52 protein-coding genes and 2 pseudogenes (2 of these 54 only partly in view) are annotated in these 55,823 nt (G+C 66.8%); 16 read left to right on the top strand and 38 right to left on the bottom strand.

Annotation, left to right across the window (positions count from 1 at the left end):
• Together ilvA and EPK82_RS09235 are read left to right on the top strand one after the other, a co-directional pair.
• Window positions 1–932 carry the 3' portion of a threonine ammonia-lyase, biosynthetic gene (gene ilvA, locus EPK82_RS09230; RefSeq protein WP_037055227.1) on the top strand. 583 nt of this gene lie to the left of the window's left edge, so the window shows 932 of its 1,515 coding nt (coding positions 584–1,515); its start codon lies beyond the left edge, outside the window; it ends in the stop codon at window positions 930–932.
• Between the two features lie 82 nt (window positions 933–1,014).
• Window positions 1,015–1,455 (top strand): DUF2269 domain-containing protein, encoded by a 441-nt coding sequence (locus EPK82_RS09235; RefSeq protein ID WP_134676384.1) that lies wholly within the window; start codon window positions 1,015–1,017, stop codon window positions 1,453–1,455.
• A 96-nt stretch (window positions 1,456–1,551) separates the two neighbouring features.
• Here EPK82_RS09235 and EPK82_RS09240 read toward each other — a convergent pair whose 3' ends face one another.
• Entirely contained in the window at window positions 1,552–2,205 is a 654-nt protein-coding gene (locus EPK82_RS09240) for a histidinol-phosphatase (RefSeq protein ID WP_134676385.1), read from the bottom strand.
• A gap of 286 nt (window positions 2,206–2,491) precedes the next feature.
• Here EPK82_RS09240 and EPK82_RS09245 point away from each other — a divergent pair, with 286 nt between their 5' ends.
• Window positions 2,492–2,971 carry an RNA pyrophosphohydrolase gene (locus EPK82_RS09245; protein ID WP_021445072.1) on the top strand — a complete coding sequence of 160 codons (480 nt, stop codon included), beginning with the start codon at window positions 2,492–2,494 and terminating at the stop codon, window positions 2,969–2,971.
• Between the two features lie 18 nt (window positions 2,972–2,989).
• A complete protein-coding gene (ptsP, locus tag EPK82_RS09250; protein ID WP_037055218.1) occupies window positions 2,990–5,269 on the top strand; it encodes a phosphoenolpyruvate--protein phosphotransferase in 2,280 nt (759 codons plus the stop codon).
• A gap of 84 nt (window positions 5,270–5,353) precedes the next feature.
• Here ptsP and EPK82_RS09255 read toward each other — a convergent pair whose 3' ends face one another.
• Window positions 5,354–6,097: an NRDE family protein gene (locus EPK82_RS09255; RefSeq protein WP_134676386.1), complete on the bottom strand. Its 744-nt coding sequence runs from the start codon at window positions 6,095–6,097 to the stop codon at window positions 5,354–5,356.
• 128 nt (window positions 6,098–6,225) lie between these two features.
• Between EPK82_RS09255 and EPK82_RS09260 the strand changes: the two genes are divergently transcribed.
• The 4 genes from EPK82_RS09260 (at window position 6,226) to EPK82_RS09275 (ending at window position 9,740) form a co-directional block, all read left to right on the top strand.
• Complete coding sequence (locus EPK82_RS09260) at window positions 6,226–7,008, top strand: sulfite exporter TauE/SafE family protein (protein WP_134676387.1); 783 nt, start codon at window positions 6,226–6,228, stop codon at window positions 7,006–7,008.
• 10 nt (window positions 7,009–7,018) lie between these two features.
• Window positions 7,019–7,819 (top strand): prolipoprotein diacylglyceryl transferase, encoded by an 801-nt coding sequence (gene lgt / locus EPK82_RS09265; RefSeq protein WP_037055211.1) that lies wholly within the window; start codon window positions 7,019–7,021, stop codon window positions 7,817–7,819.
• Entirely contained in the window at window positions 7,819–8,613 is a 795-nt protein-coding gene (locus EPK82_RS09270) for a thymidylate synthase (RefSeq protein ID WP_037055209.1), read from the top strand. The genes lgt and EPK82_RS09270 overlap by 1 nt, the downstream gene beginning before the upstream one ends.
• Before the next feature lie 65 nt (window positions 8,614–8,678).
• Window positions 8,679–9,740 carry a transporter substrate-binding domain-containing protein gene (locus tag EPK82_RS09275; RefSeq protein ID WP_279634989.1) on the top strand — a complete coding sequence of 354 codons (1,062 nt, stop codon included), beginning with the start codon at window positions 8,679–8,681 and terminating at the stop codon, window positions 9,738–9,740.
• Here EPK82_RS09275 and EPK82_RS09280 read toward each other — a convergent pair.
• The 4 genes from EPK82_RS09280 to EPK82_RS09295 all read right to left on the bottom strand — a co-directional run bounded on the left by EPK82_RS09280 (window position 9,719) and on the right by EPK82_RS09295 (window position 14,329).
• On the bottom strand, window positions 9,719–10,102 hold the full coding sequence (locus EPK82_RS09280) for a hypothetical protein (protein WP_134676388.1): 384 nt from the start codon (window positions 10,100–10,102) through the stop codon (window positions 9,719–9,721). The genes EPK82_RS09275 and EPK82_RS09280 overlap by 22 nt on opposite strands.
• The gene (locus EPK82_RS09285) at window positions 10,099–11,472 is read right to left on the bottom strand and encodes a GTPase/DUF3482 domain-containing protein (RefSeq protein WP_134676389.1); all 1,374 of its coding nucleotides are present in this window, start codon (window positions 11,470–11,472) and stop codon (window positions 10,099–10,101) included. Before EPK82_RS09285 ends, EPK82_RS09280 begins: the two co-directional genes overlap by 4 nt.
• A gap of 265 nt (window positions 11,473–11,737) precedes the next feature.
• Window positions 11,738–13,129, bottom strand: coding sequence for a DUF2868 domain-containing protein (locus tag EPK82_RS09290; RefSeq protein ID WP_134676390.1), 1,392 nt, complete (start codon window positions 13,127–13,129; stop codon window positions 11,738–11,740).
• A gap of 60 nt (window positions 13,130–13,189) precedes the next feature.
• Entirely contained in the window at window positions 13,190–14,329 is a 1,140-nt protein-coding gene (locus EPK82_RS09295; protein ID WP_037055198.1) for a glycerophosphodiester phosphodiesterase, read from the bottom strand.
• A 132-nt stretch (window positions 14,330–14,461) separates the two neighbouring features.
• On the opposite strand from EPK82_RS09295, the gene EPK82_RS09300 reads away from it, so the two are divergent.
• Window positions 14,462–14,983, top strand: a complete 522-nt coding sequence (locus tag EPK82_RS09300) for a dihydrofolate reductase (protein WP_244229898.1) — start codon at window positions 14,462–14,464, stop codon at window positions 14,981–14,983.
• Window positions 14,984–15,088: 105 nt separating this feature from the next.
• On the top strand, window positions 15,089–15,736 hold the full coding sequence (locus EPK82_RS09305) for a YitT family protein (protein WP_134676392.1): 648 nt from the start codon (window positions 15,089–15,091) through the stop codon (window positions 15,734–15,736).
• Window positions 15,737–15,803: 67 nt separating this feature from the next.
• Here the strand turns inward: EPK82_RS09305 and gloA are convergent, their stop codons facing one another.
• The 22 genes and pseudogenes from gloA to EPK82_RS09410 all read right to left on the bottom strand — a co-directional run bounded on the left by gloA (window position 15,804) and on the right by EPK82_RS09410 (window position 39,193).
• On the bottom strand, window positions 15,804–16,331 hold the full coding sequence (gloA, locus tag EPK82_RS09310; RefSeq protein WP_134676393.1) for a lactoylglutathione lyase: 528 nt from the start codon (window positions 16,329–16,331) through the stop codon (window positions 15,804–15,806).
• A gap of 146 nt (window positions 16,332–16,477) precedes the next feature.
• Window positions 16,478–16,936, bottom strand: coding sequence for a metallophosphoesterase family protein (locus EPK82_RS09315; RefSeq protein ID WP_037055188.1), 459 nt, complete (start codon window positions 16,934–16,936; stop codon window positions 16,478–16,480).
• Between the two features lie 307 nt (window positions 16,937–17,243).
• A complete protein-coding gene (gene ilvD / locus EPK82_RS09320) occupies window positions 17,244–19,082 on the bottom strand; it encodes a dihydroxy-acid dehydratase (RefSeq protein ID WP_134676394.1) in 1,839 nt (612 codons plus the stop codon).
• Window positions 19,083–19,271: 189 nt separating this feature from the next.
• Window positions 19,272–20,339: a protein-glutamate methylesterase/protein-glutamine glutaminase gene (locus EPK82_RS09325; protein ID WP_134676395.1), complete on the bottom strand. Its 1,068-nt coding sequence runs from the start codon at window positions 20,337–20,339 to the stop codon at window positions 19,272–19,274.
• Entirely contained in the window at window positions 20,336–20,845 is a 510-nt protein-coding gene (locus tag EPK82_RS09330) for a chemotaxis protein CheD (protein WP_134676396.1), read from the bottom strand. Before EPK82_RS09330 ends, EPK82_RS09325 begins: the two co-directional genes overlap by 4 nt.
• A complete protein-coding gene (locus EPK82_RS09335; protein ID WP_047588035.1) occupies window positions 20,838–21,644 on the bottom strand; it encodes a CheR family methyltransferase in 807 nt (268 codons plus the stop codon). Before EPK82_RS09335 ends, EPK82_RS09330 begins: the two co-directional genes overlap by 8 nt.
• 15 nt (window positions 21,645–21,659) lie before the next feature.
• Entirely contained in the window at window positions 21,660–22,172 is a 513-nt protein-coding gene (locus EPK82_RS09340; RefSeq protein WP_037055181.1) for a chemotaxis protein CheW, read from the bottom strand.
• A 39-nt stretch (window positions 22,173–22,211) separates the two neighbouring features.
• A pseudogene (locus tag EPK82_RS25240) lies at window positions 22,212–23,168 on the bottom strand (methyl-accepting chemotaxis protein); the annotation flags it as partial.
• 132 nt (window positions 23,169–23,300) lie between these two features.
• A pseudogene (locus EPK82_RS25245) lies at window positions 23,301–23,825 on the bottom strand (MCP four helix bundle domain-containing protein); the annotation flags it as partial.
• 17 nt (window positions 23,826–23,842) lie between these two features.
• Window positions 23,843–24,388, bottom strand: coding sequence for a chemotaxis protein CheW (locus EPK82_RS09350; protein ID WP_134676398.1), 546 nt, complete (start codon window positions 24,386–24,388; stop codon window positions 23,843–23,845).
• 3 nt (window positions 24,389–24,391) lie between these two features.
• Window positions 24,392–26,608 (bottom strand): methyl-accepting chemotaxis protein, encoded by a 2,217-nt coding sequence (locus EPK82_RS09355; RefSeq protein WP_134676399.1) that lies wholly within the window; start codon window positions 26,606–26,608, stop codon window positions 24,392–24,394.
• Window positions 26,605–28,752: a chemotaxis protein CheA gene (locus tag EPK82_RS09360; RefSeq protein WP_134676400.1), complete on the bottom strand. Its 2,148-nt coding sequence runs from the start codon at window positions 28,750–28,752 to the stop codon at window positions 26,605–26,607. The genes EPK82_RS09355 and EPK82_RS09360 overlap by 4 nt, the downstream gene beginning before the upstream one ends.
• Window positions 28,752–29,057, bottom strand: a complete 306-nt coding sequence (locus tag EPK82_RS09365; RefSeq protein WP_134676401.1) for an STAS domain-containing protein — start codon at window positions 29,055–29,057, stop codon at window positions 28,752–28,754. The genes EPK82_RS09360 and EPK82_RS09365 overlap by 1 nt, the downstream gene beginning before the upstream one ends.
• A 15-nt stretch (window positions 29,058–29,072) precedes the next feature.
• Window positions 29,073–29,441, bottom strand: a complete 369-nt coding sequence (locus tag EPK82_RS09370) for a response regulator (RefSeq protein WP_037056485.1) — start codon at window positions 29,439–29,441, stop codon at window positions 29,073–29,075.
• Between the two features lie 10 nt (window positions 29,442–29,451).
• Window positions 29,452–30,603, bottom strand: a complete 1,152-nt coding sequence (locus EPK82_RS09375) for a methyl-accepting chemotaxis protein (RefSeq protein WP_279634990.1) — start codon at window positions 30,601–30,603, stop codon at window positions 29,452–29,454.
• A gap of 138 nt (window positions 30,604–30,741) precedes the next feature.
• Window positions 30,742–31,371: a response regulator gene (locus EPK82_RS09380; protein WP_047588915.1), complete on the bottom strand. Its 630-nt coding sequence runs from the start codon at window positions 31,369–31,371 to the stop codon at window positions 30,742–30,744.
• A complete protein-coding gene (locus EPK82_RS09385) occupies window positions 31,368–33,161 on the bottom strand; it encodes a PAS domain-containing sensor histidine kinase (protein ID WP_134676403.1) in 1,794 nt (597 codons plus the stop codon). Before EPK82_RS09385 ends, EPK82_RS09380 begins: the two co-directional genes overlap by 4 nt.
• Before the next feature lie 130 nt (window positions 33,162–33,291).
• Window positions 33,292–34,146: an ABC transporter permease gene (locus EPK82_RS09390; protein ID WP_037056483.1), complete on the bottom strand. Its 855-nt coding sequence runs from the start codon at window positions 34,144–34,146 to the stop codon at window positions 33,292–33,294.
• A gap of 7 nt (window positions 34,147–34,153) precedes the next feature.
• Entirely contained in the window at window positions 34,154–35,389 is a 1,236-nt protein-coding gene (locus EPK82_RS09395; RefSeq protein ID WP_134676404.1) for an ABC transporter permease, read from the bottom strand.
• A gap of 121 nt (window positions 35,390–35,510) precedes the next feature.
• Window positions 35,511–36,584 (bottom strand): ABC transporter substrate-binding protein, encoded by a 1,074-nt coding sequence (locus tag EPK82_RS09400; RefSeq protein ID WP_134676405.1) that lies wholly within the window; start codon window positions 36,582–36,584, stop codon window positions 35,511–35,513.
• 22 nt (window positions 36,585–36,606) lie between these two features.
• Entirely contained in the window at window positions 36,607–37,725 is a 1,119-nt protein-coding gene (locus EPK82_RS09405; RefSeq protein WP_047591973.1) for an ABC transporter ATP-binding protein, read from the bottom strand.
• A 268-nt stretch (window positions 37,726–37,993) separates the two neighbouring features.
• Window positions 37,994–39,193 (bottom strand): class I SAM-dependent rRNA methyltransferase, encoded by a 1,200-nt coding sequence (locus tag EPK82_RS09410; protein WP_037056478.1) that lies wholly within the window; start codon window positions 39,191–39,193, stop codon window positions 37,994–37,996.
• A gap of 135 nt (window positions 39,194–39,328) precedes the next feature.
• Between EPK82_RS09410 and EPK82_RS09415 the strand changes: the two genes are divergently transcribed.
• The 5 genes from EPK82_RS09415 to EPK82_RS09435 all read left to right on the top strand — a co-directional run bounded on the left by EPK82_RS09415 (window position 39,329) and on the right by EPK82_RS09435 (window position 44,109).
• Complete coding sequence (locus tag EPK82_RS09415) at window positions 39,329–40,195, top strand: HDOD domain-containing protein (protein WP_037056477.1); 867 nt, start codon at window positions 39,329–39,331, stop codon at window positions 40,193–40,195.
• Between the two features lie 106 nt (window positions 40,196–40,301).
• Complete coding sequence (mutM, locus tag EPK82_RS09420; RefSeq protein WP_037056476.1) at window positions 40,302–41,114, top strand: bifunctional DNA-formamidopyrimidine glycosylase/DNA-(apurinic or apyrimidinic site) lyase; 813 nt, start codon at window positions 40,302–40,304, stop codon at window positions 41,112–41,114.
• 74 nt (window positions 41,115–41,188) lie between these two features.
• Window positions 41,189–41,767: a lysophospholipid acyltransferase family protein gene (locus EPK82_RS09425; protein ID WP_134676406.1), complete on the top strand. Its 579-nt coding sequence runs from the start codon at window positions 41,189–41,191 to the stop codon at window positions 41,765–41,767.
• Window positions 41,768–41,843: 76 nt separating this feature from the next.
• Entirely contained in the window at window positions 41,844–42,182 is a 339-nt protein-coding gene (locus tag EPK82_RS09430; RefSeq protein ID WP_037056474.1) for a hypothetical protein, read from the top strand.
• Between the two features lie 94 nt (window positions 42,183–42,276).
• Window positions 42,277–44,109, top strand: coding sequence for a Na/Pi cotransporter family protein (locus EPK82_RS09435; RefSeq protein ID WP_134676407.1), 1,833 nt, complete (start codon window positions 42,277–42,279; stop codon window positions 44,107–44,109).
• Between the two features lie 65 nt (window positions 44,110–44,174).
• Here EPK82_RS09435 and ggt read toward each other — a convergent pair whose 3' ends face one another.
• The 6 genes from ggt to EPK82_RS09465 all read right to left on the bottom strand — a co-directional run bounded on the left by ggt (window position 44,175) and on the right by EPK82_RS09465 (window position 50,813).
• Complete coding sequence (gene ggt / locus EPK82_RS09440) at window positions 44,175–45,845, bottom strand: gamma-glutamyltransferase (RefSeq protein WP_134676408.1); 1,671 nt, start codon at window positions 45,843–45,845, stop codon at window positions 44,175–44,177.
• Between the two features lie 112 nt (window positions 45,846–45,957).
• Window positions 45,958–46,209, bottom strand: coding sequence for a YfhL family 4Fe-4S dicluster ferredoxin (locus EPK82_RS09445; RefSeq protein ID WP_004373873.1), 252 nt, complete (start codon window positions 46,207–46,209; stop codon window positions 45,958–45,960).
• A 224-nt stretch (window positions 46,210–46,433) separates the two neighbouring features.
• Window positions 46,434–46,916, bottom strand: coding sequence for a pantetheine-phosphate adenylyltransferase (coaD, locus tag EPK82_RS09450; protein WP_134676409.1), 483 nt, complete (start codon window positions 46,914–46,916; stop codon window positions 46,434–46,436).
• Window positions 46,917–47,021: 105 nt separating this feature from the next.
• Window positions 47,022–48,620, bottom strand: coding sequence for a GMC family oxidoreductase (locus EPK82_RS09455; protein ID WP_134676410.1), 1,599 nt, complete (start codon window positions 48,618–48,620; stop codon window positions 47,022–47,024).
• Window positions 48,621–48,794: 174 nt separating this feature from the next.
• Complete coding sequence (locus EPK82_RS09460; RefSeq protein WP_134676411.1) at window positions 48,795–49,340, bottom strand: twin-arginine translocation pathway signal protein; 546 nt, start codon at window positions 49,338–49,340, stop codon at window positions 48,795–48,797.
• Between the two features lie 42 nt (window positions 49,341–49,382).
• Window positions 49,383–50,813, bottom strand: a complete 1,431-nt coding sequence (locus EPK82_RS09465; protein WP_134676412.1) for a coniferyl aldehyde dehydrogenase — start codon at window positions 50,811–50,813, stop codon at window positions 49,383–49,385.
• A 226-nt stretch (window positions 50,814–51,039) separates the two neighbouring features.
• Here EPK82_RS09465 and EPK82_RS09470 point away from each other — a divergent pair, with 226 nt between their 5' ends.
• Complete coding sequence (locus EPK82_RS09470; protein WP_037056465.1) at window positions 51,040–51,699, top strand: TetR/AcrR family transcriptional regulator; 660 nt, start codon at window positions 51,040–51,042, stop codon at window positions 51,697–51,699.
• 63 nt (window positions 51,700–51,762) lie between these two features.
• Here EPK82_RS09470 and EPK82_RS09475 read toward each other — a convergent pair whose 3' ends face one another.
• The 4 genes from EPK82_RS09475 to EPK82_RS09490 form a co-directional block, all read right to left on the bottom strand.
• Window positions 51,763–52,743 (bottom strand): hydrolase, encoded by a 981-nt coding sequence (locus EPK82_RS09475; protein ID WP_134676413.1) that lies wholly within the window; start codon window positions 52,741–52,743, stop codon window positions 51,763–51,765.
• Window positions 52,744–52,887: 144 nt separating this feature from the next.
• Window positions 52,888–53,493, bottom strand: coding sequence for a 16S rRNA (guanine(966)-N(2))-methyltransferase RsmD (gene rsmD, locus EPK82_RS09480; RefSeq protein ID WP_134676414.1), 606 nt, complete (start codon window positions 53,491–53,493; stop codon window positions 52,888–52,890).
• Complete coding sequence (locus tag EPK82_RS09485) at window positions 53,493–54,953, bottom strand: M16 family metallopeptidase (protein ID WP_134676415.1); 1,461 nt, start codon at window positions 54,951–54,953, stop codon at window positions 53,493–53,495. The genes rsmD and EPK82_RS09485 overlap by 1 nt, the downstream gene beginning before the upstream one ends.
• Window positions 54,943–55,823: the 3' portion of a M16 family metallopeptidase gene (locus EPK82_RS09490; protein ID WP_134676416.1), read on the bottom strand. The gene runs 493 nt beyond the window's last position; only the last 881 of its 1,374 coding nucleotides appear in the window; its start codon lies beyond the right edge, outside the window — the gene reads right to left on this strand; the stop codon is at window positions 54,943–54,945. The genes EPK82_RS09485 and EPK82_RS09490 overlap by 11 nt, the downstream gene beginning before the upstream one ends.

A 55,823-nucleotide genomic window follows, 5' to 3' on the forward strand; every position in this document is an offset into this window, starting at 1 on the left:
CGGAGATCAAGGTGATCGGCGTCGAGCCGGACGACTCCAACTGCCTGCAGGCGGCTCTGGCCGCCGGCGAGCGCGTGGTGCTGCCGACGGTCGGGCTGTTCGCCGATGGTGTGGCGGTGGCGCAGATCGGCCAGCACACCTTCGACATCTGCAAGGATCACGTCGACGAGGTGATCACCGTCAGCACCGACGAGATCTGTGCGGCGATCAAGGACATCTACGACGATACTCGCTCGATCACCGAACCTGCCGGTGCGCTGGCCGTGGCCGGGATCAAGAAGTACGTCGAGCGCGAGGGCGCCAAGGGGGCGGTGCTGGTGGGCATCGACTCCGGCGCCAACGTCAACTTCGACCGCCTGCGCCACGTCGCCGAGCGCGCCGAGCTGGGCGAGAAGCGCGAGGCGATCATCGCCGTGACCATTCCCGAGCAGCCGGGCAGCTTCAAGGCCTTCTGCGAGGCGGTGGGCAAGCGCCAGATCACCGAGTTCAACTACCGCTATCACACCGACCGCGAGGCGCACATCTTCGTCGGCGTGCAGACCCATCCGGAGAACGATCCGCGCCAGGCGCTGGTCGAGGGCCTGCGTGCGCAGGGCTTCCCGGTGCTGGACCTGACCGACAACGAACTGGCCAAGCTGCACATCCGCCACATGGTCGGCGGTCATTCGGCCGGGGTGAGCAACGAGATGGTGCTGCGCTTCGAGTTCCCCGAGCGGCCGGGCGCGCTGTTCAACTTCCTGCAGAAGCTGGGTGGGCGCTGGAACATCTCGATGTTCCACTATCGCAACCATGGCGCCGCCGACGGTCGCGTGGTGGCTGGCCTGCAGGTGCCTGACGATGAGCGGCACCTGGTTCCGGCAGCCCTGGACGCCATCGGCTATCCCTACTGGGACGAGAGCGAAAACCCCGCTTATCGCCTGTTTCTCGGCTGATACTTTCGAACCCGTAGGGCGGGGGTAACCCGCCGGAGCGCGTTGGTGGGTTGCACCCGCCCTACCTAAAAAGGAAGCCTCGATGGAGCACTATCTGCTGGTTCGTATTCTTCACAGCGCCCCTGGCGTGTTGCTGCTGCTCGGCCTGATCGCGCACGCGTTCATGCTGTTCAAGGCGCAGCGCGGCGCTGATGCCGCCGTGCTGGCACGCAAGCTGCGCGTGACCCTGCTGTTCAGCCTGCCTGCCTTTGCCGTGCTGGCGCTGAGCCTGCCGCTCAGTGGCTACTGGCTGGTGGACACCGCCGGCTGGCCGCTGGGGCAGACCTGGCTGCTGCTGGGCAGCATCCTCTATGGCGTGATGATGCTGCTCGGCTTGCTGCTGGCCGGGCGCCTGGCCGCCTGGCGCGCGCTGGGCGATGCGCCGGCGCCCACTTCGCTGAAGCGCCTGTGCCTGATCTATGCCGGGCTGATTCTCGTGCTGCTGATCGCCATCATGGCGCTGATGGGCGCCAAGCCCGTCTGAGCAGAGTGGCCCGGATTGCATCCGGGCTACACGACAGCGGCTGGCGATGGCCTGCGTAGGAGCGGCTGCAGCCGCGAAGCCAGCTTCAGCCCGTACTCAGCGCAGCGAGATCACCGGCCAGCCACGCTCGCTGGCGGTGGCGCGCAGCACGTCGTCCGGGTCCACGGCTACCGGGTTGGCCACGGCCTCCAGCAGCGGCAGGTCGTTGCGCGAGTCACTGTAGAAATAGGCGCCGTCCAGGTTGTGGCCCGTCTCGCTCAGCCAGGCGTTCAAGCGGGTCACCTTGCCGCCCTGGTAGCAGGGAATGCCGGTGATCTGGCCGGTGTAGCGACCGTCCTGCATGCCGCACTCGGTGGCGATCAGGGTGTCCACGCCCAGGCGCTCGGCGATGGGCGCGGTAACGAAGCGGTTGGTGGCGGTGATGATCACCAGCTTGTCACCGGCGGCGCGGTGTTCGGCCAGCAATGCCTCGCCCTTGGCCAGGATGATCGGTTCGATCACTTCGGCCATGAACTCGCGGTGCCACTGCGCCAGTTGTGCCATGTCGCTGCGCCCGAGAATCGCCTGGCTGAAGTTCTGGTAGGCCACCACGTCCAGCTTGCCGGCACAGTAGTCGGCATAGAACGCGTCGTTGCGTGCCAGGTACTCGGCTGCATCGACCAGGCCGCGCTGGCAGACGAATTCGCCCCAGCTATGGTCGCTGTCACCGGCCAGCAGGGTGTTGTCGAGATCGAAAAGGGCCAAACGCACGATTCTGTACCTGTTCTGCAAAGGGATTGGGGAGTATCTGCAGCCTGCTGCGCTCGTCCCGGTCGGCTCGGAACCTGGCGAAAAATGTGCATGTACCGCTGGTACACAGCCTCTTTTCGACGGGTTTCGCCATGCCTGACGGCGCTCGCGGCCTCGTGAACACCCGCGTGGGGCGCGCCAGAATAGCCGCTTTGGCCGGGCTTTCCCACTGCCGCCAAACCCGCGTTGCTGCTGGACTCGGCTTTGTGGAACAATGCCGGAACTTGCGTGTACGAGGTTGCTTGCCGTGATCGACTCTGATGGTTTTCGCCCGAATGTCGGCATCATCCTGACCAATGATGTCGGCCAGGTGCTCTGGGCCAGGCGCATCAATCAGGATGCCTGGCAGTTTCCGCAAGGCGGCATCAATGATCGCGAATCGCCCGAAGAGGCGTTGTACCGCGAACTCAATGAAGAAGTCGGGCTCGAAGAGCAGGATGTGAAGATCCTCGCCTGCACCCGAGGCTGGTTGCGTTATCGTCTACCGCAGCGCCTGGTGCGCACGCACAGCCAGCCTCTGTGCATCGGGCAGAAGCAGAAGTGGTTCCTGCTGCGCCTGACCGGTGCCGAGGAGCGCGTACGCATGGACCTGACCGGCAAGCCCGAATTCGATGGCTGGCGCTGGGTCAGCTACTGGTACCCGCTGGGCCAGGTGGTCACATTCAAGCGCGAGGTCTATCGCCGCGCGCTCAAGGAACTCGCCCCGCGCCTGATCGTGCGCGACTGATACGGACCCCAATCGAGCATGCTCAATACGCTGCGCAAGATCGTCCAGGAAGTGAACGCCGCCAAGGATCTCAAGGCGGCGTTGTCGATCATCGTGCAGCGGGTCAAGGAAGCGATGGGCAGCCAGGTCTGCTCGGTCTATCTGCTCGACCCGGAAAGCAATCGCTTCGTCCTGATGTCCACCGAGGGCCTCAACAAGCGCTCCATCGGCAAGGTCAGCATGGCGCCCAACGAAGGCCTGGTCGGCCTCGTCGGGACCCGTGAGGAGCCGCTGAACCTCGAAGACGCCGCCAGCCACCCGCGTTATCGCTACTTCGCCGAAACCGGCGAGGAACGCTTCGCCTCCTTCCTCGGTGCGCCGATCATCCACCATCGCCGGGTCATGGGCGTACTGGTGGTGCAGCAGAAGGAGCGTCGCCAGTTCGACGAAGGCGAGGAAGCCTTCCTGGTGACCATGAGCGCCCAGCTCGCCGGCGTGATCGCCCACGCCGAGGCCACCGGTTCGATTCGCGGCCTGGGGCGCCAGGGCAAGGGCGTGCAGGAGGCCAAGTTCGTCGGCGTGCCGGGTGCGCCGGGGGCAGCGGTGGGGACCGCTGTCGTGGTGCTGCCCCCGGCCGATCTGAATGTGGTACCGGACCGCAACGTCGATGACATCGACGCCGAGCTGGCCTTGTTCGACAAGGCGCTGGGCTGGGTGCGCGAGGACATGCAGGAGCTGTCCGAGAAGCTCGCGACCCAGTTGCGCAAGGAAGAACGCGCGCTGTTCGATGTCTACCTGATGATGCTCGATGACGCCGCCCTGGGTAACGAGGTGCGCAAGGTCATCAAGAGTGGCCAGTGGGCGCAGGGCGCCCTGCGCCAGGTGGTGCTCGACCACGTCAAGCGCTTCGAGCTGATGGACGACGCCTACCTGCGTGAGCGCGCCTCCGACGTGCGCGACCTGGGCCGGCGTCTGCTCGCCTACCTGCAGGAAGAGCGCAAGACCTCGCTGGTCTACCCCGACAACACCATTCTGGTCAGCGAGGAGTTGTCGCCGGCGATGCTCGGCGAAGTGCCGGAAGGCAAGCTGGCCGGCCTGATCTCGGTGACCGGCTCGGGCAACTCCCATGTCGCCATCTTCGCTCGCGCCATGGGCATTCCCACGGTCATGGGCGTGGTCGACCTGCCGTATTCGAAGATCGACGGCATCAAGCTGATCGTCGATGGCTACCACGGTGAAGTCTTCACCAACCCCAGCGAGCTGCTGAGCAAGCAGTACGCCGATGTGGTCGAGGAGGAGCGTCAGCTCACCGAAGGGCTCGATGCCCTGCGCGCGCTGCCCTGCGAAACCCTCGACGGCCAGCGCATGCCGCTGTGGGTCAACACCGGCCTGCTCGCCGACGTCGCCCGCGCCCAGCAGCGCGGGGCCGAGGGTGTGGGCCTGTATCGCACCGAAGTGCCGTTCATGATCAACGAGCGCTTCCCTAGCGAGAAGGAGCAGCTGGCCACTTACCGTGAGCAGCTGCAGGCCTTCCACCCGCTGCCGGTGACCATGCGCACCCTGGATATCGGCGGGGACAAGGCGCTTTCCTATTTCCCGATCAAGGAAGAGAACCCCTTCCTTGGCTGGCGTGGCATCCGCGTGACCCTCGATCACCCGGAAATCTTCCTGGTGCAGACGCGTGCCATGCTCAAGGCCAGCGAGGGCCTGAACAACCTGCGCATCCTGCTGCCGATGATCTCCGGCACGCAGGAGCTGGAAGAGGCCCTGCACCTGATCCACCGTGCCTGGGGCGAGGTCCGTGACGAGGGCACCGACGTGCCGTTGCCGCCCATCGGCCTGATGATCGAGATTCCCGCCGCCGTCTACCAGACGCGCGAGCTGGCGCGCCAGGTGGACTTCCTCTCGGTCGGCTCCAACGACCTGACCCAGTACCTGCTGGCGGTCGACCGCAACAACCCGCGGGTGGCCGATCTCTACGACTTCCTCCACCCGGCGGTGCTGCAGGCCCTGCAGAAGGTGGTCAACGATGCGCATACCGAGGGCAAGCCGGTGAGCATCTGCGGCGAGATGGCCGGTGACCCGGCGGCGGCGGTGCTACTGCTGGCCATGGGCTTCGACTCGCTGTCGATGAACGCCACCAACCTGCCCAAGGTGAAATGGCTGCTGCGCCAGATCACCCAGAGCAAGGCCAGGGAACTGCTGGGCCAGGTGATGAGCATGGACAACCCGCACCTGATCTACAGCACCCTGCATCTGGCGCTGCGCAACCTCGGTCTGGGTCGGGTGATCAACCCGGCGTCCAACATCCAGGCGTGAACGGCGCGCCTGCGGGCGCGTCATCCCTGGGCCTGATGCAACCTGGGGCCACTGCGCACGGAAGCTCCCCGGATTGCATCCGGGCTACCTGCTTACCCTGACTTCGCCCAACACGGCGCCGTGCGGCCCGAAACTGCGTTCGACGATGTTCCAGTGCCCATCCTGACCAAGGTTCAGCACGGTGCTGGCGCGCGTGCCGTAGGCGGCGCTGGCGATGAACACGCTCGACAGCAGGCGCTCCGTGGCCAGGCCGATGCCGGTGTCCGGTAGCAGGTGCTCCGCTGGCTGGCTGTGGTCGGCCAGCAGTGCCAGCAGCTCCTCGTCAGCGCCATCGAGGCGCTCCTGCAGGGTGCTTCTGGCCAGCAGCAGTTTGGGCCAGGGGGTGTCCAGCCCGGCGTTGGACAGGCCGTAGACGCCGGCTTGCAGGCGATGCGCCTGCCTTTCCTGGGAGTTGAAGTACCAGAGCTGAGTCGCATCCCCGAGCAGCAGGTTGAAGCCGGCATAGTCGGCTGCCCGCGCCATCAGGGTTTCCAGGTAGGCCTGCGGTGCAGCCTGGCCGCGCAGGTAGTCGGCGGTCAGTTCGCCGCGCGAGCGCGGGCCGATCTTCTGGCCCGGGTCGCGGATATTGGTCAGGGCGGCGAAGCGGCCCTCGGCGGTGACGCCCAGCCAGGTTCCACCGGCCTGCAGATCGCGCCCGGCGAATACGCCCGGGGCCTCCTGCCATTCACTCAGCGCGGCGCTGGGGCGCGCGTAGAATTCGTCGCGATTGGCTGCCAGGCGCAAGGGCATGGCGCCCTGCGGCTGCCAGGCGAAGACGATCAGGCACATGAGAGTTCCTCTGATGGCAGAGCCTGGCAGGCTAGCGAGCCGTGGGGAAAGCGGCAACCGTTCCGTCGATCCGTATGCCGCTGAGTGGGCATTTCCGCTACCATGCCGCTTTGTTTTCGGGGGTGTCGATGGAACTGCTGCTCTACCTGGTGCTCGGTGCGGCCGCCGGTGTGCTGGCCGGCCTGTTCGGCGTGGGCGGCGGCCTGATCATCGTGCCGGTACTGGTGTTCAGCTTCAGTTCGCAGGGCATGGCGCCGGAGATCCTCACCCACCTGGCGGTCGGCACGTCCCTGGCGACCATCGTCTTCACCTCGATCAACTCGCTGCTGGCGCATCACCGCATGGGGGCCGTGCGCTGGCCGCTGTTTCGCTGGCTGACCGGCGGCATTCTGCTGGGGGCGGCGCTGGGGGCCATGACCGCCGCGCTGATCCAGGGGCCGCTGCTGCAGAAGATCATCGGAACCTTCGCCATCGTCATCGCCGTGCAGATGGTGCTGGACCTGAAACCCAAGGCCAGCGGCGGTGTCCCAGGCAAGCCCACGTTGACGCTGGCGGGCGGGGTGATCGGCTGGGCTTCGGCGATCTTCGGTATCGGCGGTGGTTCGCTGACCGTGCCGTTCCTGGTCTGGCGCAGCGTGCCGATGCAGCAGGCCGTGGCGACTTCGGCGGCCTGTGGCCTGCCGATCGCCATCGCCGGGGCGCTGAGCTTCGTCTACACCGGCTGGAACGAAGCGGATCTGCCGCAGTGGAGCCTGGGCTTCGTCTATCTCCCGGCCTTGCTGGGGATCGCCGTGACCAGCATGTTCTTTGCCCGTATCGGCGCGCGCCTGGCTCATCGCCTGTCGCCGCGTCTGCTCAAGCGACTGTTTGCCCTGCTGCTGTTCAGCGTGGGCCTGAGTTTTCTCATCTAAGGAGTCCTGGATGCTGCCTTATCCGCAGATCGACCCGGTGGCCATCGCCCTCGGTCCCCTGAAAATCCACTGGTACGGCCTGATGTACCTGATCGGCATCGGTGGCGCCTGGTGGCTGGCCTCGCGTCGTCTGGCACGCTTCGACGCGAGCTGGAACAAGGACAAGCTGTCCGACCTGGTGTTCTGGGTGGCCATGGGGGTGATCCTCGGCGGACGCCTCGGCTACGTGCTGTTCTACGACCTGTCGGCCTACCTCGCCGAGCCGGCGAAGATCCTGCGGGTCTGGGAGGGTGGCATGTCCTTCCATGGCGGCCTGATCGGGGTGATGCTGGCGACCTGGTGGTTCGGCAAGCGCAACGGCAAGAGTTTCTTCGAGCTGATGGACTTCATCGCACCGCTGGTGCCGATCGGCCTCGGTGCCGGGCGTATCGGCAACTTCATCAACGCCGAGCTGTGGGGCAAGGCCAGTGACGTGCCCTGGGCGATGATCTTCCCCACCGATCCGCAACAGTTGGCGCGCCACCCGTCGCAGCTGTACCAGTTCGCCCTGGAAGGCGTGGCGCTGTTCGTCATCCTCTGGTTCTACTCGCGCAAACCGCGTCCTACCATGGCCGTATCCGGGATGTTCGCCGCCTGCTACGGGGTGTTCCGCTTCATCGTCGAGTTCGTCCGCGTGCCGGATGCCCAGCTCGGCTACCTGGCCTGGGGCTGGCTGACCATGGGTCAGATCCTCTGCCTGCCGATGATCCTCGGTGGCATCGGCCTGATCGCCTACGCCTACAAGCGCCAGCCCGTACAAGGAGCCGCCTGATGAAACAGTACCTCGACCTGATGCGCCACGTGCGTGAGCACGGCACCTTCAAGGAAGACCGTACCGGCACGGGCACCTACAGCGTGTTCGGCTACCAGATGCGTTTCGACCTGGCCGACGGCTTTCCCATCGTCACCACCAAGAAGTGTCACCTGCGCTCGATCATCCACGAGCTGCTGTGGTTCCTCCAGGGCGACACCAACATCAAGTACCTCAAGGACAACGGCGTCAGCATCTGGGACGAGTGGGCCGACGAGAACGGCAACCTCGGCCCGGTCTACGGCTACCAGTGGCGCAGCTGGCCGGCGCCCAATGGCGAGTCCATCGACCAGATCAGCAAGCTGGTCGAGATGATCCGCAGCAACCCGGACTCGCGCCGCCTGATCGTCTCGGCCTGGAACCCGGCGCTGGTCGAGCAGATGGCGCTGCCGCCCTGCCACGCGCTGTTCCAGTTCTACGTCGCCGACGGCAAGCTGTCCTGCCAGCTCTACCAGCGCTCGGCGGACATCTTCCTCGGCGTGCCCTTCAACATCGCCAGCTACGCCCTGCTGACGCTGATGGTGGCGCAGGTCTGCGGCCTGCAGCCGGGCGAGTTCATCTGGACCGGCGGTGACTGCCACCTGTACGCCAACCACATCGAGCAGACCGACCTGCAGCTGACCCGTCAGCCGCTGCCGCTGCCGAGCATGAAGCTGAACCCCGAGGTCAGGGACCTGCTGGCGTTCAGGTTCGAGGACTTCGAACTGGTCGGTTATGAGGCCCATCCGCACATCAAGGCGCCGGTCGCGGTCTGAGGCAGGCCCGCAGGCGGGGGCAATTTGCTACCCTTTTCCCTCAACGAGTGAAAAGGGAGTCCTCCGTGAGCCGCATCGCACTGGCCCTGCTGCTGATCTGCAGTTGTTTGACGAGTCACGCCGAGACCACGCCGCTGCGGGTCGGCATCACCGAAGTGCCACCGTTCGTGATCAAGCACGAAGACGGCAGCTGGAGCGGCATCAGCATCGACCTGTGGAATGCCATCGCCGAAAAGAACGGCTATGCCTTCCAGTACGAGGCGATGCCCTTCGATCGCCTGCTCGACAGCCTGGAGCAGAGCAAGGTCGATGTCGTGGTCGGGGCGATGACCATGACCCCCGAGCGCGAGGCGCGCTTCGACTTCACCCATCCGTTCTACTTCACCGGCCTCGCCATCGCGGTGCCGGCCACCGCCTCGGCGGGCTGGTGGACGACCTTCAAGCGCCTGTTCTCCTGGCGGTTCATCAGCGTGGTGCTGGGCCTGGCTGCCGTGCTGATGCTGGTGGGGGCGTTGATCTGGTTCTTCGAGCGCCGGCGCAACCGCGAGCAGTTCCCCGAGGAGCCGGTGCGCGGCCTGGGCGATGGCTTCTGGTGGGCTGCCGTGACCATGACCACCGTCGGCTATGGCGACAAGTCGCCAGTGACGCTAGGCGGCCGGCTGGTCGCGGTGGTGTGGATGTTCGCCGCATTGATCATGGTCTCGACCTTCACCGCGGCGATGACCACGGCCCTGACCGTGAGCAATCTGCAGGGCGCCATCCAGGGCCCCGGCGACCTGCAAGGCGCGCATGTCGCCAGCGTGCAGCGCACGGCCAGCTCGCACTGGCTGCAGGAGCAGCGTATCCGCCAGAGCGACTACCCGAGCCTGGGCAAGGCGCTGCTGGCTGTGCAGCAGGGCGAGGCCGACGCCATCGTCTACGACAAACCCATCCTGCAATACCGCAACCGCGAGCTGGTCGGTGCGCGCCTGCAAGTGCTGCCCGGCACCTTCGAGAACCAGAGCTACGGCTTCCTAGTGCGCAGCGGCAGCCCGCTGCGGGAGCCGATCAGCCGCGCGGTGCTGGGCATCATGGATGATCCGCAATGGCCGCGAACGGTGAGCGACTACCTGGGCGAGGAACTCTGAGGCGGCACCTCAGGCGTTGCCTGGGGTTCGGTCTGCAGCGGGAAGCGTCGCGCGATCTCGTCGATGATTTCGCGCGGCCCGCTGATCCTCCATTCCAGCCAGTTGTCCCACTCCAGCCTCAGCTCATCCAGGCCCCGGCGCAGGCGGTAGCTGTCGTAGTCGATGCCCTTGTCGAAGGCCAGCGGGCTGTATTGCGCGACCTGCCGCCAGCCCTCTGCCTTCAGGCTGTCGAGAATGCGGTCGCCGAGTTCGCTGTCGATCATCTCCACCGAGACGTGATCGGTCGTGTCCACCGGCGTGCGCTCGAGCCGTCTGCGCTGCAGCCAGCGACGCAGCGTGGTGAGGACGTTCAGGCTCTTCATGCCTCGGCCAGTTGCGCGGCCAGTCGCTGCACCTGCTCCTGGCGCTCGGCGTCCTCCAGGCGTGCGCCAGGGTTGAGCGACGACCATTGCGGGTGGGCGCGTGCGACGTTGAGCGGGGCGGGCAGCTTGCCCTGGCGCCAGAGGTTTTCCTGCGGGGCGCCGAGGGTGATGGCGTCCATGGCGGCGTGGCCGCGCCGGTCCAGCGCGGCCAGCAGCTGTTGCTGGCGCAGGGCGAGCAGGCGCAGCACGGCGTCGTCGACGGTCAGTTCGCGCTGGCCCTGCAACTTGCCTTTCAGGCGTTGCCCGTAGTTGCGCAGGGTCTGCGCACTGCCGCCGATCAGCGCGCCCAGTGCCGCCGCTGCGCCGAGGGTCAGGCCGCCGACCAGCAGGTCGACCCCGACCCCGGTCGCGGCGCCTGCGGCCATGCCGCCGCCGACCTTGATGCCGAGCTGCCTGAGGGTTTCCGGGTTGAACAGGTCGTCACCCCAGCGGCCGTCGAGCAGGGGCAGCTCCGCGGCCTTGGCATCGTCGCGACGGAAGGCGTACAGGCGCAGCAGCGCCTCGACGCAGCGCTGCTCACGCTGGCGGATGGCGTCACGCAGTTCGGCGATGGCACCTTGCTCCAGCAGCGGCTGGGTGGCGACGCTGCGCCGGCAGGCGGCGCAGTCGATCAGCAACTCGGCGACCACGCGCTTGCCGGCCTGGCGGCGGGCCTGGCGCTGTGCCTGGTGATCCTCGATCAGGCGCTGCAGTTGCGCCCGCGAACGCTCCAGCAGCAGGGCCAGGCTTTCGTACAGGCGGCGCTCGCCGTCTTCGGGGGGCGCCACGCTGTCGAAGGCCACCAGCGCATGCAGGCCGAGACGCGCCAGGGCCTCGCGCCACTCGCCTTCGCGGTGCTGGCTGCTGGCGACGAAATTGAGCACGGGCAGCAGCGGGCGCCCGCACATGGTCAGCACGGCCAGTTCGTCGCGGTACTTGGCCAGCACCGGCTCGCGCACATCGATCACGTACAGCCCGGCATCGCAGGCCATGAGCTGGCGCAGCACCTTGGCTTCCTGCTCGTAGCGCTGGCGCGCCTCGCTGCCCTCCAGGAAGCGGCTCAGGCGCGCCGGGCCGTCGAGGCGTTCGCCAGGGCGATCGAGACGTTCCAGGTAGTCGAGCAGGGCGATGGCATCTTCCAGGCCTGGGGTGTCGTACAGCTCCAGCAGGGCCTGGCCGTCCACCGACAGGCGCGCGCCTTCGACGTGGCGCGTGGTGCTGGCGCGTGGCGAGACCTCGCCGAAGTCGACGTCACGGGTCAGGGTGCGCAGCAGCGAAGTCTTGCCGACGTTGGTGTGGCCGACCAGGGCGAGTTTCAGCGGTGGGCTCATGGCGCGGCCTCGGTCGGGGATGCGGACTGTAGGGTGGATGACGCTTCACCCATCCACCGTGGCGACTGGTGGATGAAAAGGGCGTCATCCACCCTGCGTCGAGCTTGTTCAATCATGCCCGCTCTCCAGCCAGTTCAGTCGGGTAGCGCGGATGCAATCCGGGAAGCGGCTGTGGTTCATTCCCGGATACGGACTGTAGGGTGGATGACGCTTCACCCATCCACCGCGGCGACTGGTGGATGAAAAAGGCGTGCGTCGAGCCTGTTCAGTCATGTCCGCTCTCCAGCCAGTTCAGTGGCGCGCTGTCGCCATGCTGCAGGCCCAGTCTGTCGAGGGCCTGGTGCCAGTCGGCCAGGCGCGCGCTGTCCAGGCTCGCGCCGGGCGCTGGCGAGAGCAGCCAGATGCGCGTGGCGGCCGCGCAGCGCGCCAGTTCGCCGAGCAGCGCCAGGCTGCCGCGATCCGGTGAGCGCTGCGGGTCGCAGGCGATGACCAGGCGCTCGGGCGGGAAGCGGGTCAGCTGTTCGAGCAACTGGCGGCGCTGCTCGCGGCTGTCGATCACCCCGGCATCGGCCACGCCACTGGGCAGTTGCAGGGGCGGCCAGCTGCGCCGTTCATCCAGTTCCAGGCCCAGCAGCAACGCGCCACTGCCGGCTTGCGGGTTGGCGCCGGCTTGCGGCTGGTGCAGGGTGGCCGGCGCCAGGTCGCAGACGCCGAGGCGCTCGCTGTCCGGCTGCAGGCGTTGGCGCAGCAGGTCGTAGCCGGGCAGGTCGAGTGCCAGGCGCAGCGCTGCCTTGCCGCTGAGCCAGCGCCACAGGCACAGCAACGTCAGCAGCAGGCGTGGCAACAGGCCGTAAACCAGCAGCACGCCGATCAGCCAGCCGGCCCAGCTCTGTCGGGCGACCTCGCTGGCGATGGCGGCGTCGCCGCTGGCGCGAATCAGTGCGACGTCGGGCTGGCTGAAGCCGAGCAGGGCCGGCAGCGCACCGATGGCCTGGGTCATGGCGATGAAGCTGTCGCCGCCGAGGATGGTGGTTTCCCAGACGAAGCCGTAGCGCCGTGTGGCGAGCAGCAGCAGTGCGGTGCCCAGGGCGGCGAGCATGGCCAGCGTCCACAGGCCGTTGCTCAGCAGGCCCAGGCCCCAGCGGGTCAGGCGCTGGCGCTGCAGCATCAGCAACAGGGCAGGCGCCAGGTGGGCGGCACTGGCATCGCGGGCCAGCTTGTCGCTGAGCCAGAGCCACAGGCGGCCGAGGGCGCCGGGGTGGTCGCGGGTCAGCAGCAGGCCGATCAGCCAGCCGAGCAGCATCAGCAGGTCGAGGCCGAGCAGGCTGCCCAGGGCCCAGAACACGTTGACCGGCTGGCGTCCGTCGCCCAGCGCCGCGAAGGCCAGGCCGGCTCCGCTGAACAGGGCCAGCACGGCCAGCAGCAGGCCCGACAGGCGTGCGCCCTGCAGCCAATGTTGCAGGGCTTGCCACTGACCGTCGCGACGGGCCAGGAGCAGGGCCCGCTGCTGGATACGCGTGGCCAGATCGCCGTGCTCGGCGCGGGCCAGGCGATTGGCCTCGGCATCTTCGAGCGGGCCGGCGTGTTCCTCGCGCAGGCGGATCGTCTCGCTGAGCCAGAGGCGTTGAAAGGCGGTGGGGGAGGAGGCGTCAGTCACGCGGCGTCTCGTCGTGCGGATCAGGGCTTGAGGATAACCCCTGATCCGCCCCCGTGCGAATCAGCGCTGTTCGCGCAGGCGTACGGCGATATCCGGTTGGTCGATGAACAGGCCATCGATGCCGGTGGCGAGGAAGGTGCGCAGTTCGGCGTCGATGTCGCCGCGTGCGGTCGGATCGCTGCCGTTGCGCAGGTCCGCAGGCAGGAAGGCGTTCTCGGCGCGGAAGGTATAGGGGTGTACCTTGAGCCTGGCGGCATGGGCGTCGCTCACCAGGCTGGTCGGCGTGGTCAGGTTGCCGGCTGCATCACGCGGGATGATCATGCCTTTCTCCGGACCGATGCCGCTGGCGTAGCGGGCGATGGCTTTCAGGCCCTTGGGCGTGATCATCTGCGCATAGCTGAGGTCGGTGCCGAGTGCCTGCTGGTCGTAGGGCTGGCCGTCCGTCCACAGCAGCTGGATCAGGCGGATCGAGGTCATGCGGCTGAGGGTCTTGAGGTTCTCCACCTCGAAGGACTGGATGTACACCGGCGCCTTGGCGCTGGCGTAGCCGTTGCGCTTGAGCACGGCCAGCAGCGGTTTCTCCATGGCCAGGCCGAGTTGCTGGAAGTGGGTGGGGTGCTTGGTTTCCGGGTACAGGCCGATCACCCGTTGCTGGCTGAGCTGCAGGCTCTTCACCAGGTCGATGATTTCCTGCAGGGTCGGGATTTCGAACTGGCCGTCGAAGCGCGTATTGCCCGGACGGACCTGCGGGATGCGCTCGATGGCGCGCAGCGTCTTCAGCTCGGCCAGGGTGAAGTCCTCGCTGAACCAGCCTTCCAGGCTGACGCCGTCGACCGTCTGGGTGCGCTTGCGTGCCGCGAATTCGGGGCGCTGGGCGACATCGGTGGTCAGGCCCAGCTCATTGTCATGGCGCGCCACCAGTTGCCCGTCGCGGGTCATCACCAGGTCCGGCTCGACATAATCGGCACCTTGCAGCACGGCCAGGGCGTAGGCGGCCAGGGTGTGTTCGGGCACGTAACCGCTGGCGCCACGGTGCGCGATCACCAGCGGCTTGCGCGCAGCATGCGCGTGCTGTGGTTGTGTGCCGGGTTGGCGCTGGGCCCAGTCGATGGCGTTCTGCACGGTGTCGGCCTGCACCGGCAGCGCAGCGCTCAGCAATCCTGCGCACAGCAGTCCTGTGCGCAACAGGTTCGATATCATCGCGGCATCTCCTTGCTCGGGTGGGAGCGCAAAGCCTGGCGCATGGACGATGACGATTCGGCGACAAACCGATGGCCGGTTGCTCGGGCTGTGAGCTGCTCGTCACTTGGTCGCTCTGCTATGCTCGCCGTCATGAACAAGACACTCCCCCTTTCGCTGATCGCCGCCCTCGCGCACAACCGCGTCATCGGCCGCGACAACCAACTGCCCTGGCACCTGCCGGCGGACCTCAAGCACTTCAAGGCACTGACCCTGGGCAAGCCGATCATCATGGGTCGCAAGACCTGGGACTCGCTTGGCCGGCCCTTGCCGGGGCGCCTCAACATCGTCGTCAGTCGCCAGCCGGGCCTGAGCCTGGAGGGTGCCGAGGTGTTCGCCTCCCTGGAAGAGGCAATCGCCCGTGCCGACGCCTGGGCCTGTGAAGAGGATGCCGAAGAGCTGATGCTGATCGGCGGCGCGCAGCTCTACGAGCTGGGCCTGGCGCAGGCCGATCGCCTGTACCTGACGCGGGTCGGCCTCGATCCCGAGGGCGATGCCTTCTTCCCCGAGGTTGACCAGGCGCACTGGCACATGAGCTCCAGCGTCGAGCACCCGGCCAGCGCCGAGACACCCTTCTACGCCTTCGAGGTGTGGGAACGTCGCGACACACAATAACGACACTGCCGGCCGTCCCTGCCACCCGCTTCCCGCGTGCGGCGCGACGGCCACCGCCTTGCCTCTGCCATCACCTCTTTCGTGCACCCTGATGCAGGTTTTTCGATGACTGAGCAATCGCCCGTCGACGAGCGCCCGAGCGCCGTCGCCGCACTCTTCGTTCGCCACCCGCTGTGGGAGGATGCCTTGGCGCTGCTGTTCGGCACCGCCCTGGTGGCCCTGGGGATCACCTTCTACGCTCACGCCGGTTTGCTGACCGGCGGGACGGTGGGCATCGCCTTCCTGGCCAACTATCAGGCCGGCTGGCCCTTCGGCCTGGTGTTCTGTCTGGTGAACCTGCCGTTCTACCTGCTGGGCATCTGGCGCATGGGCTGGGGCTTCACCCTGCGTACCGGCTGTGCGGTGCTGCTGGTTTCGCTGCTGGCGGAGCTGACCCCGCACTGGGTCGCCTTCGCCGCGCTCGATGCCGTCTACGCCGCCCTGTTCGGTGGCGCCGCCATGGGCCTGGGCCTGCTCATGCTGTTCCGCCACCGCGCCAGCCTGGGCGGGGTGAACATCCTCGCGCTGTACCTGCAGGAGCGTTTCGGCCTGCGGGCAGGGGCGGTGCAGATGGGCATCGACGCCAGCATCGTGCTGGCGTCTATCTTCGTGGTCTCGCCGGACAAGGTGCTGCTGTCGGTGCTGGGCGCGGTGATGCTCAACCTGGTGCTGGCGATCAATCACCGTGCCGACCGCTACGTTGGCGTGAGCTGAGTGGCTCGACGAACGAGGGGCTGCCTCGCAGGAGGCAGCCCCTCGTCGGATGTCGCGGGCGCGACGATCACTGCACGTCGGTGAACTGGATGATTTCCACCCAGTAGCCGTCCGGGTCCTTGATGAAGGCGATGTCGCGCATGCGGCCGTCGGTCAGGCGTTTCTGGAAGTCCACGCCGAGCTCTTCGAAGCGCTGGCAGGCAGCCTTGATGTCCGGTACCGACACGCACAGGTGGCCGAAACCGCGCGGGTCGCTGTTGCCGCTGTGGTAGGCGAACTCCGGGTCCTGCTCGGTGCCGTGGTTGTAGGTCAGCTCCAGCACGCCGGGGATGGACTTGCGCCATTGGTGGCGCGCGGCCGGGTCGGCCGGGATCTGCGACTTGTCGGCAATCAGCGCGAGGAAGTACAGGCTGAATTCGGCTTCGGGGAAGTCCTTCTTCTCCAGCAGGGTGAAGCCCAGCACACGGGTGTAGAAGTCCAGCGATTTCTGCAGGTCCTTCACGCGGATCATGGTGTGGTTGTAGACGAAGTCGGCGGTGGCGACGTCGGGCTTGGCGGTCACGCCGGCAATGGCGTTGAGCTCGTCGAGGGTCATGCAAATCTCCATCGAGACATTGAAAAAGCGCTACCTGCCTAGATGGTCTCGGCGGCGGCGTTTTTCAAGGGGCCTTTGGGTGGTGGTGGTCGCTGGGACGGTGGACGGGTGAAGCGTCGTCCACCCTACGCCGGCATGCGGGGGGATCAGACCTGCAGGGTGATCAGCTCGGCCCTTGCCTGGCCGCCTTCGATATGCAGGATGCCCACGCCAATGGGCAGCTTGAAACGCCGTGGTCCGGCGCTGCCCGGGTTGAGGTAGAGCACGCCGTCGCGCGTCTCCTGCAGGGGCTTGTGCGAGTGGCCGGCGATGACCACGTCGATGCCCTGCTCAGCCGGGTCGACATCCAGCTGCTTGAGGTCGTGCAGCATGTGCAGCCGGACACCACCGAAGTCCAGCGTCAGCTGATCGGCGATGGTGTCGGCCCAGGCGTCCTGGTCGTTGTTGCCACGCACCACCGACAGCGGCGCGATGCGCTCCAGCTCGGCCAGGATGTGCGGCCCGCCGATATCGCCGGCGTGCAGCAGATGGTCGACACCCTGCAGCGCGGCCAGCGCCTCGGGGCGCAGCAGGTTGTGGGTGTCGGCGATCAGGCCGATGCGCATGGCGGGCTCCTGAGCAGGGTGCAGGCACCAGCTTGCTGGCGAACGAGCGCAGATGCAAAACCTTGGGCAAGAAAAAGCCCGGCAGCAAGGTCGTAGTGCTGTTCCTTTAAGCGTTGGTCGGACGCGATAGTCCCCTCGCCCCTTTGGGGAGAGGGTTAGGGAGAGGGGGAAACTGGCAGTTTTGCTGCATTTCAGCCCTCTCCCCCAGCCCCTCTCCCATAAATGGGAGAGGGGAGCCAAACCTGTGCAACCTCAAATGAACAACGCTGCGCCAGCAAGGCCGGGCTTTTCATGTCGCAACGCGGGGTCAGCCGTCGAGCATCGCCTTGTTGCGCACGGCGCCCTTGTCGGCGCTGGTGGCGAGCAGGGCGTAGGCCTTGAGGGCGGTGGTCACCTTGCGCGCACGGGGTGCGGCCGGCTTCCAGCCTTTCTGGTCCTGTTCGCTGCGGCGCGATGCCAGCTCTTCATCGGATACCAGCAGGTTGATGCTGCGGTTGGGGATGTCGATGAGGATCTTGTCGCCGTCCTGCACCAGGCCGATGGCGCCGCCCGAAGCCGCTTCCGGCGAGGCGTGGCCGATGGACAGGCCGCTGGTGCCGCCGGAGAAACGGCCGTCGGTGAGCAGGGCACAGGCCTTGCCCAGTCCCTTGGACTTCAGGTAGCTGGTCGGGTACAGCATTTCCTGCATGCCCGGGCCGCCTTTCGGGCCTTCGTAGCGGATGATGACGATGTCGCCGGCCTTCACCTCGTCGGCGAGGATGCCTTTCACCGCGCTGTCCTGGCTCTCGAACACCTTGGCGGTGCCCTCGAAGACATGGATCGACTCATCGACGCCGGCGGTCTTCACCACGCAGCCGTCGAGGGCGATGTTGCCGTACAGCACGGCCAGGCCGCCCTCCTGCGAGTAGGCGTGCTCGACACTGCGAATGCAGCCTTCGGCGCGGTCGTCGTCGAGGCTGTCCCAGCGGGTCGACTGGCTGAACGCAGTCTGGGTGGGGATGCCTGCCGGGCCCGCCTTGAAGAAGTGGTGCACCGCCTCGTCCTGGGTCTGGGTGATGTCCCACTGGGCGATGGCCTCGGCCATGTTCGGGCTGTGCACGGTGTGCACGTCGGTGTGCAGCAGGCCGCCACGGGCCAGCTCACCGAGGATGGAGAAGATGCCACCGGCACGGTGCACGTCTTCCATGTGGTACTTCTGGATGTTCGGCGCCACCTTGCACAGCTGCGGGACCTTGCGCGACAGACGGTCGATGTCGCGCAGGTCGAAGGCCACTTCGCCTTCCTGGGCGGCGGCCAGCAGGTGCAGGATGGTGTTGGTCGAACCGCCCATGGCGATGTCGAGCATCATGGCGTTCTCGAACGCCTTGAAGTTGGCGATGTTGCGCGGCAGCACCGACTCGTCGCCTTCACCGTAGTAACGCTGGCACAGCTCGACGGCCAGGCGCCCGGCGCGCAGGAACAGCTGCTCGCGGTCGCTGTGGGTGGCCAGGGTGGAGCCGTTGCCCGGCAGGGACAGGCCCAGGGCTTCGGTCAGGCAGTTCATCGAGTTGGCGGTGAACATGCCGGAGCAGCTGCCGCAGGTCGGGCAGGCGCTGCGCTCGTACTCGGCGACCTTCTCGTCGGATGCGCTGGAGTCGGCGGCGATGACCATGGCGTCGACCAGGTCCAGGCCGTGGCTGGCCAGCTTGGTCTTGCCGGCTTCCATCGGGCCGCCGGAGACGAACACCACCGGGATGTTCAGGCGCAGGGCGGCCATCAGCATGCCGGGGGTGATCTTGTCGCAGTTGCTGATGCAGACGATGGCGTCGGCGCAGTGGGCGTTGACCATGTACTCCACGGAGTCGGCGATGATCTCGCGGCTCGGCAGCGAATAGAGCATGCCGTCGTGGCCCATGGCGATGCCGTCGTCCACGGCGATGGTGTTGAATTCCTTGGCCACGCCGCCGGCTTTCTCGATCTCGCGGGCGACCAGCTGGCCGAGGTCCTTCAGGTGCACGTGGCCGGGCACGAACTGGGTGAAGGAGTTGGCGATGGCGATGATCGGTTTCTTGAAGTCTTCGTCCTTCATCCCGGTGGCGCGCCACAGGGCGCGGGCGCCGGCCATGTTGCGGCCGTGGGTGGAGGTCTTCGAGCGGTAATCAGGCATGGTCGGGTCCTGCGGCTAATTCGGAGGTGTGTGCGGTGAGCGTCGTCGGGCAGCTGATCGCCGCATGTAGGGGGGCTGCATGACGAGACGGGATCACCTCTCGCGCGGCCGGGGCTCACGGGCCCGCCGGTGATGCCGGCGAGCAATCGCTCGATTCTACGCCCGCCGAGGCAGACGGGCAAAGGCCGCTCAGCCGCGTTCGTTGCGCAGGATGCAGGCGGGAATCTGCTCCAGGGCCACTTCGCGGTCGACCGCCCCCAGTTTCCTGGCTTCCTTGGGCATGCCGTAGACCACGCAAGTGGCTTCGTCCTGGCCGTAGGTGATGGCGCCGGCCTCGTGCATCTCGCGCAGGCCACGGGCGCCGTCGTCGCCCATGCCGGTCATGATGATGCCGGTGGCGTTGGCGCCGGCGGCGCGGGCGGTGGAGCGGAACAGCACATCCACCGAGGGCTTGTGGCGGCTGACGGGCGGGCCGTCGACCACTTCGACCACGTACTGGGCGCCGCTGCGCTTGAGCAGCATGTGGCGCCCGCCGGGGGCGATCAGGGCGCGACCGGGCATGACCCGGTCGCCGTTGCGGGCTTCGCGGACCTCGATCTGGCACAGGCCGTTGAGGCGCTCGGCGAAGGCGGCGGTGAAGCGCTCGGGCATGTGCTGGACGATGACGATGCCGGGGCAGACCCGTGGCAGTGCCGTGAGCACGTGTTCCAGTGCCTGGGTGCCGCCGGTCGAGGTGCCGATGGCGATGATGCGCTCGGTGGTGCGGGTCATGGCGCCGCTGCTGGCGGCAGGCAGGATGGCATCGGCGTTGAGCTTGGGCTGCACCGCCGGCGCTGCCGGGCCGAGGCGCTTGAGACGGGCCTGGGCCGCCGCACGGATGGCGCCGACCAGCTCTTCGGTGGCTTCGATGAGGAACTGGCGCAGCCCGGCCTGCGGCTTGGTGACGATGGCCACCGCGCCGGCGGCCAGGGCCTCCATGGTGGTGGCGGCACCCTTCTCCGTCAGGGTGGAGCAGATCACCACCGGGGTCGGGCGCTCGGCCATCAGTTTCTTCAGGAAGGAGATGCCGTCCATGCGAGGCATCTCCACGTCCAGCACGATCACGTCGGGCCAGTTGCGCTGCATCTTGTCCATGGCGAACAGCGGGTCGGCGGCGGCACCGATGACTTCGATGCCCGTGTGTTCGGCAAGGCCGGCGCTCAGTACCTGGCGGACGACTGCGGAGTCGTCGACGATCAACACCTTGGTGTTCTTCATGGCGTGGGGGCCTCGTAGCGCCGGGTGGCGATCTGTTGGGACGTGGGGCAACGCAGTGCGATGTGCCCGCTGCAGACATCGAAAATCAGGTTGCGGTAGCCATCGCCACCAGCATGTCGTTCATGGCATTTCAGGCCGTGGGCGGCGAGCAGCTCCAGGCCGGCGCGCACGTTGCTCTGGCCGATGTTGCGCTGGCACAGCTCGCCGAACATGTTGCCGCCACCGAACAGGCTGATGCGGTAGTCCTGCGGCTGGCTGCCGCTGGCGCGGATCTTCTCCAGCAGCAGGTGCAGGGCCTCGTCGGCGTAGCGCCCATCGAGCCGGCTGCCGGGGTGGCGGCGGCTGGGCAGCATGTAGTGGCACATGCCGCCGATGCGTTCGCCGCGGTGCCACAGCACCAGCGACACACAGGAACCGAGCAGCGTGCGGATGCGCGTGCGACGGTCGCCGAAGTACAGGTCACCTGGCTGCAGGAGCACTTCGATGACGCCGTCCGAGTTATGCATGGGGCTTGCGATAGATCGAGGGGCGCAGCGACTGCAACTCGTCGCTGATGCCGTGCAGGCTTTCGGAGTGGCTGACGAAGAAGTAGCCACCGGGACGCAGCCGTGCGCAGAGACGTTGCACCACCTGGCGCTTGGTCGGCGGGTCGAAGTAGATCATCACGTTGCGCAGGAAGATCACATCGAACACACCGACATCCGGCAGGGCGTTGTTGAGGTTGATCTGGCGGAAGCCGATGCGCCGCTTCAATGCCGGCTCCAGGGTGAACATGCCGCTGTGGCTGCCGGTGCCGCGCAGGCAGTGGCGATGCAGCAGCTCGCGGGGGATGCCGCTGGCGTCCTCTTCCGGATAGATGCCGGTGCGTGCCTTGTCGAGGATGCGCGTGCTGATGTCCGACGCGAGGATCTCCCAGGGCCGCGACGGCAGGCAGTCGGCCAGCAGCAGGGCCAGGGTGTAGGGCTCCTCGCCGCTGGAGCAGGCGGCGCTCCAGACGCGCAGCGGCTGGCTGCTGCGCAGGTCGTCCTGCAGGCGCTCGCGGAGGAACTCGAAGTGCTTCGGCTCGCGGAAGAAGTAGGTTTCGTTGGTGGTCAGCAGGTCGACTGCGGTTTGCAGCTCGGCCTTGTCCTTCATCAGCAGCTGGAAGTAGTCACCATAGCTGCTCAGTTCGAAATGGCGCAGGCGCTTGCTCAGGCGTCCGGCCACCAGCTGGCGCTTGGCGTCGCTCATGGCGATGCCGGCGATCTCGTGGATCATGTCGCGGAACTGCTGGAATTCGCGGTTGTTCAGGCTCAGGGCTGTCATGGCGCCGCTCCAGGGTCAGGCCGGTTCGGGTTGTGCGGCGGCAGTGGCGAGCTGGCGCAGGTCGGCGAGCGAGAGAATCCGGCCGATGTCCAGCAGCACCACCAGGCGCTCGTCGAGCTTGCCCATGCCGAGCAGGAAGTCGGTGGGGATATGGCTACCGAAGCTGGGTGCGGGCTCGATGTCCTGCTCGGGAATCTCCAGCACCGCGTTGACCGCCTCGACGACGATGCCGATGACCTGCTGCATCTGCTCGCGCACCACTTCGAGGATGACAATGCAGCTGCGTCGTCCGATCTGGGTCTGCTGCTGACCGAAGCGCTGGCGCAGGTCCATGATCGGCACCACGCCGCCACGCAGGTTGATCACGCCGAGGATGCTCGCCGGCATTAGCGGCACCGGGGTCAGGCGGCCGTACTCGATGATCTCGCGGACGTTGCGCGTGCCGACGGCGAAGAGTTCCTCGCCGAGGCTGAAGGTCAGGTATTGCTGGGTGGTGTCTGGCGCCGTGGCCGGGTTGAAACTGGGCATGGGTCGCTCCTCGGGCACCCGCAGGTGCCCGGCTGGGGGCTAGGACTGGAAGCGAATGAAGCCGCTGGGGATCATCTGCTCGAGCAGCTCGCTACTGGCTTCGCTGGCGCTGCGGCTGCGCGCCGGCTGGCGAGGGGCGAGGAGCGGGGCGCGGGCGGCCGAGACCTTGAAGAAGTCCATCAGTTGCTGCAGCTGTTCGGCCTGGCCACTCATTTCCTCGGCGGTGGCGGCCAGTTCCTCGGCGGCGGAGGCGGACTGCTGGGTGATGTCGCTGAGCTGGGTCATCGCGCAGTTGATCTGGCCGACGCCGGCGCTTTGTTCCTCGGAGGCAGCGGCGATTTCCTGAACCAGGTCGGAGGTCTTGCCGATCGACGGCAGCATCTGGTCGAGCAGGCTACCGGCGCGTTCGGCCAGTGACACGCTGCTCTTGGCCACTTCGCTGATCTCCTGCGCGGCCACCTGGCTGCGCTCGGCCAGCTTGCGCACCTCGGCGGCGACCACCGCGAAGCCCTTGCCGTGCTCGCCGGCGCGGGCGGCCTCGATGGCGGCGTTGAGGGCCAGCAGGTTGGTCTGGTAGGCGATGTCGTCGACGATGCCGATCTTCTCGGCGATGGTCTTCATCGCCGCCACGGTGTCACGTACCGCCTGGCCACCTTCGTCGGCCTCGCGCGCGGCCTTGCCGGCCATGCCATCGGTGACCCTGGCGTTCTCGGTGTTCTGCGCGATGGAGGCAGACATCTGCTCCATCGAGGCGCTGGTTTCCTCCACCGATGCGGCCTGTTCGGAAGCGCCCTGGCTCATGCTCTGGGCCGTGGCGGAAATCTGTTCGGAGGCACTGGTGAGGGCGTCGGCATTGCTGCGCACTTCGCCGATGATCTGCGCCAGTTTCTCGCTCATGCCCTTGATCGCGGCCAGCATGCTGCTGGTGTCGCCGTCCCGGGTGCTGACCTCGGTGTTGAGGTCGCCGGCGGCGATGCGGCTGACCACTTCCACCGCGTAGGCCGGTTCACCGCCGAGCTGACGCAGCAGGTTGCGGGTGATGAAACCACCGAACAGGCCGATGACCAGCAGGGTGGCCAGCGAGACGACGATGGCGATCCAGGTGGCGTGCTGCAGGCTGGCCTGGGCCTGTTGGCTGCCGTCGTTGGCCATGGCGATGTTGTAGTCGCGGTGCTTGTCGATGGCGCTGCGCAGCGGGTCGATGACCGCGTGCTGCAATTCGAGCATGGATTCGCGCGCGGCCTCGTCCTTGTGCTGACGCGACAGGGCCAGCGCCTTGTCGATGCCCTGGAGGAGGTTGTCGATGCCCTGATGCTCGGTGTCGAAGAGCTGCTGGTCCTGCTCATCGCTGATGGTAGCGGCGTAGTCGTCGAGGGCGGCCTGGATGTCGCCACGGTTGCCGGCGATGAGCTTGTCCACGGCATCCATGGCCTGGTCGTCGGCGCTCAGTACATGTTCGTAGACCAGCTGCACCTGCATGTTCACCGCCGTGCCGAGCTTGGCCAGGGCGGTAATGGCGGGCACCGAGTTGACGTTGCCGAAGTTGGCGGCGTTGAACACCTGGTTCATCTGCTGGCAGGACACACCCGACAGCAGCAGGATGCCGAGCAGGGCCGAGAGAACCAGGAGGGTCATTTTCTTGCTGATGGTCATGGCAGGGCTCCTGCGCGTCAGCGCACGTCTGCAGCGGGGGAAAGGGGTTCGTTGCGCAGGCCGGCCATGGCCGCGATCTGCTCGACCGAGAGCACCTGTTCCATGCGCAGCAGGGTGATGAAACGTTCGTCCAGGCGCGCCATGTCCTCGATGAACTCGCTGCGCACGCGGCTGCCGAAGGCCGGGGCCTGACGCAGGGCGTCGGCCTCGATCTCGACCACGGCGCTGACGGCATCGACCAGCGCGCCCATCAGGTGGGTCTCGTCCTCGTCGAGGATCTCCACGATGACGATGCAGGTGCGTGCGCCGAGCGGGCTCAGGCCATGGCCGAAGCGATCGGCGAGGTCGATGATCGGCACGATGGCGCCGCGCAGGTTGATCACGCCGCGCACCAGGCTGGGCATCATCGGCACCTGGGTGACCTGGTCGTACTCGAGAATCTCGCGCACGTAGCGGCTGGCCACCGCGTACATGTCCTGCTGTACGCGGAAGGTCAGGTACTGGCGCTGCTGTTGTGCGCAGCCGTCAGGCGTGTCCAGAGGCAGATCGACGAGGGCACCCATGGCTCAGCTCCCGTAGCGGACGAAGCCGCTCTCTTCATCGTCCGCCACCACCGCTGCGCGCGCCGGCGCGGCACTCAGCGGGCGACCGAGAGTGGTCACCCCGGCGCTGGCGCGGCTGGCCAGGTGGAAGAACTGCATCAGTTGCTGCAGCTGGACGGACTGGCCGTTCATCTCCTCCGCCGTGGCGGCCAGCTCTTCCGAGGCGGCGGCGTTCTGCTGGGTGATGTCGCTGAGCTGGGTCATCGCCGAGGTGATCTGGTTGACCCCGGTGCTCTGCTCCTCGGAGGCGGCGGTGATTTCCTGGACCAGGTCGGAGGTCTTGGCGATCGATGGCAGCATCTGGTCGAGCAGGTTGCCGGCCTGTTCGGCCAGCGACACGCTGCTCTTGGCCACTTCGCTGATTTCCTGCGCGGCCACCTGGCTGCGCTCGGCCAGCTTGCGCACCTCGGCGGCGACCACCGCGAAGCCCTTGCCGTGTTCGCCGGCGCGGGCGGCCTCGATGGCGGCGTTGAGGGCCAGCAGATTGGTCTGGTAGGCGATGTCATCGACGATGCCGATCTTCTCGGCGATGGTCTTCATCGCCGCCACGGTGTCACGTACCGCCTGGCCACCCTCGCTGGCTTCACAGGAGGCCTTGCCGGCCATGCCATCGGTGACCTTGGCGTTCTCGGTGTTCTGCGCGATGGAGGCGGACATCTGCTCCATCGCCGCGCTGGTTTCCTCGACCGAGGCGGCCTGGCTGGAGGCGGCGTGGCTGAGGGTCTGGGCGGTGGCGGAGATTTCCTCGGCGGCGCCGCTGAGGGTCGCGGTGGACAGGTGCACCTGGCCGATGATGTCGCTGAGTTTCTCCACGGTGCTGTTGAGCGAATGCTGCAGGTCGTGCAGATGGCCCTGGAACTGGCCGTGCATGGTGCGGGTCAGGTCGCCTTCGGCGAGGCCGGCGATGACCTGCATGGCTTCGTTCAGCGGCACGATGATCGCTTCCAGCGTGCTGTTGATGCCGTCGACGATGCGGCGGAAGTCGCCCTGATGACGGCTGGCGTCGGCGCGGGTGTCGAGCTGGCCGTGCTGAGCCGCCTGGCTGAGCATCTGGGTGTCTTCGATCAGCGCCTGGACATTGGCGCGCAGGGTCTCGATGGTGTCGTTGATGAAGGCCTTCTTGCCGGGGAACTGCTCCAGCGGCGCGCTCAGGTCGCCTTCGCCGAAGGCCTTGATGCAGGCCATGGCCTTCTTCTTCACGCTGATGTGGCCGGCGACCATGGCGTTGATGCCCTGGGCGATCTCGGCGTAGCTGCCGGTGAAGCGCGCGGCGTCGATGACCACGTCGATGTCGCCCTTGTCGTGCTCGTCGGACATGTGCCGCATCTCGCTCATCAGGCCGGTGAGGTTGCCGCGCAGGGTCTCGATGGTGTCGTTGATGAAGGCCTTCTTGCCGGGGAACTGCTCCAGCGATGCGCTCAGATCGCCCTCGGCGAAGGCCTGGACGCAGGCCATGGCCTTCTTCTTCACGCTGATGTGGCCGGCGACCATGGCGTTGATGCCCTGGGCGATCTCGGCGTAGCTGCCGGCGAAGCGCGACACATCGATGACCACGTCGATGTCGCCCTTGTCGTGCTCGTCGGACATGTGCCGCATTTCGCTCATCAGGCCGGTGAGGTTGCGCCGCAGGGTCTCGATGGTGTCGTTGATGAAGGCTTTCTTGCCGGGGAACTGCTCCAGCGGTGCGCGCAGGTCGCCCTCGGCGATGGCACGGACGCAGGTCATGGCCTTCTTCTTCACGTCGATATGGCTGGCTACCAGCGCGTTGATCGCCACGGCGATCTCGCGGTACACCCCCGGTTGCTGGCTGTCGAGGACGGCGTCGATGTCGCCGCGGGCATGCTCGTCGGTCACACGGTTCAGCTCCGCGAGCAGCGCGGCGAGCTGTTCGCCAGTCTGCTGCTGGCTGTGCAGGAGCGAGCCACGCGCTGCCTGGGGCTGGTTCGTGCGGGGCAGTTCCCCCTGCGCCAGCTGTTCGGCGAGGTCATGCAGTGCACGCGGTTCGCCGCCGAGCTGCAGCTGCAGCGCACGGTTGAGCTGCCAGCCCTGGAACGCCAGGGCGGCGCCTGCGAGCAGGGCAATGCCCAGGGCCAGGTAGGTGTTCAGCGCTGGCAGGGCCAGCAGGGTCAGTGCGATCAGCGCTGTTGCGACCAGCGCCGCGATACGGGTTGCCAGGTTCATAGCACAGTACTCCTGAGGTTGCCGGAGGGGGAAAGGGTGCGGCTGCTGCCGCCTTGGCTGACTTGCGAGAGCAGGCCGGGGATATCGAGGATCAGCGCCACGGCGCCGCTGCCGAGGATGGTGAAACCGCTCAGCGCCGGGACCTGGCAGAACACCTTGCCCAGTGGCTTGATCACGGTCTGGAACTCGCCCAGCAACTGGTCCACCACCAGGCCGGCGCGAATCCCGGCGTAGCTGATCACCACCACGTTCTCGCGCCGGGGCGGCTGGCTCTGGTCCTCGAACAGCTGGCGCAGGCGGATGAAGGGCAGGACGTCGCCACGCAGGTCGAGGTGCTCCTGGCCGGCGAGCTGTTCGCTGGGCAGTTCGATGCATTCTTCGACCATGTCCAGCGGGATGACGTAGCTGGCCTGGCCGACACCGATGAGGAAACCGTCGATGATCGCCAGGGTCAGCGGCAGGCGGATGCGCACGCAGGTGCCCTGGCCCAGGGCGCTGTCGAGCTCGACGCTGCCACGCAGGGCGGTGATGTTGCGCTTGACCACGTCCATGCCGACGCCGCGCCCGGAGAGGTTGCTGATCTGCTCGGCGGTGGAGAAGCCCGGCTCGAAGATCAGGTTGAAGATCTCCTTGTCGCTGAGCTGCTGGCCTTCGCCGATCAGGCCGCGTTGGCTGGCCTTGGCGAGAATCTTCTGCGGGTCGAGACCGCCGCCGTCGTCGGACACCTCGATGACGATGCCGCCAGCCTCGTGGTAGGCATTCAGGCGCACCACGCCTTGCAGCGGCTTGCCGGCGGCCTGGCGCACTTCGGCCGGTTCGATACCGTGGTCCATGGCGTTGCGCACCAGGTGGGTGAGCGGGTCGCCGATCTTCTCGACCACGGTCTTGTCCAGCTCGGTGTCGCCGCCGCTGACCTGCAGGACGATGTCCTTGCCCAGTTCCCTGGAAACGTCGCGGACCACGCGCTGGAAGCGATTGAAGGTGGCGCCGATCTGCACCATGCGCAGGGTCAGCGCGCTGTCGCGCACTTCCTCGACCAGCCGCGATAGCGTTTCGGCGGATTCGCACATGCCGGCCAGGCCACTGCGCTGGGCCAGCATGCGGGTGTTGGCGCCGGCGATGATCAGCTCGCCGACCAGGTTGATCAGTTGGTCCAGCTTGGCAGCGTCGACCCGGATCAGGTTGGTGTCACCGTTTGCGCGTGGGGCTTCCTTGCTGGCCACGGCGCGGCTTTCGCCGGCGCCGGACGCGGGAATGGCCGCTTGGTGCGTTGCCGGCGCCACGGCGCTGGAGCCATTGGCCTGCTCCAGCAGTGCAGCGTCAAAGCTTGTGCAACGCACCAGGCGTTCAACTTGCAGGGCGCCTTCGGCGGCGCGTAGTTCCAGCAACTCTTGCAGCGCCGTCAGCGGCGCGCCGGGCGGCAGGATACGGATGCTGCCGTCTTCGCGGACGAAGTCGAAGGCACCCTCGATGGCTTGCGCCTCGGCGGCGCTGGAGAAGGCCAGTTCCAGGCCCAGGTAGCAGCTTTCCGGGTCCATCTCGTCCAGCACCGGCAGATGCTCGAGCACCGGCTCGACATGCACGATGCTGCCCAGGGTCTCCAGGTAGCGAACGAAGGCCAGCGGATCCATGCCGTTGCGCAGGGTGTCCTGGCCGAAGCGCAGCGACAGGTGCCAGTGGCCGTTGCCGCTGGCCTCCACGGTGTCCTGGGACTGCGCGGCGGCGGCGGGGGTCGTCTCGGCCTGGTTGTCGAGGTAGCGGCGCAGGGCCTGGACCAGTTCGGCCTCGCGGGCGTGGTGTGCGGCCGGCAGCTCGGCCAGGTCGCGGCCCTCGGCGAGGTGACCGATCAGCCCGGCCAGGTGGTCGCCGACCTGCAGCATGAGGGCGATGAGTTCGCCGTCGAAGCGCACCTCGCCGGCGCGGACGCGGTCGAGGACGCTCTCGGCGACGTGGGTGAAGGCGACGATGGAGTCGAAGCCGAACAGCCCCGAGGACCCCTTGATGGTATGCGCGGCGCGGAAGATGGCATTGATCAGTTCGGCGTCGTCCGGCGTCTGCTCGATCTGCAGCAGGGCATCTTCCATCTGCTGCAGCAGCTCCTGGCTCTCGGCGATGAAGGTGCCGATCACGCTGTCGAGGTTCATCAGTGGTTCTCCTCTGCGAGCAGCGTCGTGCCCAGGCCGCTGAGCCGGAGCAGTTCCGAGATGGCCGGGCTGACGCCACGGAAGTGCAGGTCGATGTCCATGCGCCGTGCCTGCTCGCGGGTGGCCAGCAGCAGCTGCAGGCCGGCGCAGTCGAATTCCTCGACGCCGCTGAGGTCGATCTCCAGGGCGATGGCGCCCTGCAGGGCCGAGCTGAGACGGGGCTTGGTGTCGGCGGCGGTGTAGATGCTCAGGGCGCCGTCGAGTACCAGTTGGCGGGTGTCAGTGGCTGGGGACGTGGTGTGCATGGCGCACCTCCTGACTCAGGGCAGGATCAGTTTGGAAACGGCGGTCAGCATCTGCGCCGGCTGGAAGGGCTTGACCACCCAGGCCTTGGCGCCGGCCGCCTGGCCTTCGCTCTTCTTGGCGTCGCCGGCTTCGGTGGTGAGCATGATCACCGGGGTGAACTTGTAGCTGGCCAGCGTCTTGACGTTCTTCAGGAAGGTGATGCCGTCCATGTTCGGCATGTTCACGTCGCTGATGATCAGGTGCACCTTGCGCCCGTCGAGCTTGGTCAGCGCATCCTTGCCGTCGACCCCTTCGATGATGTCGTAGCCGGCGTTCTTCAGGGTCATGCCGACCACCTGGCGGATCGAGGCGGAGTCGTCGACGATGAGAATGGTCTTGGCCATGGGGAAGTCCTCAGAAGAAGGTGATGTCGGAAGCGCTGGCGGCGGACGTGCCGTGACGGCCGCTGTGGATGGCGTGCTGTTCGGGCGTGGTGTAGGTGTGCGAGAGGTCGTCCAGCCAGCCGCTGGCGTCGACCTGGCCGCTTGCATCGACCAGGCGCAGGCCGAGCTTCTCGATGTCGTCGCGCATGTGGCCGAGCATCTGGCTGACGCGGTCCTGGAACTGCAGCGCGACCAGCACCTCGGAGATTTCCTCGCCGACCGCCTGGTTCTGGCTGTGCAGGGTGTTGCCGTGCTCGACCAGGCGCGTGGCGCCGTGGCGGAAATCCTCGATGACCTGGCGGATCAGCTGGCTGGCGCTTTCCAGGGTGCTGGCGTCGCGGCTGGCGTGTTCGTTGGAGACGTGCAGGGTGTGTTCGATGGCGGTGCTGACGTTCTCGATGGTCTCGCCGATGCGCTTGCCGGTTTCCTCCGAGAGGGTCGAGAGTTTGCGCACCTCGTCGGCGACCACGGCGAAGCCACGTCCGGCCTCGCCGGCGCGGGCGGCCTCGATGGCGGCGTTGAGGGCCAGCAGGTTGGTCTGCTTGGCGACGTCGCCGACTTCCTGGGCCATGGTGCGCAGCTGGGTGGTGTAGCCGCTGAGGCGGACCACTTCGGCGAGCAGGGTTTCCTTGCTGTCCAGGGCCTGGCGCAACTGGCTGACGATGTCTTCCAGTTCGTGTTCGCTGCCGGCCAGCAGCTTCAGCAGCGCTTCGTCGTCGCTCGGCGCATCTACGCCGACCACGGCGCTGATGCGCTGCGCCAGGTGGGTGAAGCGTTCGCTCAGGGCTTCGATGGCGGTCTGGGTGTGGAGGCGGGCGGCTTCGATCTGCTGCGACCAGATGGGCGCGATGTTGCGGCACAGCTCCGCCAGGCCATGCACGTGGCGTTCGGCTTCCTGGGCCTGGCCGACGGCGATGGCGCTCTCCTGGACCTCAGAGAGGGTCCGCGCCTGCGCGCTGGCCTGGCGGCGCAGGCTGACATGCACCACGACACCCGGTAGCAGGGCGGCGACCAGCCAGTAGTGGCTGGGTACTTGCGTCGCCAGCCAGACCAGCGACAGGCTGCAAAGGCTGACGAGGACGGTGGTAATCCAGCTGGCTTGGGTGGTGGTCTGAGCGTTCACGTTCACACTCCATCGAGCAACGGGAGCGGGTATTGGCTACCCGTTCATGGCTGTCAGGATGGTCTGTGAAGGGCTATCCGGGCATCGTCTGATTCCGGTGATGGCATAAGGCTATTCCGGTTTCTTGTAGGAATTTTCCTACCTCGACAGCTGCTCCGTCAGGGCGAAGCGGATGATGTCGGCATTGCAGCTGAAGCCCATCTTCTCCATCAGGCGGGTCTTGTGGGTGCTGACGGTCTTGTTGCTGATCGACAGGTGTTCGGCGATCTGGTTGACGCCCAGGCCATCGGCGAGCAGGCGCAGGATCTGGAATTCCCGGTCCGACAGGCTGTGCAGGCCACTGTTGCGCTCCTCGGCGTTGGCGAAGGCCAGCTGTTCGGCGATGCGCGGGTCGAGATAGCGCCCGCCGTTGGCCACCTTGTTGATGGCCGCGAGCAGGGTTTCGGCATCGTGGTCCTTGGTCAGGTAGCCGCTGGCGCCGGCACGCAGGGCGCGCTGGGCGATCTGCGCTTCGTTGTGCATGCTCAGCACCAGGATCGGCAGCCTGGTGTAGTGCCCGTGGATTCGCGCGATGAGGTCTTCGCCGCTGATGCCGGGCATGCTCATGTCCAGCAGGACCAGGTCGACCTCGGTGCTGCGCAGGCGCTCGAGCACCTGGCCGCCGTTCTCCGCTTCCGCGACCACCTGCAGGCGGCTGTCGAACTCGATCAGCTGCTTGAGCCCGTTGCGCATGATGGTGTGGTCGTCCGCGATCATGATGCGGGTCATGAGTCCTCCTTGGCCGGCGTGATGGGCAGGCTGGCCTGTACCGTGGTGCCTTGTCCGGGATGGCTGAAGATCACCACTTCGCCGCCGAGGCTGGTGCCGCGTTCGCGCATGCCGGCGAGGCCCAGTGAGCGGGTGTTGACGGCCGACGGGTCGAAGCCGCGCCCGTTGTCGGTGATATCCAGCTGGTAGACGTCGTCGAGCCGTTCCAGGCTCACCACCGCCCGGCTCGCGCCGGAATGGCGGGCGACGTTGTTCAGCGCTTCCTGCACGATGCGGAAGGCGGTGGTCGCCTGGTCATCGCTGAGGGCCGGTTCGTCGCTGTGCGTGGTCAGCTCGCACTCGATCCGGGTGTGCTGGCGGAATTCGCTGGTCAACCACTCCAGGGCCGGGTACAGGCCCATGTTGAGCACCGCCGGGCGCAGGCTGGTGGCGATGGAGCGCACCACCTGAATGGTTCGGTCACAGAGTTGCATCAGCCCGTCGACGGCATTGTCGAGACCGGGCGCCTTGGCGCCGAACTGCAGGTGCAGCATGGAAATGCCCATGCGCAAGGCCGTCAGGTGCTGGCCGAGTTCGTCATGGATTTCCTGGGCGATCAGCTTGCGTTCTTCCTCCCGGGCCGACTCCCGGCGGGTGGTCAGGTCGCGCAGCTGCTGGTTGCTCTGCGCCAGGCGCCGTTCGGCCTTGCGGATGTTGGTGATGTCCCTGGCCAGCGAGAGCACGCTGGTGATGGCGCCTGAGGCGTTGCGCTCGGGCACCAGTTGCACCAGATAGTGGTGTTGCAGGTCGGCGGGGCCGTCGATGCCGTGAATCAGCTCCTCCTCGAGCGAGTCGCCGCTGAGGGCGACCTCGCGCACCAGGTCGGCCATGATGTCGACCTGGGAATTGTCACCGAAGGCATCGCGCGCGGGACGCCCGCGCGCCTCCACCAGCGGCAGCCGGCACAGGGCTTCGAGGGCCGGGTTGGCGTAGATCAGGCGGAAGTCCGGGGTCAGGCGGCCGACGGCGTCGTGGGTGTTCTCGATCAGCGCGCGGAACTGGCGTTCGTTGTGCAGCAGGCTGTCCGCCAGGCGCTGCTGTTCGGTGAGGTCATGCAGGAGTGCCAGGCAGTAGCCCCGGCGATCGTAGTAGAAACGGTTGAACCTCACCGAGACGTGGTAGCGCGTGCCATCCACGGGGTGGCTCAGCTCCAGCTGCACCGGGCCCTGGCCCTGCATCAGCTCGCGCAGCTCGTCATCCGAGTGCAGGGCCAGGGGCACCAGCGCCTGGCCGATGCTCTGTCCCATCAGGTACTCGCGGCGTTGGCCGAGCAGGCGAGTGGCGGCGTCGTTGAGGTAGCAGATGTTCAGGCCGTCATCGAGCAGCAGCGCACCGTCGGTGGTGTAGTCGAGGGCGAAGCTGAGCAGGTAGGCCTGCTCGGCGCGCTCCTGCGTGGAGCGCGTCGGGGTAAAGCGGACCAGGAAGTGATCGATGCCGCTGTCCGCCTGCGACACCCAGCAGACGCTGGTGTGCAGCCACTTGTAGGCGCCCTCCTGGCTGTGCAGGCGCAGCTCGCCGCAGGGGATGTCGAGCTGCTGGCGACGGGCACGCTCCAGTGCGTAGTCGAAGGTGTCGCGGTCCTGTGGATGCAGCCACTGCGTCAGCGGCTTGTTGCCGTGCTCGCCGATCAGTGCCTGCAACGCCGGGTTGCTGTACTGCAGGCAGCCACGGACATCGAGCAGACCCAGGCCGAGAGGGGCGGACTGCCAGGCCGCGCTGAGCAGGGACTCTTCCGAGTGCTTGTCCTTCAAGGCGTTCCTCCAATGAGCGACCTGTCCAGTATGGGTCAGTTTCTCGATGAAGGTGTGCCAGGCAGGGCCAGGCTGCGCGGCCGGGGCATTCAGCCCGGGATGTGCGCAGCCTGGCGTGGCTCGCCGGGGCTCAATGCGGTATCTCGATGCCGCGCATGCGCTCCGCACGCCGGCGCAGTAGTTCGATGGTGACCAGCAGAGCGATGGAGACCAGGATCAGCAGGGTGGCGATGGCCAGGATGCTCGGATTGATCTGCTCGCGCAGGCCGGAGAACATCTGCCGGGGGATGGTGCGCTGCTGCGGGCCGGCCATGAACAGGATCACCACCACTTCGTCGAAGGAGGTGATGAAGGCGAACAGCGCGCCACTGATCACGCCGGGGCGGATCAGCGGCATGATCACGTCGAAGAACACGCGCACGGGCCGGGCGCCCAGGTTCAGCGCCGCCCGCGCCAGGCTGTAGTCGAAGCCGGTGAGCGTGGCCGTCACGGTGATGATGACGAAGGGCGTGCCCAGCGCCGCGTGCGCCAGGATCACGCCCAGGTAGCCGCCTGCCAGCCCCAGGTCGGAATAGAAGAAGAACATGCCGGCCGCGGTGATGATCAGCGGCACGATCATCGGCGACAGCAGCAGGGCAGTGACGAAGCGCCTGAAGGGCATCTCGTCACGCGCCAGGCCCACCGCCGCACAGGTGCCCAGCACCGTGGCGAGGAGGGTCGAGAAGATGCCGATGATGAAGCTGTTCTTGATCGCCAGCAGCCATTTCGGGTCGCTGAATATCTCCCTGTACCAGCGCAGCGAATAGGCCTCCGGGTCGAGGGTGAGCATGCCTTCGGTGAAGCTGAAGAACGGCTCGGCGTTGAACGACAGCGGCACGATCACCAGGATCGGCAGGATCAGGAACAGCAGCACCAGCCAGGAGCCGGCCTTGAGCAGCCAGGTGCCGAGGTGGTGCCAGAAGCCGTAGTAGGCGGGGGTCTTCATCGCGTCCTCATCCCAACTTGATATTGCTGGCGCCGACGAAACGGTCGTACACCCAGTACAGCAGCAGGATCAGCCCGAGCAGCAGCGAGCCGAGCGCGGCCGCCAGCTCCCAGTTGTTCGAGCGCTGCATGTGGAAGGCGATGATGTTGCTGATCATCTGCCCGTCGGTGCCGCCGACCAGGGCCGGGGTGATGTAGTAGCCCACCGAGATGATGAACACCAGCAACGCGCCCGCGCTGAGGCCAGGCAGGGTCATCGGGAAGTAGATGCGCAGGAACGCGGGGATCGGCTTGTCGCCGAGGCTCAGGGCCGCGCGCAGGTAGCTGGGGTCGATGCCGCGCATGACGCTGTACAGCGGCAGGATCATGAACGGCAGCAGGATATGGGTCATCGCCACCACCGTGGCGAATGAGGTGTAGAGCATCTCGATGGGCTGGTCGACCAGACCGAGCCCCACGAGGAAGGAGTTGATCACGCCGTTGGTCTGCAGCAGGGCTATCCACGAGGTGGTGCGTACCAGCAGCGAGGTCCAGAACGGCAGCAGCACCAGCACCAGCAGCAGGTTGGCGCGGTTCGACGGCAGCCCCGCCAGGTAGTAGGCCAGCGGGTAGCCGAGCAGGGCGCAGAGCAGGGTGATCACCAGCGCCATGTTCAGGGTCTTGGAGTACAGCTGCAGGTAGATCTGCGTGTCCTGGCGCACCTGGATGCCCGTCTCCGGGTCCAGCTCCAGGTCGAGGGCCGTCAGGTAGTAGTCGTAGGTGTAGACCTTGCCGGCGCGCGCGATGGCGTACCACAGCTCGGGTTTGGCCCAGTTGCGATGGGCCTGCATCAGGGTCTTCACGCCCTGGCTCGGCAGCGCGTCGGCGTCGAGGCGCCCGACCCGGCGGGCACTGGATTTGACCACGCTGGACATGCCGGCGTAGGCGCGGTTGAACTCTTCGGCGAGCTTGCCCGACAGGCGCTGCTGGTTGAGCGCATGCAGTTCGCCGACGAAGACCTGCAGGGTCTGCTCGTCCGGCAACTGCTGGTGATCGTCCCAGCGCTGCAGTTCGGTCAGGGTCTGCGGAATCAGTTCGGCCACGGTCGGGTGGTACACGCTGCGCCACAGCATGGTGCCGATCGGGGCGACGAAGGTGACGATGATGAACAGCAGCAGCGGCGCCACGAAGAGGAACGCGGTGAGGCGTTTCCGGCGACGGGCGCTGGCGGCTTGGCCGGCTTCGCTGGTGGTCAGGGATGACAAGGCATTACTCCGATTTCAGCATCTCTCCCGTTGCGGCGAGGCGCCGTGGCGAGGGCCCCGGCCGCGAGCGACGCGGCTGGAACCCTCCCACGGCAGGCCCGGGGAGAGCAGGGTCTGGCGCTTACTTCAGCAGCCACTCGTTGAACTTCTCGCCCAGCGACTCGCCGTAGTCGGCCCAGAACTCGGAGCCGGCCTGGATGCCCTGATCCAGGTGCGCGGTCGGCAGGTGCGGCGCGGCGCTCTGGTCAGCCAGCGGCATGGACGACTTGCGGGTCGGGCCATAGGCCACGTCCGGCATGCCGGCCAGCGGCTTGGAACCGGTGGCGAACTTGATGAACTCCATGGCCAGGTCCTTCTTCTTCGAACCCTTGACGATGGCCCAGGCGTCGAGGTCGTAGACGTGGCCGTCCCAGACGATCTCGAAGGGTTTCTTCTCCTGCACGATGGCGTCGTAGAAGCGGCCGTTGGCCGACTGCACCAGCACTGCGCCGCCGTCGTTGAGCAGTTGCGGCGCCTGCGACCAGGAGTCGAACCAGACGATGTCCTTCTTGATGCTGTCGAGCTTGGCGAAGGCGCGTTGCTGGCCTTCCGGCGTCGCCAGCACTTCGTAGACGTCCTTCGGTGCCACGCCATCCGCCATCAGCGCCCACTCCATGTTCACCTGCGGGCGTTTGCGCATGGCGCGCTTGCCGGGAATCTTGCCGGTGTCGAAGAAGTCGCCGATGCTCGCGGCCTTGGTGCCACCGATGGTGTTGTCGTTGTAGGCGAACACCACCGACCAGACGATGTTGCCCACCGCGCACTCGCTGGCGAGGGCTTCCGGGATGAAGTCCTGGTCGGCCGGGGTGCCGTCGATGCCGGCCGGCAGCACGCTGTGGTCGACGGTCTCCAGCAGGCCTTCGGAGCAGGCGCGCTCGAGGTCGATCACCTCGAAGTCGACCACATCCCACTGGATGTTGCCGGACTCGACCTGAGCCTTGATCTCGGCGACACCGCCGGAGTAGTCCTCGAACAGTACCTTGACCCCGGACTCGGCCTGGTAGGGATCGATGACGTGCTTCTTCTGCGCCGCCCCGTAGGCACCGCCCCAGGACACCACGGTGAGGCTGTCCTGGGCGGTGGCCTTGCCGGCGGTGAGCCCCAGTGCCGCCACCAGGGCGAAGGCGGAAACGCTGGTAGTCAGTGATCTAGCCATTGCTGTGCTCCATTTGCTTCTACTAGTTGTGGGTGGGGACTGCAGATCGATCCAGCGCCTGGCTGTCTTCCGGCAGCCAGGTCAGGGCGACCTCTTCCTGAGTGCTCAGTTGCGGGGCTGAACTGTCGTTCAGGTTCTTCACCACCAGCTCGCTGCCGCTGGCGGTCTCGAAGTGATAGCGAATGTATTCGCCGACGTAGTGGCGGGTGATGAAGCGCGCCTTGACCTGGTTGCCCCCGCCGCCGAGGCGGTCGATGAAGCTGAGCTTCTCCGGGCGCACGGACACCGTGGTGGCCTGGCCGACCTCGCTGCAGTTGGCCTTGAGCGTGCTGACCAGGCCGCCGTCGTCGAGGCGCACCTGCACGCGATCGTCAGCGACCGCCTCGATCACCCCGGACAGTTTGTTGCTCTCGCCGATGAAGTCGGCGACGAACAGGTTGGCCGGGCGCTCGTACAGCACGTGGGGGGCTGCGCACTGCTGCACCACGCCGTTGTTGAACACGGCGATGCGGTCGCTCATGGTCAGTGCTTCGGTCTGGTCGTGGGTCACGTAGATCACGGTGAAACCGAGCTGCTCATGCAGGCGCTTGATCTCGTACTGCATCTGCTCGCGCAGCTTCTTGTCCAGCGCGCCGAGCGGCTCGTCCATCAGCACGATGTCCGGCGCGAAGATCAGCGCGCGGGCCAGTGCCACGCGCTGGCGCTGGCCGCCGGAGAGCTGGCCGGGATAGCGGCCGCCGAAGGCCTGCAGCTCGACCAGGGCCAGGTACTGCTCGACCTTGGCGCGAATCTCGTCCTTGGGCAGCTTGCGGATCTTCAGCGGGTAGGCGAGGTTCTCGCGGATGGTCATGTGCGGGAACAGCGCGTACTGCTGGAAGACCATGCCGATGTTGCGGTCGTAGGGCGCGATGCTGGTGACGTTGCGGCCGTTGATCAGGATCTCGCCGCTGGTCACGTCTTCGAAACCGGCGAGCATCATCAGGCAGGTGGTCTTGCCCGATCCGGAAGGGCCGAGCAGGGTGATGAACTCGCCCTTGGCCACGTTGAGGTTGAAGTCCTTGACCACCAGGGTCTTGTGATCGTAGGTCTTCTTGACGTTGGTGAATCGCAGGAACGCTTCGTTCCCAGCTTGCGCAGTCATAGTCCTCCCCATTGCCCGCAATATGGAGCCAGCTCGTGACCGAGGCTCCAACACCTGAGTCGATTCGTCCCTGTCGTGTGGGGCGATCGTTATGTCGATAACCAAAAGCAATAAGCAAGCCAGCCGATGAACGGTCATCTGCTAGCGCTCTGCCATGCAGGTTGAAGACTAGCTCAGGCAGCGCAACACGCGAGGAAGGTGTGGGGAGAGGTAACAGCGTGGCGAGGAGGGGGCACCTGCCGAAACGCACTCGGCAGGTGCAGGTTGCTCAACTGTTGGGCAGCAGGCGAACGGTCAGGCTCTTGATGTAGCGGGTCTCGGCGATGGCCAGGTGCACCGGGTGGTCGGGCCCCTGGGCGCCGCGCTCGAGCAGCTGGATATTGCGATCCAGGTGGCGTGCGCTGGTCAGCAGGATGTTCTGCAGGTGGTCTTCGTCGAGGTGCATCGAGCAACTGGCGCTGACCAGGATGCCGTCCTTGTTGAGCATGCGCATGGCCGTTTCGTTGAGGCGGCGATAGGCGGCCTCGCCGTTCTTGATGTCCTTCTTGCGCTTGATGAAGGCGGGCGGGTCGGCGATCACCACGTCGAAGCGTTCTTCGGCGGCCTTCAGTTCACGCAGGGCGGCGAAGGCATCGCCCTCGACGCAGGTGACGTTCTCGCCCACGCCGTTGAGTGCGGCGTTGCGCTCGACACCGTCGAGGGCGAACCCCGAGGCGTCGACGCAGAACACTTCGCTGGCGCCGAAGGCGGCGGCCTGCACGCCCCAGCCGCCGATGTAGCTGAACAGGTCGAGCACGCGCTTGCCCTTCACGTAGGGCGCCAGGCGCGCGCGGTTCATGCGGTGGTCGTAGAACCAGCCGGTTTTCTGCCCGTCGATCACCGGGGCTTCGAACTTCACCCCGTTCTCTTCCAGCGCGACCCACTCCGGCACCTCGCCGTAGACGGTCTCGACGTAGCGCTGCAGGCCTTCGGCGTCACGCGCGCTGGAGTCGTTCTTGAACAGGATGCCGCTGGGCTTGAGCACCTGGATCAGCGCGGCGACGACGTCGTCCTTGTGCGCTTCCATGGTCGCCGAGGCCAGTTGCACCACGAGGATGTCGAAGAAACGGTCGACCACCAGGCCCGGCAGCAGGTCGGAGTCGCCGTAGACCAGGCGGTAGCAGGGTTTGTCGAACAGGCGCTCGCGCAGGCTCAGGGCGACGTTGAGGCGATGCACCAGCAGCGACTTGTCCAGCACGTGCTTGACGTCGCGCGACAGCAGGCGGGCGCAGATCAGGTTGTTCGGGCTCATCGCGACGATGCCCAGCGGCTTGCCGCCGGCCGCTTCGAGGATGGCCTGGTCGCCGGCGGCGAACCCGTGCAGCGGGGTGGCGGCGACGTCGATCTCGTTGCTGTAGACCCACAGGTGGCCGGCGCGCAGGCGTCGGTCGGCGTTGGCTTTCAGGCGCAGGCTGGGCAGGGAGGGCATGAGTTCGGGCTCCGCAGATAAAAGAGCGGAATTATAGCGGGTTGCGCCTGCGCCCGCTGTTTACAAAAGTCTGCTGCTGGCCGGGTCGGGCTTTGGTTAAACTGTGGCGTACTTCTCACTTCGTACGTGCGTGCCATGGCCTTCGAACTCTCCGCCGAACAGATCCAGCAAGCCCTGCAGGGCATCAGTGTGCCGCCGCAGCCGCAGATCATGGTGGATCTGCAGATGGAGCAGATCATGCCCAACCCCGATCTGCGCACCATCGCCAAGCTGATCAGCCAGGACCCGGGGCTGTCCGGTGCGCTGCTGAAGATCGTCAACTCGGCGCATTTCGGCCTGTCCAACCGCATCGCCTCGATCCAGCAGGCGGTCAACCTGCTCGGTTGCAACACGGTGATCAATCTGATCAACGCGCAATCGATCAAGGGCGAGCTGACCGATGAGGCGATTCTGGTGCTCAACCGCTTCTGGGACAGTGCCCAGGACGTGGCCATGACCTGCCTGACGCTGGCCAAGCGCCTCGGCTACCAGTCGCCCGACGAGGCCTACAGCCTGGGTCTGTTCCACGATTGCGGCATCCCGTTGATGCTCAAGCGCTTCCCCAACTACATGGAAGTGCTGGAGGAAGCCTACGCCAGTGCCAGCGACGAACGCCGGGTGGTGGATACCGAGAACCGCATGCTCACCACCAACCATGCCGTGGTGGGTTACTTCACCGCACGCTCCTGGCGCTTGCCGGAGCACCTCTGCGAAGTCATCGCCAACCACCACAACGCGCTGTCGATCTTCAGCGACGAATCCTCGCGCGATGCGCAGCTCAAGACGCTGCTGGGCATCCTCAAGATGGCCGAGCACATCTGCGAGTCGCACCGTGTGCTTGGCGGGCAGGCCGTCGATCTGGAGTGGCAGTACATCTCGCAGCCAATCCTGGAATACGTGGGCCTGTCCGAGTACGACTTCGAGAACCTGCGCGAGAGCATTCGCGACCTGGCGGTGATGTAGCCAGGCGCGCCATGGCGGGCGGGCAGCGCCGCTCGCCGTGGCGCGCTACCGTTCTGCCTGTCGCTCCTGCTAAGGTGGCGCACCGCCGTTGTCCTGTCCTGCTGCCATGCCTGAACTGCCAGAAGTCGAAACCACCCGTCGCGGCATTGCGCCGTACCTCGAAGGCCAGCGCGTCACGCGCGTCATCGTGCGCGAGCGCCGTCTGCGCTGGCCCATCCCCGAAGACCTGGACGTGCGCCTGTCCGGCCAGCGCATCGAGTGCGTCGAGCGGCGCGCCAAGTACCTGCTGATCAAGGCCGAAGTCGGCAGCCTGATCAGCCACCTGGGCATGTCCGGCAGCTTGCGCCTGGTCGAGTGCGGCCTGGCCGCGGCCAAGCACGAGCATGTGGATATCGAGCTGGAGTCGGGCCTGGCCCTGCGTTACACCGACCCGCGTCGTTTCGGCGCGCTGCTGTGGAGCGACGACCCGTTGCGCCACGAGCTGCTCAGCAAGCTCGGCCCCGAACCGCTGGGCGGTCTGTTCGACGGTGAGCGCCTGTTCCAGCTTTCACGCGGGCGCAGCATGGCGGTCAAGCCCTTCATCATGGACAACGCCGTGGTGGTCGGGGTGGGCAACATCTACGCCACCGAGGCCCTGTTCGCCGCCGGTATCGATCCACGGCGCGAGGCCGGGGCGATCTCGCGGGCGCGCTACCTGCGTCTGGCCGAGGAGATCAAGCGCATTCTCGCCCACGCCATCGAGCGTGGCGGCACCACCCTGCGTGACTTCGTCGGCGGCGACGGCCAGCCTGGCTACTTCCAGCAGGAACTGTTCGCCTACGGGCGCGCTGGCGAGTTCTGCAAGGTCTGTGGCAGCACCCTGCGCGAGGTGAAACTGGGCCAGCGCGCCAGCGTGTACTGCCCCAAGTGTCAGCGCTGAGGCGCTGACGGCGGCCCGCCGGATAGCCTGCGGCGGGTAGCCTGATACCCAGAATAAGAACAAGAGGTCGATCGATGTCCGCTAACTACCTGCCGCCCAATCCGGCTGCCGAATGGCTGGGACGCAGCGTGCTGAAACTCCTGGGCTGGCGTATCGAGGGGGCGCTGCCGGAACTCGACAAGTTCGTCGCCATCGGTGCCCACCACACGTCCAACTGGGACTTCGTGATCTTCATCGCACTGAAATTCGTGCTGCGCCTCAACGCCCGCTGGTTCGGCAAGCACAGCATCTTTCGCTGGCCGTTCGGTGGCCTGATGCGCGCCTGGGGCGGTATCGCCATCCGCCGCGAGCGTCAGCTGAACACCGTCGAGCAGGCCGTACAGGCCTTTCGCGAGCATGACGAGTTCATCCTGGTGCTCTCGCCCGAGGGCACGCGCAAGAAGGTCGAGCGCTGGAAGATGGGCTTCTACCACATCGCCCAGGGGGCTGGCGTACCCATCGTCCTGGCGGCGCTGGATTACCAGCATCGCCGCGTGGTGATCGGCCCGACCTTTCAGCCCAGCGGCGACGAAAAGGCCGATCTGGCAGCCATGCTGGCGTTCTTCCGGCCTTATGTACCGAAAAAGCCGGAGTACGCGTTTCATGGCGATTGACGTCCGTCACGCTGACAATTGCCAATGCGCTGTTATAGTTACTGGCACTTTCCCGAAAAACCTGAAGGATCGATCCATGAAAGCGTTCCGCACAACCGCTGCTGTCCTGGCGCTGACCTCTGGCCTGCTGGCGCTGCCGGCACAGGCGGAAGTGGTTCAGCAGAACGCCAGCGGCGACCCGATCTACTCCGTCGAAGCCCCGAAGGGCTACGCCATGGTCGGTGACCTGGTCATCGCCCGCCCGCTGCTGATCGGTGCCACCGCCATCGGCGCCGCGGCCTTCATCGTCAGCCTGCCGTTCACCGCACTGGGCGGCAACGTCGGTGAAGCCGCACAATCCCTGGTGGTCGAGCCGGGCAAAGAGGCGTTCGTACGCTGCCTCGGCTGCACCAGCAGTGGCTACAAGCAGGACTGATCCGCTGTAGGCTCCTGTATACGGCCCCTCGCCTCGGTTTCGAGGCGAGGGGCCGTTTGCGTTTGTACACCGCTAAAAGGATGGAACGGTGCCGATGAAGTACCTGCGCTGGGTGATGCTGTGTCTGCTGGTCGTGGGGTTGATCGCCTCGTTCTGGTTCAGCCAGGGTTGGTTGCAGTTGTGCGCCGGCCTGGCGGTGTTCCTGTTCGGCATGCAGTGCCTGGAGGAGGGCCTGCGCCAGTTGGCCGGCAGCAAGCTGGAGCAGATCCTCGCGCGCAGTACCTCGACGTCCTTCAAGAGCCTGCTGTTCGGCATCGGTGGCACGCTGCTGCTGCAGTCCAGCACCCTGGTGTCGCTGCTCACCATCGCCTTCATCAGCACCGGGCTGATCCAGCTGGCCGGCGGCATCGCCATCCTGTTCGGCGCCAACCTGGGCGCCACCAGCGGCATCTGGCTGCTGGCGCTGGCCGGGCAGAACCTCAGCCTCAGTCCCCTGGCGCTGCCGCTGCTGGTCTTCGGCGTGCTGGCCGGTTTCTTCGGCACCCGGAGCAAGGCGGCTGGGCGCATCGTGCTGGGCATTGCCTTCATCTTCCTCGGTATCGACCAGATCAAGGACGGCTTCGCCAGTTTCGGTGACCTGGACATGACCGGCATGCAGGCGGGCGGGCTGGCAGGCGCACTGCTGTTCACGGCCATCGGCATGGCCATCACCGTGGTACTGCAGTCCAGCCATGCGACCCTGATGCTGACGCTGGCGGCCCTGGCCAGTGGTCAGCTGGAGCTGGGGCAGAGCCTGGCCATCGCCATCGGCTCGAACGTCGGCAGCAGCGTGACCACGGCGTTCGTCGGCTCCCTGGGCGGCAACCGCAGCGGCCAGCGCCTGGCCCTGGCACATGTGCTGTTCAACATCACCACCGGGACACTGGCGTTCTGCCTGCTCGGGCCGTTGACCTGGCTGGTGCACGCCCTGGCCGAACCGCTGGGGCTGGGCGACAACAGCCTGATCCAGCTGGCGATGTTCCACACCCTCTTCAACGCCATGGGCGTCGCCCTGTTCTGGCCATTGCAGGAGCGCCTGGCGCGCGTCCTGATTCGCTGGTTGCCGGAGTGCGCCGAGCCTCAGGTACTGATCACCGAGCTGCTGCCCGAGCAGGTCGTCGAGCCCCAGCGCACCCAGGCCCGCTACCTCAGCGAGCGCGCACTGGACTCGGTCGAGGCCGCTTCCGGGGCCGTGGTGCAGGAGCTGGGGCACCTCGGGCGCCTGAGCCTGGAGGTGATCTGCCACGCCCTCTACCTGCCCGTGGACCAGCTGGCGCGCTCGCGGGCCGACGAGCAACTGCTGCAGGCCAAGCCCTCGCACGCCGGCTTCGATGCCGAGCACCTCTACCAGTTTCATATCAAGGGCGTTTACGGCGACCTGCTGAGCTTCATGGGGCGCATGGAACTGCCGATGGACGAGGCGCACCAGCAGTTCTGGGTGAGCTGTCAGCTGGCCGCGTTGCAACTGGTGGATGCGGTCAAGGATGCCAAGCACCTGCAGAAGAACCTGGGGCACTACCTCGATGCGCCGCCATCGGCGGTGCGCGATGCCTACGTGGAACTGCGGCGCCACCTGCTGACGACCCTGCATGAGGTGCGCGAACTGGCGCGCAGCGATCTGCCCGAGGATGTCTGGCAGTCACGCCTGCGCTGGCTCGACGAGCAGGCGGCGGGTTTCGATGCGGGCTTCCGCCAGCGGCTGTTCGCCGATGTGCGCAGCGGACGCCTGGATGGCCTGCAGACCAGCTCGCTGATGAATGACCTGGGCTATGCCAGCCGCATCTTCCAGAGCCTGCGCAACGTGCTCATGCTTGGCAGCGAGCAGGCACTGTTCCGCGAGCTGCGCCAGTTCGGCGACGAGCAGGAAAGCCTGATCAAGCTCTCGTAGCGGCCCGCCCCTCGCACAGCGCACAGGCTCCGTGCGAGGGGCTTCAGTCGCGCTGGCGCCTGTGCTTACTCGCCCGCCGGCACCAGCGCCTCACCGATCCCGCGCGGGTCGCTGGCCGCCTGGACGGCGCCACTCACCTTGTTCCAGAACAGCACCTGCTGGTTGCCGTACTGCCGGTCCAGGCGCTTGAGCTGGTAGCCGCGCTTCTGCAGCTCGGCGATCTGCTCGGCGCTGAAGGTGTCCGGCTCGTGCTCGATCACATCGGGCAGGAACTGATGGTGGTAGCGGGCCACGGCCGGCCAGCGCTCGATGGGCTGATCGTCCAGGTACTCCAGCATCGACAGCAGCACCATGCTGGGGATGCGGCTGCCGCCGGGGGTGCCGAAGGCGGTGAATTCGTCGTTGCTTTCGAGGAAGCTCGGGCTCATCGAGGACAGTGGGCGCTTGCCGCCAGCGATCGCGTTGACCTCGCTGCCGGCCAGGCCATAGGCATTCGAGCCCTGCACGTCGGCGGCGAAATCGTCCATTTCATCGTTGAGCAACACGCCCGTGCCGGGCACGGTGAAGGCGGCGCCGAACGGCAGGTTGACCGACAGGGTGGCGGCAACCGAGTTGCCCTGTGCGTCGAGTACGGCGAAGTGCGTGGTGTGGTCGCCTTCATGCCAGGTGCCGGCCGGTGGCAGGGCGGAGCTCGGTGTGGCCTGCTCAGGGTCGATGCTGCCGGCCAGCACGGCGAGGTGGCCGGGCGAGAGCATCTCCTGCAGCGGGTTCTTGACGAAATCCGGGTCGCCCAGCAGGGCGCGATCACGGTAAGCGCGGCGCAGGGCCTCGACCACGTAGTGCACGCGCTGCACCGGTTCGGCCTCCTGCCAGGGCAGTTGCTGGAGTATCGCCAGGCTCTGGGCCAGCGCCACGCCGCCTGCCGAGGGGGGCGGCGCGCTGATCAGCTCGTGGCCGTCCTCGAGGCGAAAGCGCAGCGGCTCGCGGCGCGCCACGCGGTACTCGCGCAGGTCGTCGAGCGTCCAGATACCGCCGGCCTGGCGTACGCCCGCGGCGAGGCGCTCGGCAATCGGGCCCTGGTAGAAACCGGCGCGGCCGTGATCGGCCAGGGCCTGCAGGGTGACGGCCAGGTCCGCCTGGCGCAGCAGCTGGCCTTCGGCGGGCACTTCGCCCTGGTCGAGGAACAGCTTCGCGCTTTCCGCATCGTCACGCAGCGCGGCCAGGCGCCAGGTGGCCCGTTCGCGGTAGACGCGGTCCACGGCAAAGCCTTCCCTGGCCAGGCGAATGGCCGGTGCCAGGCTGGTTTTCAGCGGCAGGCGCCCGTGATGCTCGGCCAGCTCCACCAGGGCGGCCGGCAAGCCGGGAATGGCGGCGGCCAGTGCGCCATTGAGCGACAGCTCGCGCTGTACCTTGCCGTCACGCACGTAGAGGTCCGCCTTGGACTCCAGCGGCGCCCGTTCGCGTGCATCGATGAAGTCGTAGCGGGGCGTGTCGCCTGCTGTGCGCAGGAGGAAGAAACCACCGCCGCCCAGGCCGGAGCCGTAGGGCTCGACCACGGCCAGCGCAGCGCTGGCGGCGACGGCGGCATCGAAGGCGTTGCCGCCGGCGTCGAGTATCTGCTTGGCGGCCGCGGTGGCGGCCGGGTGAGCGGTGGCAATGGCGGGCTGGTGCGGTGCTGCCTGGGCCAGCAGGCTGGCGCCGAGCAGCAGGGTCGATAGCAGGAGGTTGCGCAACATGCGATCTACCGGGGCGGCTGAAGGAGGCTGCAAGCTTAGCAGCCCTGGCCTGGCGATGGGCGATGCGCAGCCGCCACGGACGGCCTGTCGCCTCCCGGGCGGGGAGGAGGGATCAGGCCTTGCCGGTGATGATGCGGTACTTCTGCATCAGCTCATCCTTGCTCTCGACGTTGTTCTCGTCGAGCGGGATGCAGTCGACCGGGCACACCTGCTGGCACTGGGGCTCGTCGTAGTGACCGACGCACTCGGTGCACAGGTTGGGATCGATCACGTAGATCTCCTCACCCTGGGAAATGGCGCCGTTGGGGCACTCGGGTTCGCAGACGTCGCAGTTGATGCAGTCGTCGGTGATGATCAGGGACATGAAAACAACTCCTGTCGAGGCGACGCCGCGACACTGGCAGACAACGATGAGGCGAATTGTGCCGGATCGCTGCGTCTTGTGCCATTGGCCCGGCCGGTTGGGCGCTCTGCGTCCCTCTCCCGTTTACAGGAGAGAGGCGGGGGAGAGGGTAGGGAACGTGGCGCCGCTTTGCCCCTCTCTCATGAATGGGAGAGGGGCATCCGACAGGCGTGAACGGCCGGTGCTTATTGCTTGCGGAAGCGCTCGTTCAGGGCGTCGGCGACGGCCGGATGGACGAACTTGCTGATGTCGCCACCGAGCGCGGCGATCTCGCGGACCAGGGTCGAGGAGATGAAGGAGTACTTTTCCGACGGGGTCAGGAACAGGCTCTCGACATCCGGCGCCAGTTGCCGGTTCATGTTGGCCAGCTGGAACTCATACTCGAAGTCCGACACGGCGCGCAGGCCGCGCAGGAACACGTTGGCGCCCTGTTCCTTGACGAAGTGCGCAAGCAGGCTGGAGAAGCCCACGACTTCCACGTTGGGCAGGTGGCTGGTGACCTCGCGGGCCAGCTCCACGCGTTGTTCCAGCGGGAACAGCGGGTTCTTCTTGGGGCTGGCGGCGACGGCGATGATGACGTGATCGAACAGGCGCGCAGCGCGTTCGACCAGATCACCGTGGCCCTTGGTGATGGGGTCGAAGGTGCCGGGGTATAACACTCGATTCATCGGGACGTCCTGGCGGGTCGAAAAGGAGTCGGATGGTAGCGCAGCGCATCCCGGCGGCCAAGCCGCAGGGATGCGCCGTCTATTCCTGACTCAGGGGCGGTGCGTCTAGCTCGGGCTTTTCAGGCGCTCGGCCAGGAGCGTCGCCAGTTTCGCCGTGAGCCCGTAGATCGACAGCTGCGGGTTGGCACCGATGCTGGTGGGGAACAGCGAGCCGTCATGGACCGACAGGTTGGCCAGCTGGTGGTGCCGGCCGAGGCTGTCCACCACCGCCGTCTGCGGGTCTTCACCCATGGCGCAGCCGCCCATCACGTGGGCGCTGCCCAGGCGCGTGCGGTACAGCGCCAGGTCGAGGTTGTCGATCATCTCCCGGGCCTCGCGCCAGGTGCTGACGAAGCGCGCATCGGCATGGGTCGGCATCACCGCCTTGGCGCCGGCGGCGAACTGGATCTCGGCCATGGTCAGGAAGGCCCGGCGCACACCGTCCCAGGTGTAGTCGGTCATCTGGTAGTCGAGCACCGGGCTGCCGTCGCCGCGCAGTTCCACGCGCCCTTCGGCGCTGTCCGGGTGGAAGCCGTCACGCAGCAGGGCGAGCATCACGTTGGTGTAGGGCAACTGCTCCATGCGCAGGGCATTCTCGCGGCCGAATTCGCCGAGCAGGGTGCTGGTCAGCGCCGGTTGCAGCGGCGGCACTTCCAGTTTGTAGGACAGGCGCCCGGTGGTGCCGTCGTCCCACTGGAAATGATCGGAATAGAGCGACTGGGGCGCGCCGTAGAAGGGGTTGATCACCTGCTCGAACTGCGCGGCGGAGAAGTTCACCAGGTGCAGGTAGGTCCGGCGGCCGATGCGCTGGTGCGGGTCCGGCGCTGCGGAACGCAGCAGGATGCCGGGGGTGTTGATGCCGCCGCCGGCCAGCACGTAGTGCCGCGCCTTGACGCGGATGCGCTTGCCGTTAGGCGCCACGCAGCGCGCATCCATGCCCAGGCAGTCGAGGCCAACTACCTGATCGCCTTCGATCACCAGCTTGTCGGCGCGGGCCAGGTAGAGCAGCTCGCCGCCTGCCTCGAGGGTAGCGGGGATGGTGGTGACCAGCATCGACTGCTTGGCGTTGGTCGGGCAGCCCATGCCGCAGTAGCCGAGGTTCCAGCAGCCGCGCACGTTGCGCGGGATCACCGCCCAGTGATAGCCGAGCTTGTCGCAACCGGTGCGGATCACCTCGTTGTTGGCATTCGGCGGTACCACCCAGGGCGCGACCCCCAGGCGCTGCTCCATCTTCTCGAACCAGGGCGCCATCGACTCGACGTCATGGCCTTGCACGCCATGGGCTTCGGCCCAGTGCGCCAGGGTCTGCGCGGGCGTGCGGAAACTGCTGGTCCAGTTGATCAGCGTGGTGCCCCCGACGGCGCGGCCTTGCAGGATGGTGATGGCGCCATCCTTGCTCATGCGACCGATGCCTTCCTGATAGAGCGTCGGATAGGCCTCGGCTTCCTGCATCTTGAAGTCATCGCTGGTCTTCAGCGGGCCTTCTTCGATCAGCAGCACCTTGTAGCCGGCGGCGCTGAGGATCTCCGCCGTGGTCCCGCCGCCGGCACCGCTGCCGACGATGGCGACATCCGCCTCCAGCGTCAGGTCGTTTTCCAGACGCGAACCGTCATGGGTTTTCCAGCCTTTGGCCAGGCCTTGCTTGAACAAATCGGGTACGGGCATCGTTTTTCCTCGGGTCACCGAAACCTGCTGTGCGATCCGCGTGCGGCGTCAGCTCCTCGCCCGTGATTCGGCGTACTTCAGTACGGCCTCGCCACGTGCTGCGAGCCTTCCTTGCACTCGAATCGCTCGCTGCGGTTTCAGAGGCATCATTCTGATAATGGCGGTTGGCTGAATTCAGACGGTGGGCGGGCCGGGATAGCCGCAGTGTGCCCAGGACTCCGGCCGGCCATACCAGGCCATCATCACCAGTTGCAGCAGCGAGGCATGGCCCATGCGCAACAGGCTCAGGCTGCTGTTCTGCCAGCGTTCGAGGAAGTGCCGCACATCGTCGGCACTGGCGTTCTCCCAGCTGCCCCAGATCCCGGTCAGCGGGCCGCGGGTGATGGTCAGTGCCAGCACGTCGAACAGCTGCACGGTGAGCTTCTGCATCTCTGGGGAGAAGTGCGCCAGGCCGTTGTCGATGCTGCGCAAGGTGCCCTCGACGGCCTGCGGCATGCGTTCGCTGGCGACGGCGCCGTCGAGCATGACCGGGATCAGTGCCTTGAGAAACGGCAGGTCGCTGCTGCGCAGGATCAGGTAGCCGCTGGCCGGCGTGCCGGCCGAGCAACCGCTGAGCGTGGCGGTGAGTCCGGCCGTGCCGAGCAGCGCCGTGCCCATCAGGCCGACCTTGAGCAGGCTGCGCCGCGACAGCTGCGGCGCATCTGGAGTGGTGTCGTTCATTGTTGTTATCACCAGGCGTAGAGCGGGCCGGGCCCGCGTTGATCAGCGCACGAACAGTTTGTAGACCAGCTTCTGGATCGACTTGCCATAGGGCGGGTAGATCAGGCGCGCCGCGTTGAAGCGTTGCTTGATGAACACCCCCTTGGCCTTGCTGAACGTCAGGAACCCTTCGTGGCCGTGGTAGTGGCCCATGCCCGACGGGCCGATGCCGCCGAACGGCATGTCGTCCTGGGCCACGTGCAGCAGGGTGTCGTTCAGGCACACGCCACCGGAATGGGTTTCGTGCAGCACGCGCTGCTGCTCGTGCTTGTCGTAGCCGAAGTAGTACAGCGCCAGCGGACGGGGCCGCGCGTTGACGTAGGCGAAGGCATCTTCCAGGCGGTCGTATGGCACCACCGGCAGCAGCGGGCCGAAGATCTCGTCCTGCATCAGCTTCATCTCGTCGTTGACGTCCAGTACCAGGCTCTGCGGCAGGCGCCGGCCCTGGGCTTCGGGGTAGAGCGGGACGATGCGTGCGCCCTTGGCCTCGGCGTCCAGCAGGTAGCCGTTGAGGCGTGCCAGCTGGCGCTCGTTGATGATCGCCGTGTAGTCCGGGTTGTCCTGCAGTTGCGGGTAGAAGCGCTGCACCACCTCGCGGTAGGCGCTGACGAAGCCTTCGATGCGGTCACGCGGTACCAGCACATAGTCCGGGGCCACGCAGGTCTGTCCGGCGTTGAGGGTCTTGCCGAAGGCAATGCGCTCGGCGGCGTCTGCCAGCGGCACCTCGGCCGATACGATGGCCGGCGACTTGCCGCCCAGCTCCAGGGTCACCGGGGTGAGGTTTTCCGCGGCAGCACGCATCACGTGCTTGCCGATGCTGGTGGCGCCGGTGAACAGCAGGTGGTCGAACGGCAACCTGGAGAAGGCCACGCCCACCTCGGCCTCGCCCAGGGCGACGCTGACCAGGTCCTCGGGGAAGATGCGCGCCAGCAGGTCCTTGATCAGTTGCGAGGTGGCCGGGGTGGACTCGCTCATCTTGATCATCACCCGGTTGCCGGCGGCCAGGGCGGCGGTCAACGGGCCGATGGCCAGGAACAGCGGGTAGTTCCACGGCACGATGATGCCGGCCACGCCCAGTGGCTGGTAGATGACCTTGGCCGAGGCCGGCAAGAACTGCATGCCGACGCTGCGGCGCGACGGCTTCATCCACTTGCGGATGCGCCGGGTCGCGTAGTCGATGCCATGCAGGCTCGGCATCAGCTCGGCGAGCAAGGTCTCGTCAGCGGAGCGGTTGCTGAAGTCTTCGGAGATCGCCGCGACCAGGGCGTCCTGCTGCTGGACCAGCAGCTCGCGCAGGGTCTTGAGCCACTGGATGCGCTGCTCGGCTGACGGCATGGGGTTGGCGCCGAAGGCAGAGCGTTGCAGGGCAAAGGTGTTTTCCAGCTGGTTGATCTGCTGTTGGCTGTGCTGCAGGTAGGCGATGTCGGCGACCATGGGGATTCTCCTCGACGTTCCAGCTGGGCGTGGTTGCACGCTCCGATTCGACTGAACTGGATTTTTAGAGCAATTACTCTAATGTGTCAAATAGGATGCCGCGTGACGCTGTCCGCTGCACCCTAACCAAAGGTCAGCGAAAGCCTGCCGGTTGCACCGGGGGTAACACTTCGCCGGTTTCTGCCTGTACCTTTGCCTCTTTTCGACGTCGAGACCGAGCTGCGAGATGGCGCCACCCAAGACCCGCGATCGCATCGTTGCCGAGAGCCTGGCCCTGTTCAACAGCCAGGGCGAGCGCAATGTCACCACCAACCACATCGCCGCGCACCTGGGGATTTCGCCGGGCAATCTGTATTACCACTTCCGCAACAAGCAGGTGATCATCGCCGAGCTGTTCGCCCAGTACGAAGCCCAGGTCGACAGCTTTCTGCGCCTGCCCGAGCAGCGCGCGCTGACGGTGGACGACAAGACCTTCTATCTGGAGGCGCTGCTGGCGGCGATGTGGCACTACCGCTTCCTGCATCGCGACCTGGAGCACCTGCTGGAGTCCGACGCCGAGCTGGCCGAGCGTTACCGCGCCTTCGCCCGGCGTTGCCTGGTTGGCGCGCAGTCCATCTACCAGGGGTTCGTCGACGCCGGCATCCTGCTGATGACCCCGGCGCAGATCGAGGCGCTGACGCTCAACAGCTGGATCATCATGACCTCCTGGGTACGCTTTCTCTGCACCGCCGGCGCCAACCCGGACAACCTCAGTCAGGACATGCTGCGCCGTGGCATCTATCAGGTGCTGGCGCTGGAAGGCGGCTACATAGCGCCCTCGGCACGCGAGGCGGTCGAGGCGCTGTACGGTCGTCTGCATGTGCCGCTGGAGCAGGTGCTGGGCTGATTGCCTCTCGTCTCCGGAGGGGCTACGTCAGCGCATGCCGCGCAGGAACGGCATCGGTCGCGATTATTCGAGGCTCGTCAGCCACTGCGGGATACGCCGCTCCAGGTAATACACCGGCTTGCGCGGGCTGCCTTCGACGAAGCCGACATGGCCGCCCCTGGCGTGCAGTTCGAACTCGGTGCCGGGCGCCAGCTCGCTGGCTTCGGGCAGGCTGTGGCGGAAGATGAAGGGGTCGTCCGCGGCCTGGATCAGCAGGGCAGGGGTGCGGATCGCGCCGAGGTAGAAACGGCTCGACGCGCGGCGGTAGTAGTCGTGGGCGTCGGCGAAGCCATGCAGCGGCGCGGTGATGCGGCCGTCGAAGTCCCAGAAGGTGCGCATGCCGTCCAGCGGTCCCAGCCGTTCCAGTACCGACAGGCGCTCGCCCTGGCCCTGCTCGGCGAACAGGCGCTGCTTGTTGTTCACGTAGGCGACCATCTCGCGCATGAAGTGCGCCTGGTATACCCGCGAGAAGCCCAGGCCGATGCGGTCCGCGCACTGGTCCAGGCGAAACGGCACGGACACCGCCACGGCGCCGCGCAACAGGCTCTGCGCGCCGCTTTCCCCCAGGTACTTGAGCAGCACGTTGCCACCCAGCGAGTAGCCGACCGCATACAGCGCTGCCATCGGCCGTTGCGCACGCAGATGGGCCACTGTCGCGGCCAGGTCCTCGCTGGCCCCGGAGTGGTAGCCGCGTGGCAGCAGGTTGGGTTCGCCTGAGCAGCCGCGCCAGTTCAGCGCCACGCTGGCCCAGCCGCGTGCAGCCAGGGTCTGCTGCAGGCCCAGCACGTACAGCGAGTCGGAGCTGCCGGTCAGGCCGTGCAGCACCAGTACCAGCGGCGCGTGGGCGTCGTGCGGGCCATGCCAGTCGAGGTCGAGGAAGTCGCCGTCGTCCAGCCACAGACGCTCACGCCGGCGCTGCAATTGCGGCGGCTTGCGGCAGAAGGGGTTCCACAGCGTCTGCAGGTGCGGGCCGGGGAGCCACCAGGCGGGCTGGAAGGGCGTCATGGAACTGTCCTGTCGGGGGATGGTGTTTTTACCCATATACCGCCGTGTTGGTGGATGTAAAAGGCAACATCCACCCTGCATGGCGTTCAGCGTGGCCTGGTCGGGTGGATGGCGCTTGCCTCGCCAGCACTCACACCAGGCAGGTCACTGTGCGCTGCGTTGCCACAGCGCATAGTGCACCTGGCCGGTGTGTTTCTCGCGGTGCAGGCGCCAATTGCCGGGCAGGCCCAGGGTCGAGGGCGCCGTCTCGCTTTCGGTATAGATCCAGGCGTCAGCGGCCAGCCAGCCCTGCGTTTCCAGCAGCGTGCAGGCAGCCTGCAGCAGGTCCTTGTGGAACGGCGGGTCGAGCAGGACGATGTCGAAGCATCGCGGGGCCGGGCGCGCCAGCAGCTGCAGGGCATCGCCCAGCTGGATCTCGCCGGCGCTGCACTGCAGGGTCGCCAGGTGTCCGCGCAGGGCGTTCACCGACGCCGGGTTGAGATCGCAGGCCAGGCCGCTGGCGGCGCCACGCGACAGCGCTTCGAGCAGCAGGGCGCCGCTGCCGGCGAAGGGGTCGAGCACGTGGGCGCCCTCGACATGGGGTGCCAGCCAGTTGAACAGGGTCTCGCGCACCCGGTCCGGGGTCGGGCGCAGGCCCGGCCCGTCGGGAAAGGCGAAGCGCCGCGAGCGCCACTCGCCGCCGATGATGCGCAACTGGCCCTGGCCGCCATGGGCCTTGCCGGGCGCCTTCTGCGGGGTACGGCCGCGCATCAGTGCGGCACCGTGCTGGGCAGCTCGCTGGGGCGCTCGGTGGGCGGCGGCAGTTCCTTCTGCGCTACGGTCGGGCCGGCAGTGACCACCACCAGCGCGGCGGGGTCGAGGTGCCTGGCCATCGCGGCCTTCACCTGCTCGGTGGTCAGGCCCTGCACGTCACGCATGAAGTCGTCCAGGTAGCTCAGCGGCAGGTCATAGAAGCCCATCGAGGCCAGTTGCCCGACGATATCGGCGTTGCTCGCGGTGGACAGCGGGAAGCTGCCGGCCAGCTCGCGCTTGGCGTTGTCCAGTTCCTGCTGGGTCGGGCCCTCGCGCAGGTAGTCGGTGAGCAGCTGTTTGACCAGCGCCAGGGTGCCCTCGCTGAGTTCGGCGCGGGTCTGCAGGTTGATCATGAACGGCCCGCGCGCCTGCATGGCGCTGAAGCCGGAATAGACGCCGTAGGTCAGGCCGCGTTTTTCGCGCACTTCGCTCATCAGGCGGGTGCCGAAGCCACCGCCGCCGAAGATCTGGTTGCCCAGGTACAGGGCGGCGTAGTCCGGATCGCGGCGGTCGATGCCGAGCTGGGCCAGCATCAGGTGCGTCTGGTTGGACGGGTACTCGATGTGGCTGCTGCCGGGCTTGGGCGTTTGCGGCTGGGCGATCGCGGCCAGCGCCGGACCCTGCGGCAGGGCGGCGGAGACCTGGCTGGCGATGGCTTCGGCCTCGCTGCGCGACAGGTCGCCGACCAGGGCGATCACCGCGTTGCCAGGGGTGTATGCGCGGGCGTGGAAGGCCTGCAGCTGCTGGCGGGTGATCGCCGGGACCGACTGCGGCGTGCCATCGCTCGGGTGTGCATAGGGATGCTTGCCGTACAGGTGCTCGAACAGTTCCAGGCTGGCCAGTTTGCCGGGGTTCTGCTTCTGGTACTCGAAGCCGGCGAGCAGCTGGTTCTTGATGCGCGCCAGCGAGTCGGCCGGGAAGGTCGGCTTGCCCAGCACCTGGCTGAACAGCGCCAGGGCCGGCTCGCGCTGCTCGCGGGCGCTGAGGCTGCGCAGGCTGGCCACGGCCATGTCGCGGTAGGAGCCGTTGCCGAAGTCGGCACCGAGGCCCTCGAAGCCGGCGGCGATGGCGCCGACATCCTTGCCTGGCACGCCCTCGTTGAGCATGGCATTGGTCAGGGCCGCCAGGCCCGGCACGTCGCCATCCTGGCTGCTGCCAGCGGCGAAGGTCAGGCGCAGGTCGAACATCGGTAGCTCATGGGCTTCGACGAACAGCACCTTGGCGCCTTGCGCGGTGTTCCAGGTCTGGATGTCCAGCGTGCGCCGGGTCGGTGCCTGGTTGTCGAGGGCCGCCAGTGATCGCAGCTTGGCGCCTTCGCCAGTGGCCGCCGGCTTGCCGATGACGCTGCAGGCACCCAGTGCCAGGGCGGTGGACAGGGCCAGGCCGAGCAGGCCCAGACGGCGGTGCTCAGTCTTCATGACGGGACTCCTGGTTACGGGACGCTTCGGGCAGGACGTGGGCGACGCTCAGGCGGTCGCGGACGAAGAAGGTGCGGGCAGCCTGCTGGATGTCGGCCGGGGTCACGGCTTCCAGCTCGGCCAGTTCCTGGTCGATCAGCTTCCAGGACAGGCCGACGGTCTCCAGCTGGCCGATGCTGGTGGCCTGGCTGGTGATCGAATCGCGCTCATAGACCAGGCCGGCTATGACCTGGGCGCGCACCCGGGCCAGCTCGGCGGCGGATGGCGGCGTCTTCTTCAGGGCTTCCAGCTCGCGCCACAGGCCCGCTTCGGCCTGCTCCAGGGTCTTGCCTTTCTGCACGTTGGGCGTGGCCGTGAGGACGAACAGGCTGTCGCCACGGGTGAAGGCGTTGTACCAGGCGCTGGCGCCGGAGACGAGTTCCTCGCCACGTTCCAGGCGTGTGGACAGGCGTGCGCTGTAGCCGCCGTCGAGCAGGGCCGCCGCCAGGCGCAGGGCGTAGACCTGGCGCGGCGTCGCGGTGGTGGCCAGGCTGGGCACGTTGAAGCCCATTATCAGGTTCGGCAGCTGGGTCTTGAGGTAGAGCGTGGTGCGTCGTTCGCCGGCGGCCTGCAGCTCCAGCGGCAGCTTGGCCTTGGGCACCTCGCGGCGCGGGATGGCGGCGAAGTAGCGCTGGGCCAGGCTCTTCACCTGATCGACGCTGACGTCGCCGACTACCACCAGGGTGGCGTTGTTCGGCGCGTACCACTGGCGGTACCAGGCGCGCAGTTCGTCGATGTGCATGCGCTCCAGGTCGGCCATCCAGCCGATGGTGGGGATGCTGTAGCCGCTGGCCGGGTAGGCCATGGCCTTGAACAGCTCGAAGGCCTTGG

This window comes from Ectopseudomonas khazarica, assembly GCF_004521985.1.
Classification (GTDB): Bacteria; Pseudomonadota; Gammaproteobacteria; order Pseudomonadales; family Pseudomonadaceae; genus Aquipseudomonas; species Aquipseudomonas khazarica.

What these genes read in the sequence shown, in the direction of transcription:
- EPK82_RS09235 (WP_134676384.1), top strand. Translation starts at nt 1,015, where the DNA reads ATGGAGCACTATCTGCTGGTTCGTATTCTTCACAGCGCCCCTGGCGTG.
- ptsP (WP_037055218.1), top strand. Translation starts at nt 2,990, where the DNA reads ATGCTCAATACGCTGCGCAAGATCGTCCAGGAAGTGAACGCCGCCAAG.
- EPK82_RS09255 (WP_134676386.1), bottom strand. Translation starts at nt 6,097, where the DNA reads ATGTGCCTGATCGTCTTCGCCTGGCAGCCGCAGGGCGCCATGCCCTTG.
- EPK82_RS09260 (WP_134676387.1), top strand. Translation starts at nt 6,226, where the DNA reads ATGGAACTGCTGCTCTACCTGGTGCTCGGTGCGGCCGCCGGTGTGCTG.
- lgt (WP_037055211.1), top strand. Translation starts at nt 7,019, where the DNA reads ATGCTGCCTTATCCGCAGATCGACCCGGTGGCCATCGCCCTCGGTCCC.
- EPK82_RS09270 (WP_037055209.1), top strand. Translation starts at nt 7,819, where the DNA reads ATGAAACAGTACCTCGACCTGATGCGCCACGTGCGTGAGCACGGCACC.
- EPK82_RS09280 (WP_134676388.1), bottom strand. Translation starts at nt 10,102, where the DNA reads ATGAAGAGCCTGAACGTCCTCACCACGCTGCGTCGCTGGCTGCAGCGC.
- EPK82_RS09285 (WP_134676389.1), bottom strand. Translation starts at nt 11,472, where the DNA reads ATGAGCCCACCGCTGAAACTCGCCCTGGTCGGCCACACCAACGTCGGC.
- EPK82_RS09295 (WP_037055198.1), bottom strand. Translation starts at nt 14,329, where the DNA reads ATGATATCGAACCTGTTGCGCACAGGACTGCTGTGCGCAGGATTGCTG.
- EPK82_RS09300 (WP_244229898.1), top strand. Translation starts at nt 14,462, where the DNA reads ATGAACAAGACACTCCCCCTTTCGCTGATCGCCGCCCTCGCGCACAAC.
- EPK82_RS09305 (WP_134676392.1), top strand. Translation starts at nt 15,089, where the DNA reads ATGACTGAGCAATCGCCCGTCGACGAGCGCCCGAGCGCCGTCGCCGCA.
- gloA (WP_134676393.1), bottom strand. Translation starts at nt 16,331, where the DNA reads ATGACCCTCGACGAGCTCAACGCCATTGCCGGCGTGACCGCCAAGCCC.
- EPK82_RS09315 (WP_037055188.1), bottom strand. Translation starts at nt 16,936, where the DNA reads ATGCGCATCGGCCTGATCGCCGACACCCACAACCTGCTGCGCCCCGAG.
- ilvD (WP_134676394.1), bottom strand. Translation starts at nt 19,082, where the DNA reads ATGCCTGATTACCGCTCGAAGACCTCCACCCACGGCCGCAACATGGCC.
- EPK82_RS09325 (WP_134676395.1), bottom strand. Translation starts at nt 20,339, where the DNA reads ATGAAGAACACCAAGGTGTTGATCGTCGACGACTCCGCAGTCGTCCGC.
- EPK82_RS09330 (WP_134676396.1), bottom strand. Translation starts at nt 20,845, where the DNA reads ATGCATAACTCGGACGGCGTCATCGAAGTGCTCCTGCAGCCAGGTGAC.
- EPK82_RS09335 (WP_047588035.1), bottom strand. Translation starts at nt 21,644, where the DNA reads ATGACAGCCCTGAGCCTGAACAACCGCGAATTCCAGCAGTTCCGCGAC.
- EPK82_RS09340 (WP_037055181.1), bottom strand. Translation starts at nt 22,172, where the DNA reads ATGCCCAGTTTCAACCCGGCCACGGCGCCAGACACCACCCAGCAATAC.
- EPK82_RS09350 (WP_134676398.1), bottom strand. Translation starts at nt 24,388, where the DNA reads ATGGGTGCCCTCGTCGATCTGCCTCTGGACACGCCTGACGGCTGCGCA.
- EPK82_RS09355 (WP_134676399.1), bottom strand. Translation starts at nt 26,608, where the DNA reads ATGAACCTGGCAACCCGTATCGCGGCGCTGGTCGCAACAGCGCTGATC.
- EPK82_RS09360 (WP_134676400.1), bottom strand. Translation starts at nt 28,752, where the DNA reads ATGAACCTCGACAGCGTGATCGGCACCTTCATCGCCGAGAGCCAGGAG.
- EPK82_RS09365 (WP_134676401.1), bottom strand. Translation starts at nt 29,057, where the DNA reads ATGCACACCACGTCCCCAGCCACTGACACCCGCCAACTGGTACTCGAC.
- EPK82_RS09370 (WP_037056485.1), bottom strand. Translation starts at nt 29,441, where the DNA reads ATGGCCAAGACCATTCTCATCGTCGACGACTCCGCCTCGATCCGCCAG.
- EPK82_RS09380 (WP_047588915.1), bottom strand. Translation starts at nt 31,371, where the DNA reads ATGACCCGCATCATGATCGCGGACGACCACACCATCATGCGCAACGGG.
- EPK82_RS09390 (WP_037056483.1), bottom strand. Translation starts at nt 34,146, where the DNA reads ATGAAGACCCCCGCCTACTACGGCTTCTGGCACCACCTCGGCACCTGG.
- EPK82_RS09400 (WP_134676405.1), bottom strand. Translation starts at nt 36,584, where the DNA reads ATGGCTAGATCACTGACTACCAGCGTTTCCGCCTTCGCCCTGGTGGCG.
- EPK82_RS09405 (WP_047591973.1), bottom strand. Translation starts at nt 37,725, where the DNA reads ATGACTGCGCAAGCTGGGAACGAAGCGTTCCTGCGATTCACCAACGTC.
- EPK82_RS09410 (WP_037056478.1), bottom strand. Translation starts at nt 39,193, where the DNA reads ATGCCCTCCCTGCCCAGCCTGCGCCTGAAAGCCAACGCCGACCGACGC.
- EPK82_RS09415 (WP_037056477.1), top strand. Translation starts at nt 39,329, where the DNA reads ATGGCCTTCGAACTCTCCGCCGAACAGATCCAGCAAGCCCTGCAGGGC.
- mutM (WP_037056476.1), top strand. Translation starts at nt 40,302, where the DNA reads ATGCCTGAACTGCCAGAAGTCGAAACCACCCGTCGCGGCATTGCGCCG.
- EPK82_RS09425 (WP_134676406.1), top strand. Translation starts at nt 41,189, where the DNA reads ATGTCCGCTAACTACCTGCCGCCCAATCCGGCTGCCGAATGGCTGGGA.
- EPK82_RS09430 (WP_037056474.1), top strand. Translation starts at nt 41,844, where the DNA reads ATGAAAGCGTTCCGCACAACCGCTGCTGTCCTGGCGCTGACCTCTGGC.
- EPK82_RS09435 (WP_134676407.1), top strand. Translation starts at nt 42,277, where the DNA reads ATGAAGTACCTGCGCTGGGTGATGCTGTGTCTGCTGGTCGTGGGGTTG.
- ggt (WP_134676408.1), bottom strand. Translation starts at nt 45,845, where the DNA reads ATGTTGCGCAACCTCCTGCTATCGACCCTGCTGCTCGGCGCCAGCCTG.
- EPK82_RS09445 (WP_004373873.1), bottom strand. Translation starts at nt 46,209, where the DNA reads ATGTCCCTGATCATCACCGACGACTGCATCAACTGCGACGTCTGCGAA.
- coaD (WP_134676409.1), bottom strand. Translation starts at nt 46,916, where the DNA reads ATGAATCGAGTGTTATACCCCGGCACCTTCGACCCCATCACCAAGGGC.
- EPK82_RS09455 (WP_134676410.1), bottom strand. Translation starts at nt 48,620, where the DNA reads ATGCCCGTACCCGATTTGTTCAAGCAAGGCCTGGCCAAAGGCTGGAAA.
- EPK82_RS09460 (WP_134676411.1), bottom strand. Translation starts at nt 49,340, where the DNA reads ATGAACGACACCACTCCAGATGCGCCGCAGCTGTCGCGGCGCAGCCTG.
- EPK82_RS09465 (WP_134676412.1), bottom strand. Translation starts at nt 50,813, where the DNA reads ATGGTCGCCGACATCGCCTACCTGCAGCACAGCCAACAGCAGATCAAC.
- EPK82_RS09470 (WP_037056465.1), top strand. Translation starts at nt 51,040, where the DNA reads ATGGCGCCACCCAAGACCCGCGATCGCATCGTTGCCGAGAGCCTGGCC.
- EPK82_RS09475 (WP_134676413.1), bottom strand. Translation starts at nt 52,743, where the DNA reads ATGACGCCCTTCCAGCCCGCCTGGTGGCTCCCCGGCCCGCACCTGCAG.
- rsmD (WP_134676414.1), bottom strand. Translation starts at nt 53,493, where the DNA reads ATGCGCGGCCGTACCCCGCAGAAGGCGCCCGGCAAGGCCCATGGCGGC.
- EPK82_RS09485 (WP_134676415.1), bottom strand. Translation starts at nt 54,953, where the DNA reads ATGAAGACTGAGCACCGCCGTCTGGGCCTGCTCGGCCTGGCCCTGTCC.